Here is a 57671-nt window from a genome sequence, read left to right as displayed (position 1 = left end):
AAGGCTTTCTGATGACCCTTCCGGAACGCCGCCGACCAGGTTGCTCGAATATTTATTCGAGTGTTCTTTGGTGTGGAACGGAGGCGGTGGAGGCATTGCGCGAAGATCGTCCAGTCCTGGCTTCCGGAACCCGGCCCCTGGCTTCCGGAACCCGGCACCGGCGCCCGGTCGGGTGCCTGTCCGGGACCGGTCGTGCCGTACGCGGTTCGTGCCGTGCACGGTTCGGGCCGTACGCGGGCAAGGTGAGGGGCCGGGGCGGAGCAGAGGATGCTGGGGGATGCGGGCCGCCGTGACCGATGAGCCGGGGCGTATCGACGAGAGGTTTGCGCGCGCTCGTGCGCGGGCTCGTGCGCCGTGTGGTGCGCTGTGCGCCGCATCCGGAAATGAGGATGCCCGATCGCTGGCGACGGGGGATGCACCAGCGACCGGGCTTCTAGAACGGTAACAAGAGATCTGCCGTTCGCAAATTCGATCTCGCGTATTCGGACAGCGATTTACCTGCGAGTACGGCGAGTTGTGACGCGAGTCACCTGACGGGCCCGGTGAGTCCGGGGTTTCGTCACTGTCAGCTGAGTGTCACCTGTCGGTTGGTGAGCCCGCCGCGAGCCCGCCTCTCCTCCGCGGTGAGCGGAGCGTCCGAGGCGAGCGCCTCGGTCAGTCGCTCCGCGAACTCCGCTGCGGGCTTCTCGCACTCCTCGGCACCCATCGCGCTCGGCAGGTCCCAGACCGGGACCATCAGTCCGTGCGCCCGGAAGGAGCCGACCAGCCTGGTGCCCTCGCCCAGCGAGGAGGTGCCGGCGGCGTGCAGCCGGGCGAGCGCGTCGAGCAGCCGCTCCTCGGCGTGCGGCATGACCCAGCGAAGGTGGTTCTTCTCCGGAGTCTCGCACCAGTAGGCGGCGTCCACGCCGGCGAGCCGTGTCGTCGGGATCGCCGCCTCGTTCGCGCGCTCCAGGGAGGCGGACACCTCGGGCGTGGCGTTCTCCGCGTCCGGCACCCAGAATTCGAAGCCGGAGTGGACGGTGGGCTCGAACGTCGCACCCGGGTCGAGCACGTCCTGCAGCCGGGGGCCGTCGGCCGGCACGCGCTGCGCCGCCACGGGCGAACCGGGCTCGGCGGACAGCGCCCGCAGCAGGGTGCCCGCGAGGTCACGGCTGAGGTCACCGGACGGGGTGTCGTTCTGCAGGGCGAGCAGCACCGAACCGTCGTCGCGACGGAGCGCGGGCCAGGCCATCGGCAGCACGGTCGCGAGCGTCACCGAGGGCACGCCCTCGGGCAGTCCGTCCTTCAGCGTCAGCGCCACCGTGGCGGCCGGTACCAGTTCGCGCAGGGCGACCCAGTCGCACTCCCCGGCCAGCCCCTCGAAGGGACGGTGGACGAGCTCGGTCACGGCCTGGGCGGCGGCGCGGCCGTGACACGCCTTGTAGCGGCGGCCCGAACCGCACGGGCAGGGTTCGCGAGCCCCGACCACCGGGATCTCGCCGTCCTTGAGTTGCTGCTTCCCGGCCTTGGTCTGAGGGCGCTTCTTGGCCATGGTGGGCTTTCTCCCGATTGCGACAGTGCGGTCTGGGCCGCGAGCCTAGCCGTCCCCGTCGCGTCCGGGACACACGTGCCACGCGCCCACGCGTGTGCCGGTGGTCGGTATCCGCTCCGGAACGTCAGCCCACGTCGTCGAAGGCGTCCGCGAAGCCGAACGCGTCGAGCCCCGAAAGGCCCGCTCCCGCAACGCCCGCTCTCGAAACACCGGGCCCCGGCATGTCCGCCCCTGCCGCCCCCGGTCCTGCCGCACCCGGCCCCGCAACACCCGCACCCGGCACCCCGGACTGCTGCCCGTGCCCCTCGTTGACCAGGACCCACACGGTCACTTCACCGGACGAGCTGTCGCGTACGCCCCACTCGTCGGCCAGCGCGCTGATGATGTTGAGTCCGCGGCCGCCGCGCGCCGTCACCGAAGGGGTGGCCGGAACCGGACGGGTCGGACCGCCGCCGTCCGTCACTTCGACGGTCAGCCCACCCGTTCTGTCGACGCGCCACGCGGCGCGGACGTCGCCGTCACCCACATCCGTGTGCCGGCCCAGTGGCCTGCCGTGCCGACAGGCATTGCTGAGCAGTTCGGAAAGAATCAGTACTGCATCGTCGACGACCGAATCCGACACCCCGTGACTGCGCAACTGCTCGCGCATCCGGTGCCGCGCCTGGCCCACGCCCGCAGGGCCATGGGGTACGGCCATGCTCGACGACGTGGGCACTTCCTGTGCCACCACCAACGCCACCCCCGAGACCTCCTTTGCCCCACGCCACGGTGTGGATGCCCCCCTGGGCTGGACCGGAAACCGGCCAATGGACTGCCGGTGACGCACTCGTAACGATCGAATACGGTTCGAATGCGCCGGTGCACTCCGTGTAACTGATGTTAAGAGCGTCCCAGTTGTGACAGAACCTGTTTTGGGCGGTTTGTGATGATCGCCTCGATGCCGAGACCGACGCAGAGTTCGACGTCCGCCGGCTCGTTCACCGTCCAGACGTGCACGCGGTGCCCCGCGCGGTGCAGCCGGTCGATGTATCCGGGGTGGTTGCGTACGATCCGCATCCCCGGACCGGCGATACGGGCCCCGGCCGGCAGCCGTCCGTCGCGCAGCCGTGGCGAGACGAACTGCATCAGGTACACGGTGGGCAGCGTGGGGGCCGCGGCCTGGATGCGGTACAGCGAGCGCGCCGAGAAACTCATGATGCGCACCGGGGACGGACCATCGGCCGGGGGCGCGTCGAGCTCGAAGTGCTTCAGCAGCTGCAGCAGCCGCTCCTCGACCTGGCCCGCCCAGCGGGTGGGGTGCTTGGTCTCGATGGCCAGCTGGAGCGGACGGCCGGCCGCCCGGGTCTCGACGACGAGTTCGAGCAGCCGCTCCAGGGTGAGTACGGAGGTGAGCTCCCCCGGCACGGGATCCCAGTCCGGGGACTCCGACTCCTCGCGGTCCTTCCAGGAGCCGAAGTCGAGGGCGGCGAGTTCGGCGAGTTCCAGGGCGGAGACCGCGCCGCGGCCGTTGGACGTGCGGTTCACCCGGCGGTCGTGCACGCACACGAGGTGGCCGTCGGCGGTGAGCCGTACGTCGCACTCCAGGGCGTCGGCGCCGTCCTCGATCGCCTTCCGGTACGCGGCCAGGGTGTGCTCGGGGGCGTCGTCGGACGCGCCCCGGTGCGCGATGACCTGGATGGGGTGGGGCGTGGATTGCTGCCGTGCGTGGGTCACGGCGTCATCGTGTCACCGTCGGGCGACCGCTGTGAGCACGTTGCACGGCGCAAGCGCGCACCTCCGGGGCGCGGCCGAGGCGCACCCTGCGGTGCGTCTTGCACCGGGGGACCGTTTTGACCGATGTAAAGATTGGTGTGCGGATGCACAGGTCCTGCTTACAGTGGCCTGACGTGCCTTGGGAAAAGCTGTTACCGGACACGTACACAGCGGATCTCTTGCCGAAAATGATGTGGAACCCGAGGAGTAAAGAGCTGTGAGCACAGAGAACGAGGGCAACGAGGGCACCGCGGGCGAAGCCGTTCCGTCCGTTCCGTCCGCACCTCCAGTGCCGGCCGATGCTCCCCAGGGGGCGCCCGGGAGCCCGCCCGAGTCCACCCCCGCCCAGGCGGCCGAGCCGCCCACCGCCCCTCCCCACGCGCCGCAGCCCCAGACCCACACCACCCCTTACGCACCGCAGGCGCAGTCGGCCGCCGAAGCCAACTGGCCGCCTCCGGCCCCGCCGACCGTGCCCGCGTACGCCTCCCACGGTGCGGGCGGTGGCGGCCCGGTCTGGGGCGCGCAGTCCCAGCCGTACGCCCCCGAAGGCCCGCGCAAGCGCGGCATGGGCGGCCTGGTGGCGGCGGTGGCAGCCGCGGCGCTGATCGCAGGCGGCATCGGCGGCGCCTTCGGCTACTGGGCGGCCGACCGCAACGGCTCCGGCTCGACCACGGTCTCGGCCTCCACCAATCCGCAGGACCTCAAGCGCGATCCCGGCACGGTCGCGGGCGTGGCCGCCAAGGCGCTGCCCAGCGTGGTCACCATCGACGCGCAGGGCGGCGACGGCGAGGGCGGTACGGGCACCGGCTTCGTGTACGACAAGGAGGGCCACATCCTCACGAACAACCACGTGGTGGCCTCCGCGGCGGACAGCGGCCAGCTCACGGTGACGTTCTCCAACGGCAAGAAATACGGTGCCGAGGTGGTCGGCCGGGCGCAGGGCTACGACGTCGCCGTGCTGAAGCTGAAGAACCCGCCGTCCGGGCTCACCCCGCTCTCCCTCGGCAATTCGGACCAGGTCGCGGTCGGCGATTCCACGATCGCGATCGGCGCTCCGTTCGGCCTGTCCAACACGGTCACCACGGGCATCATCAGCGCCAAGAACCGCCCGGTCGCCTCCGGTGACGGCTCCGGCGGCAGCAACTCGTACATGAGCGCCCTGCAGACCGACGCCTCGATCAACCCGGGCAACTCCGGTGGCCCGCTGCTCGACGCCCGCGGCGCGGTCATCGGCATCAACTCGGCGATCCAGTCGACCGGCAGCAGCGTCGGCCAGACCCAGGCGGGCTCCATCGGCCTCGGCTTCGCGATCCCGATCAACCAGGCGACCAACGTCGCCCAGCAGCTGATCAAGACCGGCAAGCCGGTCTACCCGGTGATCGGTGCCACGGTCACCATGGACGAGAAGAGCGGCGGCGCGGTCATCTCCGACCAGGGGGCGGGCGGCACGGAGGCGGTGTCGAAGGACGGCCCCGCGGACCGGGCCGGCCTCAGGGCGGGCGATGTCATCACGAAGTTCAACGACACCACGATCGACAGCGGCCCGACCCTGATCGGCGAGATCTGGACCCACAAGCCCGGCGACCGCGTGACGCTGACCTACGAGCGCGACGGCCGGACGGGGACGGCCGAGGTCACCCTCGGGGAGCGCAGCGGCGACAGCTGACCCGGCCGATCGGCCACAGCGCCCGACGCCGGGAGGGCCCCGCACCCGCGGGGCCCTCCCGCGCATCCGGGCGACGGCCGACTACCGGTACGCTGTAGGCGCTCCGTCACAGGCGGGCGGAGCAGGGGTGGGTTGCCCGAGCGGCCTAAGGGAACGGTCTTGAAAACCGTCGTGGCGCGAGTCACCGTGGGTTCAAATCCCACACCCACCGCAGCAGTTCGGCGAGCACGCCGATGAGGCGAGCATGCCGATGAGGATGAGGCGAGCATGCCGATGAGAAGGGGCGTCCCGGGAACGGGGCGCCCCTTCGTCGTGGAGCGCCGTCCACCCGGTGGTGTCAGTGGCCGCTGTTAGCGTCCGGCTGTTCTGGCAGGCAGAGCTGTGTGGGGAGGACGGCGGATGGGCGCTTCGGGGTGGGACTACTCCGTGCCGTATCAGGAAGATCTCGTCGGGGCGTTCGAGGGGTTGCGGCGGAAGGTCTTCCAGGAGCGGGAGTACTACTGGGGGCCGGGCGGCGACTGGTTGCCCGAGGGGGATCGGCTGCCGTGGCCCGAGAGCGAGGAGGAACTGTGGGAGCACGAGCTCGTGCAGCACGACGGGACGCACTCGATCCTCGACATGTTCCGGATCATCGGAGCGGAGGAGCAGCCCGACTACGGCACGGTCAAACAGGTCACCGAGGAGGAGGCGCTGCGGGTCCTGGGCGCGCGGAAGCTCACCCGGGCGCACGTGCCGAGGTTCGAGGAGTTCGATCACTGGCGTTGGTACGGGCGGTGCGCCGTGCTCCATGACGACCGGGGGGAGCCGCGGGAGATCTACTTCTGGGGCTACTCCGGCGACTGAGCACACGCGGCCCACTTGCCGGGGCTTCCCGTGCCTCGACGCCGGTACGGGTGGCGCGGCGGGGATAGCCTCCGGTCATGGCGAGCTTCGAGATCACACCGATAGGTACGGTCCGGAACGACCGGACGGATGTCCAGCACACGGACAACTGGGGTGCCGTCCGCAGCACGATCACCATCGACGAGCGCTTCGGCGAGGCAGCTCTCCAGGGCCTGGAGGGGTTCTCCCACGTGGAGGTCCTCTTCGTCTTCGACCGGTTCCCGGAGCCCGACGACTACCGCGAACCCCGCCCCTACCGCGGCCGGTCCGACCTTCCGCCCGTCGGCGTGTTCGCCGGCCGCGGACCCCGCAGGCCGAACCGCATCGGGGTGACGTGCTGCGCCGTCGAATCCGTCCACGGCCGCGAACTGACGGTGGTGGGCCTCGACGCGGTCTCGGGCACCCCGGTCATCGACCTGAAGCCGGCGATGGTGGAGTTCAGCCCCGTGGACATCAAGCAGCCGGAATGGGTCAGCGGCCTGATGTCGGAGTACTTCCGGCCGTAGGCGGGGCCGTCGGGCCGGACCGGTCAAGCGGTGTTTGTCCGTGAAGAGTTCGCTGATCAGGGGTGTCGCCGCGGTGACCGGGTCGGTCGGTCGGTCGGCACAGTTGGATACCAGCCATTTGTGTCCGTGGCACCGGTTGCGGGTGAAGATTTTTGTCGCATGATGTGCCACCACACAGCGCTGCGTACTACTAGATTGTCAACGCACCACGAGGCCGATCATGGTCTGCCCCGCATCGTTCATCAGCTGCCATTCGGCAGTCGGTCACCACGAAGAACCCTGGTGAACACCATGTCCAGGCAGGCTTTCGGTCCGCACCAACCGCGCACGGCCGGGCCGACAGTGCTGGACGGTCGCGACGTTCGCAGTAGTTCTTGACCTGATCCGGTTGTCCGGGGAGCCCCACGTTCCCGGCCGAGAGTATGAGGCACGTTCTGTGAAGGTTCGTACGAGGCGGTCGGCCACTCTGCTCTCAGGGGGAGTGGCGGTGGTGCTGTTGCTGGCGGGTTGTGGCTCGGAGGACCAGATCTGGCCATTCGACAGCGAGGACACGATGGTCGTCGGCATGTCCGACGACATCCTGGCGACCGATCCGGCCGCCGGGTACGACCCCGGGTCCTGGCTGCTGTTCAACAACGTCTTCCAGTCGCTGCTGAGTTTCCCGCCCGGGAGCTCCATACCGGTGCCCGAGGCCGCCGACGAGTGCGCTTTCTCGGACGGCAGCAGGACCTACACCTGCACCCTGCGCGACGATCTGAAGTTCAGCAACGGCCACAGCCTGACCTCGGCGGACGTCAAGTACTCCTTCGACCGGGCGATCAAGATCAACGACCCGGCGGGACCGGCACCGCTGCTCTCCGGTATCTCGTCGATCAGGACCCCGGACGACAAGACCGTCGTATTCCGCCTCAAGGTTCCCGACGCCACGTTCCCGAGCAAGATCGCATCGGGTGCCGGCTCCATCGTGGACCGCCAGGTCTATCCCGAGGACAAGCTGCTCGAAGGCGGCGAGACGGTCGGTTCCGGCCCTTACAAACTGGACTCCATAGACAAGACGAAGGCTGAATTCTCGGTCTATTCCGGCTATCACGGAACCGCCGAGGTGAAGAACTCCGGCGTGACGATGAAGCTCTTCCAGGGCGACCAGAACGCGCTCAAGACCGCGCTGGAGGAGGACGAGGTCGACATCGCGTACCGAGGTCTCACCGCCAAGACGGTCGCCGCCCTGGACACTTCGCCCAGCGCGGAGAAGGACGGCATCGAGGTCGTCCAGGGAAGCAGCGCGGAAGTCCAGCACATGGTCTTCAACGTCTCCGACCCGGTGATCGGCAAGCTCGCCGTACGCAAGGCCATCGCCTATCTCGTCGACCGGTACGCCCTGGTCAGCCAGGTCTACCAGTCCACGGCCACGCCGCTCTACTCGATCGTCCCGGTCGGCATCACCGGGCACGGCAACTCCTTCTTCAACACCTACGGCGACAGCCCGCAGCCGCAGAAGGCGAAGGATGTGCTGAGGGAATCCGGGATCACCGAGAAGGTGAAACTCACCCTCTGGTCCACGCCGAGCCGTTACGGTCCGGCGACCGACGACGAACTCCAGACCATCGCCGATCAGTTGAACAAGAGCGGACTGTTCGAGGCCGGGATGAAGTCCGTTCCGTTCGACCAGTACGAAAAGGGCATCGCCGAGGGCAAGTTCGGCGTCTACGTCAAGGGCTGGGTTCCTGACTATCCCGACCCCGACAACTTCACCCAGCCGTTCTTCGGCGACGGAAACGTCCTGTCGAACAATTACGAGAACAGCGAGATCACCAAGAAGATCATCCCGGAGACCTCGTCCATGACCGACCGCTCGAACGCCCGGTCGGCGTTCATCAAGCTCCAGGACATCGTGGCGCGTCAGCTGCCGCTCCTGCCGCTCTGGCAGGGAAAGCAGTACGCGGTCGCCAACGAGAAGGTCCGGGGCCTGCAGAACTGCCTGGACACGTCCACCGTCTTCCGGTTCTGGGAACTCAGCATGGCGCCCTGACGCTCTGCTGCGGGGCAGCCCTCAGTCGTCCGTCGCCCCGGGGGCGGCCGTGGTGAGGCGGGCCGCCGATGCGATGGTGGCGCGGGCCTCGCGTTCGGTGAGGCCGGTGCGGACGGCGGCGTGGGTGAGGGCGTCCGCCAGGGCGTCGCCGTAGCCGTGTTCGTAGGCGCGGCAGGCCGCCCAGAAGAGCCGTGTGTTGCGCTGGCCCTCGCGTGCCGCGAGGACGAAACGGACCAGTCCCCGGCCCCGGTCCGGGCTTTCCGTGCCGGTCCGGCGGCGCGCCGGGGGCATGAGCAGGCGCAGCAGCGCGCGGGGGCAGGGGGCCGGAGGCAGGCCGGCGGTGCCCGGGGCCAGTCGGTAGCGGCCGTGCGGAGTGACCGAGCCGGGGCCCACCAGATAGCCGCCGGTGCCCCGGATGTCGATGCCGGGGGCCAGGCGGCTCGCGGAGTTCGGTACGGGGATGCCGGGCGGGCCGGTCAGCCAGAGGTGCCGCCCGCCGCTCGGGGTGAGGACCATGACGGTCGGCGGGATCGTGAACAGGTGGTGCAGGGCCAGCCGCCGGAGCGATACGGCGGAGTCCTCGCCGCCCGGGGTGTCGACGTCCAGGTCGATGCCGATGAGGTGGTGCGGGGGCCGCCCGCAGGCGATGCCGTAGCCGGTGGCCCAGGGGGCGGCGGCGAAGAGGGCCCGTACGGCGGCCGGGTCCGTGGTGGCGTCGTGGACACCGTGCCCGGGAAGGCCGCACGCGCCCCGGCAGGTGGACCGGCGGTCGTCGTTCCGGTGCGGAGAGGGCAGCGCGGGGAGCTTGCGGGCGGTCAGCGGGATGACGGGGAGCCCGCGCTCGGCGGCGGAGAGCGCGTGGGCGAGGGCCAGGGTGGCGGTCTGCCGGTCGGTGATGGCCATGGTTCTATTTTCGTTCAGGTGTTCGAAAAAGGGAAGGGAGTGTGGCGCCGACGGGCCGGCCGCCGGAACGCTTCTTCCCTTGGGGGTACGGGGCTGGGCCGCCCGGCCGCGCCCCGGTGACCGCCCGGCGGGGCGCGGGCGGGGGCGACCTGGGGCTTTTGGGGCGCGCAAAGGTTTATCGGCGCTTCCTCACGCCTGCGGGGGAATCGGCTCGCAGAGGCGGTTCGCCGGGGATCGGGTGGGCAACTCTGGTCTCGCGACGTCGTGACCAAGACCGGGGCGGTCGGCCAACTGCCTCGGAACAAGCCGTACTTCCGGTTCCTGGAGGAATTGAAATGGCAAGCATCCGTACCGCTCGTGCCCTCGCCGCTGTCGCCGCCCTGCCCCTTGCTGCCGCGCTCTTCAGCGGTGTGGCCCAGGCCGACAGCGGCTCGTTCGCGAACGACGGATCCAACGCGGCCGTTGCGACGGTCGTCGGCAGTGGCGTCGGCGGCAACAACTCCGGCAACTCGTCCACGTCCCAGCAGCAGGCCGTCGGCTCCGGAGCGTCGAATTCGAGCAACTCCGCGCAGGTGAACGGCTCGGGGTTCACCGTGGTCGACCAGGACAACGACAACGTCGCGGTGAACTTCACCAACCTCTGGTGACCCGTGGCCGGTCATGGCCGGTCGGGGGGTCGGGCCAGGGTCGGCCGCACAGGCAACACGGTCTGCGCGAGGGTGCTTGGGCGCCCTCGCGCGGGCCGTTTCGCGTTGCCGGAGGAAGCGGACGGCAGGGGTGGGCGCACCCCCGAGGGGCGTCGTCGACCTTGACAGCGGACCTGGATCTGACGGACAGTCAGAAACCCTGATCCGTACGCCCCGTGTCCGGGAGGCAGCCCGCCGTGCACCTCGCCCAGACGGAACGCCAGCAACAGCTGCGCGCCGAACTCCGCACGTACTTCCGCGAGGTGATGCCCGGGAGGGACACGGGTACGGCCCCGGGGGCCGAGGACCCGGCCGAGCAGCGCCGGGTGCTGCGCAGGATCGGCGCCGACGGGATGCTCGGACTCGGCTGGCCCGTCGAGTACGGCGGCCAGGGGCGCGGCGCCGACGAGCAGTTCGTCTTCTTCGACGAGGCGTACCGGGCCGGGGCGCCCGTTTCGATGGTCACCCTCAACACCGTCGGCCCGACGCTGATGAAGTACGGGACCGATGAGCAGAAGGCGTACTTCCTGCCCAGGATCCTCAGCGGCGACCTCGTCTTCGCCATCGGCTACAGCGAGCCCGAGGCCGGTACGGACCTCGCCTCGATGCGTACCAGGGCGGTGCGGGAGCACGGCGAGGACGGTGCCGAGGGCGGCGGGCACTGGGTGATCGACGGGCAGAAGATCTTCACCAGCAACGCCCAGAACGCGGACTGGATCTGGCTCGCCTGCCGCACGGATCCCGACGCGCCCAAACACCAGGGCATCTCGATCGTCCTCGTGCCGACCGACTCCCCCGGGTTCTCCTGGACGCCGATCGAGACCGTGGGCGGGCTCACCACGACGGCCACCTACTACGACGGGATCCGGGTACCGGCCACCAACCTGGTGGGTCCGGAGAACGGCGGCTGGGGACTGATCACCAATCAGCTGAACCATGAACGGGTGGCCCTCGCCGCGATCGGGATGCAGGCCGAGGACTTCTACGAGGCCGCCCTCGCGCACGCCCGCACCCCCGATCCCGTGACGGGCGGGCGCCCGGCCGACGAGCCGTGGGTGCGTGCCCGGCTGGCGGAGGCTCATGCCCGGCTGGCGGCGACGCGGCTGCTCAACTGGCGTCTGGTGGGGGAGGTCGGGGCGGGCTCGCCGGCCCCGGGCGAGGCGAGCGGCGTGAAGTTCGCGGGGACCGAGAGCGCCGTCGAGGTGTACCGGATGTGCCAGGAGATCACCGGGGAGACGGGCATGGTGCGGGGCGGTTCGCCCGGCGCCTTCGGGGACGGGGAGCTGGAGCGGATGAACCGGGCGGCGCAGATCAACACCTTCGGGGGCGGGGTGAGCGAGGTGCAGCGGGAGATCGTCGCGACGATGCGGCTCGGCCTGAAGCGGGGCAGGCGGTGAAGGCCGGGGCGGGAGCGCCGGAAGTGAAGGCCGGGACGGAAGCGCCCAAGGGGCCGCCCAAGGGGCCGGGCAAGGGGCCGGGCAAGGGTCCGGACGAGCTCCACGGGCGGCTCAAGGAGTTCGAGGGGAGGGCGGCCGCGACCGCGGGCACCGGCAAGGACCCGGTCAACGAGGCGATGATCAGGCACTGGTGCGAGGCGATGGGGGACACGAACCCGGCGTACGCGGGACCGGACGCGGTCGCTCCGCCGACGATGCTCCAGGCGTGGACGATGGGCGGCCTGTCGGGGCACACCGACCGCTCCGCCGCGTACGAGGAACTCTTCGGGCTGCTCGACGGCGCGGGGTACACCTCGGTGGTCGCGACCGACTGCGAGCAGGAGTACCTGCGGCCGTTGCGGCCGGGGGAGCGGATCACCTTCGACGCGGTCATCGAATCGGTCTCGGAGCGCAAGACCACCAAGCTCGGGACGGGGTACTTCGTCACCACGCGCATGGACGTCCGGGCGGACGGCGAACCCGCCGGTACGCACCGCTTCCGGATCCTCAAGTACACCCCGGCGAAGGCGAAACGGGCGGCGCGCGGCGACGCGAGGAGCCGGCGCCCGAGGCCGGTGATCAACCGGGACAACGCCGGGTTCTGGAAGGGCGTCGCCGAGCACCGGCTGCTGATCCAGCGCTGCGGCGGGTGCGCCACGCTGCGCTTCCCCTGGCTGCCCGGCTGCAACGCGTGCGGCTGCCAGGAGTGGGACACGATCGAGGCGAGCGGCGAGGGCACCGTCTTCAGCCATGTGGTGATGCACCACCCGCCCTTCCCCGCGTTCGCCGCCGACGGAGCGGGCGGACCGTACGCGGTGGCACTGATCGAGCTGGTCGAGGGGGTACGGATGGTCAGCAATGTCGTCGGTGTGCCGTACGACAAGGTGCGGCCGGGAATGCCGGTGCGGCTGGAGTTCCTGCGTACGGACCCCGAGTTGGAGCTTCCGGTCTTCCGGGGAGGCGAGGGCTGAGATGGATTTCGCACCCACCGAGGAGCAGTCGGCGGCACAGGGGCTCGCGGCGCGGATCTTCGGCGACCTGTCGACGCCCGAGCGGCTGGCCGTGGCCGGCCCGGCGACCGACGCCGAACTGTGGAAGGAGCTCTGCGCCGCCGGGCTGACCGCGGCCGTCGAGGAGACCGGGCTGCTCGGCCTGGTGCTCCTGCTGGAGGAGCAGGGGCGCACGACGGCGCAGGTACCGTTCGCGGCGAGCTGTGTGTACGGGCTGCTGTCCGTCGCCCGGCACGGCACGGACGAACAGCGGGAACGGCTGCTGCCCGCGCTGCGGGACGGCACGGCCGTCGCCACCGGGGCCTTCCCGGCACGCGGCGGGATACGGGCGGACGGTACCGGCGCCGATGACGCCGGGCGGCTGAGCGGCACCGTGCCGTACGTGCCCTGGCTGCGGGACGCCGACCTCGTTCTCGTACCGGACCGGGAGCACCGGCTGTGGATCGTCCGGACCGGTGACCCCGGGGTGCTGACCGAGCCGGTGGAGACCACGGCGCCGTGGTCGGCGGCGCGGCTCGTCCTGGACGGCGCGCGCGGGGAACGGCTCGGCGGCGCCGGAGCGTACGCGGCGGTGCTGGCGGCGGCCCGGACGGCGTTCGCGGGACTGCAGGCCGGGGTGTGCGCCGGTTCGCTGGCCCGCGCCGTCGCGCACGTCAACACCCGGGAGCAGTTCGGGCGCCCCCTCTCCACCAAGCAGGGGGTGCTGCTGCGCGCCGCCGACGCCCACATGGACACCGAGGCGATCCGGGTCACCGCGTACGAGGCGGCCTGGCGGTACGACACGGGCCTGCCGTGCGGACCGCAGGCGCTGACCGCCGCCTGGTGGGCCTCGGAGGCCGGAAAGCGGGTGGTGCACGCCGGGCAGCATCTGCACGGCGGCGCCGGCGCGGACCTCGACCACCCCGTGCACCGCCACTTCCTCTGGGGCCGGCAGCTCGACGCCTACCTGGGCTGCGGCGGCGAAGTGCTTCAGGAACTCGGCGATGCGCTGGTGAAGGAGGGCACGGAGTGAAGGTGAAGGCCGGTGACGAACTGGCGCCGCTGGAGATCGCGGTGACCCGCACCCTGATCGTGGCGGGCGCGATCGCCTCCCGCGACTACCAGGACGTGCACCATGACGTGGAGCTCGCCCGGGAGAAGGGCTCCCCGGACATCTTCATGAACATCCTGACGACCAACGGCCTGGTCGGCAGGTACGTCACCGACCGCCTCGGCCCGTCGGCCGTGCTCCGCAAGGTCGCGATCCGGCTGGGCGCACCCAACTACCCCGGGGACACCATGATCCTGAGCGGCACGGTCACCTCCGTCGCGGACGACGGAACGGCCGAGGTGAGGATCATCGGCGCCAACGGTCTCGGCAGACACGTCACCGGCACGGTGACCGTCGGCGTACCGCGGGGGGCGGCATGAGCGTGCGCAGGGCCGATTCGCTCGGCGGCAAAGCCGCGGTGGTGGGGATCGGCGCGACCGAGTTCTCCAAGGACTCCGGGCGCAGCGAGCTGAAGCTGGCCGTCGAAGCGGTACGGGCCGCCCTCGACGACGCCGGGCTGACCCCCGACGACGTGGACGGGCTGGTCACCTTCACCATGGACACCAGCCCCGAGATCACCGTCGCCCAGGCGGCCGGGATCGGTGAGCTGTCGTTCTTCTCCCGCATCCACTACGGCGGCGGGGCGGCCTGCGCCACCGTCCAGCAGGCGGCGATGGCGGTGGCGAGCGGGGTGGCCGACGTGGTGGTCTGCTACCGCGCGTTCAACGAGCGCTCGGGGCGCAGATTCGGCTCCGGCGTGCAGCAGCGGGAGCCCACCGCGGAAGGCACGGCGCTCGGCTGGAACCTGCCCTTCGGGCTGCTCACCCCGGCCTCCTGGGTCGCCATGGCCGCCCAGCGCTATCTGCACACGTACGGGCTGACGCCGGAGGTCTTCGGCCATGTCGCGGTGACCGACCGCCGCCATGCCGCCCGGAATCCGGCGGCGTACTTCTACGGGAAGCCGATCACCCTGGCCGACCACGCGGCGTCGCGGTGGATCGTCGAACCGCTGCGGCTGCTCGACTGCTGCCAGGAGACCGACGGCGGGCAGGCGATCGTCGTCACCAGCGCCGAGCGGGCCCGGGACCTGCGGCGGCCGCCCGCCGTGATCGTGGCCGCGGCGCAGGGCGCCGGGCGGGCGCAGGAGCAGATGACGAGCTTCTACCGCGACGACCTGACCGGCCTGCCGGAGATGGGCGTGGTCGCCCGGCAGCTCTGGCGCAGCTCCGGTCTCTCCCCCTCCGACATCGACGTGGGCATCCTCTACGACCACTTCACCCCCTTCGTCCTGATGCAGCTGGAGGAGTTCGGCTTCTGTGCGCCGGGCGAGGCGGCCGGCTTCGTCGCGGCGGACGCGCTGCCCCTGAACACGCACGGGGGCCAGCTGGGGGAGGCGTATCTGCACGGCATGAACGGCATCGCGGAGGCGGTCCGGCAGATCCGCGGTTCGTCGGTGAACCAGGTCTCCGGGGCGGCCAGGACCCTGGTCACGGCAGGCACCGGCGTACCCACCTCGGGGCTGATCCTCGGCACGGACGACTGAGCCCGCCTCAGGGGCGCGCCCCTGATCCCCGGGGACGACGGCTCCACCTACAGGAGGTGGAGGAGGCCCTACCCCTCCACCCTGAGGCGGACGCGCTTTCGGGACCTGGGGCCGATCCCCCGGTGCGGTGCCCGCTTCTAGCGTGGAGCCATGACCACGCCAGTCTGCACGGGCAGCTCCGGGGGAGCCGCCACCACCGGACACGCGCCGTACCCGGGACACATGTCGCACACCCCGCACATCACCGGGCACGGCGTACCCAGCCAGCACGGAGCGCGCACCGCACGCCCCGCGTACCCCTCGCGGACGCCGTACGCGACGCAGGTCCCGAACACCCCGAATGCCCTGAACGCGCCGGGTGCCCCGTACGCTCCATACGCCCCTTATCCATCGTTTTCCTCCTTCGTGCGGGCGAGAGGGCCCGTGCTGCTGCGGGCCGCGCGCTCACTCACCGCCAACCCGAGCGACGCCGAGGACCTGCTGCAGACGGCGCTCACCAAGACGTACGTGGCCTGGGAGCGGATCGAGGACCACCGGGCGCTCGACGGCTACGTCCGCCGGGCCCTGCTGAACACCCGGACCTCGCAGTGGCGCAAACGCAAGGTCGACGAGTTCGCCTGCGACGAGCTGCCCGAGCAGGAGGCCGCGCCGGCCCCCGACCCGGCCGAGCGGCAGACGCTGCACGACGCCATGTGGCGTGCCGTGCTGAAGCTGCCGGACCGGCAGCGGGCGATGGTGGTCCTGCGCTACTACGAGGACCTGAGCGAAGCCCAGACGGCCGAGGTGCTCGGGGTCTCCGTCGGCACCGTGAAGAGCGCGGTGTCACGGGCGCTCGGCAAGCTCAGGCAGGACCCGGAACTGGCTCCGGTGCGGTGACTCCAGAGGGTCGGCGCGCCGGCGGCCGCGCCTGATTTTGCCGAACGACACCGATTCGTACTCTCGGAGCTAGTGACATACCGCGCGGTATGTGGGCAGAATCAGGCCAACCTTACTGCCGCGTAGCGCCCACCGGGAGGACGCCGTGCTGAGCACCATGCAGGACGTACCGCTGACGGTCACCCGCATCCTGAACCACGGGATGACGATTCACGGGAAGTCGCAGGTCACGACCTGGACCGGCGAACCCGAGCCGCAGCGGCGCAGCTTCGCCGAGATCGGCCGACGGGCCACGCAGCTCGCCGGCGCGCTGCGCGACGAGCTCGGCGTCGAGGGCGACCAGCGGGTGGCCACCCTCATGTGGAACAACGCCGAGCACATGGAGGCGTATCTCGCGGTCCCCTCGATGGGCGCGGTCCTCCACACGCTCAACCTCCGGCTCCCGGCCGAACAGCTGGTCTGGATCGTCGGGCACGCCGACGACAGGGTCGTCATCGTCAACGGCTCCCTGCTGCCGCTGCTCGCCCCGCTCCTCCCCCAGCTGCCGTCGGTCGAACACGTGATCGTCACCGGTCCGGGCGACCGTTCGCTCCTCGACGGGGCGACGCCCCGGGTGCACGAGTACGAGGAGCTGATCGCCGGACGGCCCACCCACTACGACTGGCCCGAGCTGGACGAACGCCAGGCCGCCGCCATGTGCTACACCTCCGGCACCACCGGCGACCCCAAGGGCGTCGTCTACTCCCACCGCTCCGTCTACCTGCACTCCATGCAGGTCAACATGGCCGAGTCGATGGGCCTGACGGACAAGGACACCACGCTGGTGGTCGTCCCCCAGTTCCACGTGAACGCCTGGGGGCTGCCGCACGCGACGTTCATGTCCGGCATCAACGTCCTCATGCCCGACCGGTTCCTGCAGCCCGCCCCGCTCGCCGAGATGATCGAGCGCGAGCGGCCGACCCACGCCGCCGCCGTCCCCACCATCTGGCAGGGACTGCTCGCCGAGGTCACCGCCAACCCGCGCGACCTCAGCTCCATGGCCCGCGTCACCATCGGCGGCGCCGCCTGTCCGCCCTCCCTCATGGCCGCCTACGACAAGCTGGGCGTCCGCCTCTGCCAGGCCTGGGGCATGACGGAGACCTCGCCGCTCGGCACCATGGCCAACCCGCCCGCCGGACTGACCGAGGAGGAGGAATGGCCCTACCGCATAACGCAGGGCCGCTTCCCGGCCGGTGTGGAGGCGCGGCTGGTCGGCCCCGGCGGCGAGCACCTGCCGTGGGACAACGAGTCGGCCGGTGAGCTGGAGGTGCGTGGCCCCTGGATCGCCGGGGCCTACTACGGAGGTGCGGACGGTGAGCCGCTGCGCCCCGAGGACAAGTTCAGCGAGGACGGCTGGCTGAAGACCGGCGACGTCGGTGTGATCAGCGAGGACGGCTTCCTCACGCTCACCGACCGGGCCAAGGACGTCATCAAGTCCGGCGGCGAGTGGATCTCCAGCGTCGAACTGGAGAACGCCCTGATGGCGCACCCCGATGTGGCCGAGGCGGCAGTCGTCGCCGTCCCGGACGAGAAGTGGGGCGAGCGCCCGCTGGCGACCGTGGTCCTCAAGGACGGCACGAGTGTCGGCTACGAGGTGCTGAAGGACTTCCTCGCCACGTCCGGCATCGCCAAGTGGCAGCTGCCGGAGCGCTGGACCGTCATCGCGGCGGTGCCGAAGACCAGCGTCGGCAAGTTCGACAAGAAGGTGATCCGCAGGCAGTACGCGGCGGGCGAGCTGGACATCACCCAGCTCTGAGCCGGGCGCCTCGGACACGGCGAGGGCGGTACGGGAGTCGCTCCCGTACCGCCCTCGCCGTGTCCCGCGTCCTTCGTGCCCGCGGCCTTCTTCCGGCTTCCGGCGCGTCAGTTCGTACCGATCTTCGCGAGCAGATCGACGATGCGTGCCTGGACCTCTTCGCTCGTGGACCGCTCGGCCAGGAAGAGCACGGTCTCGCCCGAGCCGAGCTTCGGCAGCTCCGACCCGGTCATGTCGGCGGAGGTGTAGACGACCAGCGGGGTCCGGTTCAACTGGCCGTTGGCGCGCAGCCAGTCGACGATGCCGGCCCGGCGGCGGCGCACCTGCATCAGGTCCATCACCACCAGGTTGGGCCGCATCCGGGTGGCGAGCGACACCGCCTCGCTGTCGGTGGAGGCCCGCGCCACCTGCATGCCGCGGCGCTCCAGGGTCTCCGTCAGCGCCAGCGCGATCTCCTCGTGCTCCTCGATCAACAGCACCCGGGGCGGATGCTGTTCGCTGTCGCGCGGGGCGAGCGCCTTGAGGAGCACGGCGGGGTCGGCACCGTACGCCGCGTCCCGCGAGGCCTGTCCCAGGCCCGCCGTCACCAGCACCGGAACCTCGGCCGCCACCGCCGCCTGACGCAGCGACTGGAGGGCCTTGCGGGTGATGGGGCCGGTCAGCGGATCGACGAAGAGCGCGGCGGGGAACGCCGCGATCTGGGCGTCGACCTCCTCGCGCGAGTGCACGATCACCGGCCGGTAGCCGCGGTCGCTCAGCGCCTGCTGGGTGGAGACGTCGGGCGCCGGCCAGACGAGCAGCCGACGCGGGTTGTCCAGCGGCTCCGGGGGCAGCTCGTCGTCGACCGGCTGCGGCGACGGGCGGTTGGCGACCTCGACCGCGCCACCCGGGCCGTCCAGCGGCTCCGGTCCCTCGGCGCCCTCGTCGGGGGCGCCTATCGCGTACGCACGCCCCTCGGCCTCCGGGGCCGGGCGCAGCGGGCCCTGCCCCGGACCCGAGCCCGGTGCGGGGACGGACGGGGACGGGGCCGACGCGGCGGCCTGCGGGGTGCGCTCGCCCTCCGGCGGCGCGGCGAGCTTGCGGCGCCGTCCGGCACCGCCGAGCGTCTGGTTCTGCTGGTGCGCGATGTGCTGGGCGAAGGGCACGCCCTGCCCGAGGGTCCGCACGCTGAACGCGCGCCCCTGCGTCGAGTCGGACGAACCGCCCGGCATCGGAGCCTCCGCGGGCAGCGGCTGCCTGCGCGCGTCCGGTACGGGCGAGATGCCCTGCGGGCCCTCCGCGGAGCCCGCTGCGGGAGCCGCGACGGCCGTGGTGCCCGTGGCGTGCGTGGTCTGTCCGGCCGCAGGCGGCTCCGTGCCTTCGCCGGGCATCCCGTCGCCCGGCTCGGCCTGTTCGGCCTGGAGCGGGGCCTCGGAGGGGCGGGCCCGGCGCCGGCCGGTCGGTACGGGGTGCGGCTGGGGCGGGGTGTGGTCGTCGCCCGGTGCGATGTGCACGGCGTCGTGGCGCCCCGGCAGCGAGGCGTCCGCGTCGGCAGCCATGGCCGGGGACCGGTCGGCCTGCGCCGGCGGCAGCGCGAACGCGGTACGGGGCCCTGCGGGCTCGGCCTGGGCGGTCCGCTCCTGGGCGGCCGCCAGCGCCCGCCGGGCCCGCCGCCCGGCCGGCTGAGGCGCCTGCGCCGGCGCGGCCGGAGCAGGGACGGCAGCCGGGTCCGCAGCAGCGTCCGCATCCGAAGCGGAGGCGGGCAGAGCCAGCTGCCCCAGCCCCTGCCCCTGGTTCTCGGCCGGTACACCCTGCGGCGGCACGGTCTGACCGAGCTGCGGCCGGCTGCCGCCGCCCTGCGCACCCTCAGCCGCCGTCACCACGGCACCTTCGGACGGGGCGGACGGGGCGGACGGGGCGGACGGGGCCGCGGAGGCCGCGGGCAGCGCCAACGCCTGCCCGGCCTCCTGCCCCTGCCCCGGCGCCTCCGGCGCGTCCTGCGACCTGGGCGCCCCGGGTGCCCCGGGCAGCTCCGGCAGCGAGTGCTGAGCGCCGGTCTCGGCCGGGCTCGGCCGCCCCCGCCTGCGCCCCGAACCCTCGGTGCGTGCGCTCTCCGCGCCGTCTGCCTCCTGCGCCACAGGTTCACGACGCGCCCGGCGCCGCCCCGTCGGCTCGGCCGCAGCCGTGTCACCGTCGGCCCCGGCACCAGCCCCTGAACCGCCCACGGGGCTCTCCAGGAACGCGTCCGTGGACGCCCGCCGCGCGCGTCGCCGCCCGCCGCCCGGCTGCTGCGCCGCCTCGGGCCCCGGAGCGGGCTGCGCACCGGCCTCGGGCTCCGGCTCGGACGCGGGCACCGTCACCGTCCCCGAACCGGCACCCAACGGAACTTCGAGCACATACGCGCTGCCGCTCATCCCCGGTACCTCGTGCGTCTGGAGCACACCGCCGTGCGCCCGCACGATCCCGCGCACGATCGGCTCGTGCACCGGGTCTCCCCCGGCGAACGGTCCGCGCACCTCGATCCGTACGACCTCACCGCGCTGCGCCGCCGCGACGACGACCGTCGAGTCGACGTACCCGCCGCCCGGCACCACCCGGGTCTTGCCGGTCGAGTCGACCCCGGCGACATCCGCGACCAGATGGGCCAGCGCGGTCACCAGCCGGGCCGCGTCCACCTCGGCCTCGATCGGCGGCGCGTGCACGGCGAACTGGGCGCGCCCGGGACCGATCAGCTCGACGGCCGCGTCGATACCGGCCGTCACGACCGAGTCGAGCAGCACGTTCGTCTTGGCCAGCTTCTCGGCGCCGGCGTCCAGGAGCTGATAGCCGAGGACGTTGTCGACGAGGGTGGTCATCCGGGCGTAGCCCGCCGCCAGGTGGTGCAGGATCTGGTTGGCCTCGGGCCACAGCTGCCCCGCCGGGTCGGCGGCGAGCGTGGAGAGTTCGCCGCGCAGCTCCTCCAGCGGGCCGCGCAGCGATTCGCCGAGCACGGCGGTGAGCTGGGTGTGCCGGGCGGTCAGCGCCGCCAGCAGATCGGCCTGCGCCTCCAGCTCGGCCGCGTACCGCTCGGTCCGGTCCGCCAGCTCCGTGTTGTGCCGCTCCGTCAGCTCGGCGACCTCGGCGGTGTGACTGCCGGTCAGTTCGTCGACCTCGGCCCGGTGCTGCTCGCCGAGCTCCTCGTACGGCCTGCGGTCGGTGAACGTCATGACGGCGCCGACCAACTGGTCACCGTCCCGGACCGGAGCGGTGGTCAGGTCGACCGGCACCTGCGCGCCGCTCTTGGACCACAGGACCTGCCCGCGCACCCGGTGCTTGCGCCCGGACCTGAGGGTGTCGGCGAGCGGCGACTCCTCGTACGGGAACGGCTCGCCCTCCGCCCGCGAGTGCAGGATCAGCGGATGCAGTTCCTGACCGCCCAGATCGCTGGCGCGGAAGCCGAGGATCTGCGCGGCGGCGGGGTTGACCAGGACGACCCGGCCGTCGGTGTCCGTACCGACGACGCCCTCGGCCGCGGCCCGCAGGATCATCTCCGTCTGCCGCTGCGACCGGGCCAGTTCGGCCTCGGTGTCCACGGTGCCCGACAGGTCCCGCACGACGAGCATCAGCAGCTCGTCGCCCGTGTAGCTGCCGCTGTAGGTGCTCTGGAAGTCGTTGTACGCGGCCTGCCCGTCCTCCAGGCTGGCGCTGGTGACCTCGACCGGGTACTCGGTGCCGTCCGTCCGCCGGGCGGTCATCCGGGTCGGCTTCGTGCGGCCGCGGTCGTCGGCGGTGTCGGCGCGGCGCATCGACCCCGGGATCAGCTTGGAGTCGAACTCGGGCAGCAGGTCCAGGAGCCCGCGCCCGACCAGCGCGGTGCCGGGCGTCTCGAACATTTCGAGCGCGATGGTGTTGGCGTTGACGACCGTGCCGTTGCAGTTGACGAGCAACAGCCCGTCGGGGAGTGCATCGAGTATGGCTGCGAGGCGAGCAGCGCCTCGGGATGGCCTGCTGCTCACGACGACGCTTCCTCCCTGGTTACCGCACCTTGCCGACAGCGGGCCCCATCTTGCCCCTCGGGCCGCGGGCTGTCACTGGAGGAGTCTAAAGGCAGCGAAGGGGCGAGGGGCTGCGGATGAGGGGGAGCTCTCACCAAGGTTCTGTGCATACGGTGTACGACTCCGTCCGGGCCGGCCCGGTCAGCCGACGTTCGGGAGCACCGGTACCAGGTTGTTCCAGCGGGCGATCTCGCAGCCGTCGGTCCGGCTGAAGACCGCGTCGATGTGCCGCCGCTGCCAGGTCCCGGTGACCCGGGCGGTGGCCTCGCCCCCGTGCTGCAGGGTGCACAGCGCGTCCTCGGGCACCGGGGCGAACGGTTCCTCGCCCTCGTCCGCCAGCTCGTCCAGCCGGCCGCAGGCCTGCTTCGCCGCCGGGTGGCTGCCGCCCGCCGGCGCGCACCGGAGCTCGAAGGTCCCGTCGGCGGCGCCCCTCACGCCCGAGACGGTGATCGTCAGCCGGGCAGGGGCTTCGCCGGCTTCGTCCTGGAGCGCGGGCAGCGGCAGCGGCAGCGGCAGCGGCCGGGCCAGCGGCAGCGGAAGGGTGCCGCTGTCCGCGGTCGCGGCCGGCGCGACGGCGGACAGCGCGGCGAGGGAGGCGACGGCGGTGAGGGCGAGGCGGCGCATCATTGCGGGCTCCTGTGCTCGTGCACTGCGGCGGAAATGCCGGTGGAACGGACGGAAGGACGGGGGGCGGTGCCCCCGTCCTCACTAACGCTCCGCACGCCACGGCGTTGCGCAACCGCAGACGCTTTGCCCTCGTGGCCGCCTGCCTAGTACCGTAGGCATCGATTGGTGACGCACCGCTCAACTGTGTCATCATCTGCACGCACCACTCGCGCTCGCGCGGGGTGTGCTGGAGGCGTCGCCTAGTCCGGTCTATGGCGCCGCACTGCTAATGCGGTTTGGGTCTTAAAGCCCATCGAGGGTTCAAATCCCTCCGCCTCCGCTTCATCACCGAAGCCCCGTGCCACTGGCACGGGGCTTCGGTCGTATCCGGGCTTCATTCGTGTGCACGGCTCCGATCGCGCGCATGCACGGCTCCGGTCCCGTCCGGATCCGGACCCGGACACTCCGCCCGTGCTGTCCCGAACAGCCTCATCAGTACCCGAGCGACAGCGTCGCGCGGGGCATTTCCGCAGGTCAGGGCTGGTGGGGCTAAAGGATTTCGCGTCCCGGCGCAGGTCATGTAATGTTGTTCTCGCAACGCCGACCGGGGAGAAAAAACCGGGAAGCACAAGCACTCGTAGCTTAACGGATAGAGCATCTGACTACGGATCAGAAGGTTGCAGGTTCGAATCCTGCCGAGTGCACAGCAAGCCGGAGGCCCTCAGGAGAAATCCTGAGGGCCTCCGGCGTTGTCCGTGGAACAGCGGGCGGCCGGGGCGGCACGGCTCGTCGCCGTGCCGCCCCGGCGTCCGGTCAGCGGGTGGCGAGGAGTTCCAGCGTGTCGATGACGCGGTTCGAGAAGCCCCACTCGTTGTCGTACCAGGCGACCACCTTGATGTGGCGGCCTTCGACGCGGGTGAGGGCCGAGTCGAAGATCGACGAGGCGGGGTTGCCCGTGATGTCGGAGGACACGAGCGGGTCGTCCGAGTATTCGAGGACGCCGGCGAGCGGCCCCTCGGCCGCGGTGCGGTACGCCGCCAGCACGTCGTCGAGCGTCACGTCGCGGGCGACGGTCGTGTTGAGTTCGACGATCGAGCCCACCGGCACCGGCACGCGGATCGAGTCGCCCGACAGCTTGCCTTCGAGGTTCGGCAGGACCAGGCCGATCGCCTTGGCGGCGCCGGTCGTGGTCGGCACGATGTTGACGCCGGCGGCCCGCGCGCGACGGGCGTCGCGGTGCGGACCGTCCTGCAGGTTCTGCTCCTGCGTGTAGGCGTGCACCGTCGTCATGAACCCGTGCTCGATACCGGCGAGTTCGTCGAGGACCGCGGCCAGCGGCGCGAGCGCGTTGGTGGTGCAGGAGGCGTTCGAGACGATCGTGTGCACGGCCGGGTCGTAGGCGTCGGTGTTGACCCCGTACGCGAGCGTGACGTCGGCGCCGTCCGACGGCGCGCTGACGAGCACCTTCTTCGCGCCCGCGTCGAGGTGGGCGCGGGCGGCCTTGGCCGAGGTGAAGCGGCCGGTGGCCTCCAGGACGATGTCGACGCCGAGTTCGGCCCACGGCAGCTGCGCCGGTTCGCGCTCCGCCAGCACCTTGATCCGGTGGCCGTCCACGACGAGAACGTCCCCGTCGACGGACACCGGGCGTCCGAGCCGGCCGGACGTGCTGTCGTAGGCGAGCAGCCGGGCGAGAGTGGCGGGCTCCGTCAGGTCGTTGACGGCGACGATCTCCAGGGCGCTGTCGCGCTCCAGCAGTGCGCGCAGCACATTGCGCCCGATGCGGCCGAATCCGTTGATGGCGATGCGAGTCATGAGTGATGTCCCTTTCCTTCGCCACCAGGCTCGCCCGTGGCTCGCGCCGCCGACAGTGGCGGGATCGCCATGGTTCAAAAGGATCCAGCCATGCGGTGCCGGGCGGGTCACTCGCCCCGGGTGAAGGTGCGCCGGTACTCGCTCGGGGTGGTGCCGAGGATGCGCTGGAAGTGCAGGCGCAGGTTCGCGCCGGTGCCGAGCCCGACGTCGGCGGCGATCTGCTCGACGCTGCGCTGAGAGCGCTCCAGCAGCTCGCGGGCCAGGTCGATGCGGGCGCGCATCACCCACTGCATCGGCGTGTAGCCGGTCTCCTCGACGAAGCGCCGGGAGAACGTGCGCGGCGACACCTCGGCCTGCCGCGCCAGTATGTCGAGGGTGAGGGGATCGCCGAGCCGGTGCAGCGCCCACTCGCGGGTGGCGGCGAACCGCTCGCCGAGTGGCTCGGGGACGCTGCGCGGCACGTACTGGGCCTGGCCGCCGCTGCGGTAGGGGGCGGCGACCAGACGGCGGGCCGCGTGGTTGGACGCGGCCACTCCGAGGTCGCCGCGCAGGATGTGCAGGCACAGGTCGATGCCGGAGGCGGCGCCGGCCGAGGTGAGCACGCTGCCCTCGTCGACGAACAGCACGTTCTCGTCGACCCGGACGAGCGGATGCCTGGCCATGAGCGCCCGCGTGTAGTGCCAGTGCGTCGTGGCACGCCTGCCGTCGAGCAGGCCCGTGGCGGCGAGCGCGAAGGCGCCCGTCGAGATGGCGGCGAGCCGCGCGCCCCGGTCGTGGGCGGCGATCAGTGCGTCGACGACGGCCTGCGGCGGGTCCTCGCGGTCCGGGAACCGGTAGCCGGGGACGAAGACGATGTCGGCCCACGCGAGCGCGTCGAGGCCGTGCGCGACGTAGTACGCGAGACCCTCGCCGCCAGCCACGGGACCGGGCGTCGCCCCGCACACCCGCACCTCGTACGGCATGCTCGCGCGGGTCGTGAAGACCTGCGCGGGAATTCCGACATCGAGCGGTTTCGCGCCCTCCAGCACGAGGACGGCGACGCGATGCAGGCGGGAGGACGACACAAGGAGAGGTTACGCGGGGCGTGACACGCCGGTCGAACGGGACTTTCCGGACACGGCTCAGCCCGTGATGCGGAACGGGGTGTCGGCGCGCTCGTCGCTGTCCAGGCCGCGGACCTCGAACGACTGCTGCTGGTCCGAGTCGACGCTGTCCTCGGGGACCGTGACCTCTGCGGCGAAGCCGCCGTCCGGGCCGGCCGTGACGTCGCGGAGGTCGAGCGTGGAGCCGTACGTTCCGTTGAACGTGATGCGCACCTGTTCCCCGGCCGTGAAACCGGAGCCCGTGATCGTGACGGTGGCCCCGATGGCGGCCGAGTCCGGTGCGGCCATGACGCGGGCGGCCGTGGGGGAAGGGGCCGGGGCCGGCGGTGTGGACGGAAGGCTCTGCACGGGGCGCGGGGTGGGCGAGGTGTGCTGCGAGGCCGAGGGCGCTGTGACGGCCGCGGGTGCCTTCGGGGAGTGGCCGCCCGCCACCGTGGTCGCGATCACGGCGGCGATGACGGTGGCCGAGCCGGTGATGACGGCCGCGATGATCACCGTCCGGTGGCTGCGGTCGGTCCTTCCGGCCGGATCGCCGGTGGTGCGGGTGTCACCGGAGTCGGACACGTGGATTCTCCAACCAGTCATGTTTGAAAAGCAGTTGATCAGAATACGCGGCTCGGTACTCCGGCGACCTCCGGTTTTCCCGTCCCGGCGCGGGACTGCCTCGGTCGTCCATTAACGTCGCCTGACGTCGCTCAATGTCTTTCCGGGGGTCGTTCATGGCTGTGGCGTGGCAGTGCACCGGGCTGCGGTGGCCGGACGCGCAGGGGCCGCCCGTGCTGGGCTGGCGGCGGGGCGGGGCCGTACGGGGGAGTGCGCAGGCGTACGGGACGGAGTGCGGGTTCCGGGCCGAGGGGGAGCGGCGGTGCGTCGGGGCGCGCGGGAACGTGTGTCCGGTGGGGGCCGTGGTGTCGGGGCGGAGCACGGGGGCGCGGTGCCCGGAGTGCGCGCGGCTGGACCGGGCGCATTCGGTGGCCGCCGACACGATCGCCGACGACCCGAGGACGTACCGCGTGTATCTCGCCTGGTTCGGGCCGGGGATGGTGAAGGTCGGGATCACCGCCGAGCAGCGGGAGGCGGCGCGGCTGCGCGAGCAGGGGGCCGTGGTGTTCAGCTGGCTGGGGCGGGGGCCGTTGATGGCGTGCCGGCGGACCGAGGAGCTGCTGCGGTCGGCGCTCGGGGTGCCGGACCGGATTCCGTACGCGAGGAAGCGGGCCGTGCGCGGGGCGCTGCCGGGGGCGGCGGAGCGCCGGACCGAGGTGGCGGAGCTCTACCGGCGGGCCGTGGCGCTGGAGGGGGCCGGGTGGCCGGATTCGCTGGAGCGGCTGCCGTTCGAGGCGGTCGACCACGCCGGGCTGTTCGGGCTCGACGGCGCCGTGGAGGTGGCGTGGGCGGTCACCGAGCTGGTGGCCGGGGGTGCGGTCGCGGGGCGGCTGGTGGCGGCGGCCGGGCCCGATCTGCATCTGGCGACGGCGACGCACGGGGTCGTGGTGCTGGACACCCGGCTGATGACCGGGTGGGAGCTGGTGGCGGCGGACCCGCGGGCCGGGGTGGGGGTGCCGGTGGCGGACATCGGGGGCGGTGGCGTGCAGGGCGGGCTGTTCTGAGATCGTCGGACCGGACAGTGAGGAACGGGTCGGCCGGTTCGGACGGTGAGGAACGGGTCGGCCGGTTCGGACGGTGAGGAACGGGTCGGCCGGTTCGGACGGTGAGGAACTGGCCGGTACGGGCGGTGCGAGCAGTGGGAGGGGCGCGGGATGAGTGGTGACGTCGACGACGTCGTACGGTTCCGGGAGCGGCTGGGGCTGCCCGGGATCATCGATGTCCATACGCATTTCATGCCGGAGCGGGTACTGGACAAGGTCTGGGCGTACTTCGACTCGGCGGGGCCGCTGACCGGGATGGAGTGGCCGATCGAGTACCGCCGCGACGAGGACGAACGCCTCGCGCTGCTGCGATCGTTCGGCGTGCTCCGGTTCACCTCGATGCTCTACCCGCACAAGGCGGGGATGGCCGCCTGGCTGAACGGCTGGGCGGCCGACTTCGCCCGCCGGGTGCCGGACTGCCTGCACACCGCGACCTTCTACCCGGAGGACGGCGTGGAGCGGTATGTGCGCGAGGCCGTCGAGGCGGGGGCGCGGGTCTTCAAGTCGCACCTCCAGGTCGGCGCGTACGACCCCAACGACCCGCTGCTCGATCCGGTCTGGGGGCTGCTCGCGGAGGCCGGGATCCCGGTGGTGACGCACTGTGGTTCGGGACCGGCGCCAGGCAAGCACACCGGCCCGGAGCCGGTCGGCCGGCTGCTCGCCCGGCATCCGCGGCTGCCGTTGATCGTGGCGCACATGGGGATGCCGGAGTACGCGGAGTTCCTGGCGCTGGCGGAGGCGTACCCGCAGGTGCGGCTCGACACGACGATGGCGTTCACGGACTTCACGGAGAACTTCAGCCCGTTCCCGCCCGCCGAGCGGGGGCGGCTCGCCGCGCTCGGGGACCGGATCCTGCTGGGCACCGACTTCCCGAACATCCCGTACCCGTACGCCCATCAACTGCACGCGCTGGAACGGCTGGAGCTGGGGGACGACTGGCTGCGGGCGGTCTGTCACGGGAACGCGAGCGCCTTGTTCGGGGCCGGCTGACGGTCCGGCGGTGGTGCTGCCTCTTTCTCAGGGAATTCACAGATTCGGGTAAGGGCCCTTTCAGGGGAGCCCCACAGGGTGTGGGGCATGACGACGACGACCTCGCCCCAGGGGCGTACGGAACTGCTGAGGGCGGACCGCACCCCGGTTCGTGTGCTGGTGGTGGACGACGAGGCTCCGCTTGCCGAGCTGCTCTCCATGGCCCTGCGTTACGAGGGCTGGGAGGTGCGCAGCGCCGGGGACGGTGCCGGGGCTGTCCGGATGGCACGCGAGTTCCGGCCCGACGCGGTGGTCCTCGATGTGATGCTGCCCGACACGGACGGCTTCGCCGTGCTCGGCCGGCTGCGGCGGGAGCTCGCCGAGGTCCCTGTGCTGTTCCTGACCGCGCGCGACGCGGTGGAGGACCGGATCGCCGGTCTCACGGCGGGCGGCGACGACTACGTCACCAAGCCGTTCAGCCTGGAGGAGGTCGTGGCGCGGCTGCGCGGGCTGATCCGGCGCTCGGGCACGGCGGCGGTGCGCGGCGAGTCGACGCTCGTCGTCGGCGATCTGATGCTCGACGAGGACAGCCACGAGGTCAGCCGGGGCGGGACGTCCATCCACCTCACCGCGACCGAGTTCGAGCTGCTGCGCTTCCTGATGCGCAATCCGCGGCGGGTGCTGAGCAAGGCGCAGATCCTCGACCGGGTCTGGAACTACGACTTCGGCGGGCAGGCGAACGTCGTCGAGCTGTACATCTCGTACCTGCGCAAGAAGATCGACGCGGGCCGGTCATCGATGATCCACACCCGGCGCGGGGCGGGGTACCTCATCAAGCCCGGTGAGTAGGTATCCCCGCAGGTGGCGGGGGCCGTGGACGCTGCGGACCCGGCTGGTGGTCTCGGCGGTCACGCTGATCGCCGTCGTCGCGGCGGTCATCGGGACGGTCACCACCATCGCCTTCCACAGCTACATGTACGGCAAGCTCGACGACCAGCTGGACGCCATCGCCGTACGGGCCGCGAAGCCGCCCGGCGGGGGCCCGATGCCCGGCGGCGGTGTGCCGCAGAGCCTCGACCCGCTGGCCTTCGTGGACGCGCGCGGGCTGCCCGTCGGCGCCTTCGGTGCCGTGGTGGCGGACGGCGAGGTCACCTCGTCGCGCGTCGTCGTGGAGACCACCACCACCCCGGGGCCCGGGGCCGAGGACGTCGGGCAGCCGATGACCGCGGCCCAGAGCAGGGCGCTGGCGGCGGCGGACCTCTCCGTCGGCCAGGACCCGCGCACCGTCGACCTGCCGGGGCTCGGCGCCAGCCGGGTGGAGGCGGTCACGGACCCGCACGGGACGACCGTCCTCGTCGGCATCCCCGCCGACGAGGTGGGCTCGGCGCTCACCACCCTGATCGTCGTCGAGGTCTGCGTCACCGGCGCCGGCCTGATCGCGGCCGGGCTCGCGGGCGCCGCCATCGTCGGTGTCGCGCTGCGTCCGCTGCGCCGGGTCGCCGCGACCGCGACGCTGGTCTCCGAACTCCCGCTGCACAGCGGCGAGGTGGCTCTCCTGGAGCGGGTCCCGCAGGCCCAGGCCGATCCGCGTACCGAGGTCGGCCAGGTGGGCGCGGCGCTCAACCGGATGCTGGGCCACGTCGGTTCGGCGCTGGAGGCCCGGCAGCAGAGCGAGACGCGGGTACGCCAGTTCGTCGCGGACGCCAGCCATGAGCTGCGCACCCCGCTCGCCTCGATCCGCGGCTACGCCGAACTGACCCGGCGCGGCCGCGAGGAGGCCGGCCCCGACACCCGGCACGCCCTGGGGCGGATCGAGTCCGAGGCGGAGCGGATGACGGGCATGGTGGAGGATCTGCTGCTGCTCGCCCGGCTGGACGCCGGACGCCCGCTCGGCCTGGAGAGCACCGACCTCTCGCCGGTCGTCGTCGACGCGGTGAGCGATGCCCGCGCCGCCGGGGAGAGCGGCCACCACTGGCGCCTGGAACTGCCGGACGAGCCCGCGACCGTGCACGGCGATCCGACCCGGCTCCATCAGGTGCTGGTCAACCTGCTGGCGAACGCCCGTACCCACACCCCGCCCGGCACGACCGTCGCGGTCCGGGTGCGGGGCGCGGCCGGGCGGCCGTGGGTGACGCTGGAGGTCGAGGACGACGGGCCCGGCATTGCGCCCGAGCTGCTGCCGCACGTCTTCGAGCGGTTCGCGCGCGGTGACGCCTCGCGCTCCCGCAGCGCGGGCTCCACCGGGCTCGGGCTCGCCATCGTGCAGGCCGTGGTCGCCGCGCACGGCGGCCGGGCCGAGGTGGACTCGGTGCCGGGACGCACGGTGTTCGCCGTCCATCTGCCGGCTCAGGCTCCCGCCGGGCCCGAGGATCCTGTGGGACCCGCGGAACCTGTGGAGCCCGCGGAGCCCGCGGAGCCCGCGGATCCTGTGGAACCTGTGGAACCTGCGGATCCTGTGCAACCCGCGAAACCTGCGGAGCCCGCGGCCGATCCGTACTCACAGCGGGGGGACAGGCTCAGCACACCGTCGTGACAGCGGAGTTGGTGAGTGTCGGTCCCATGCGAACCGACACTTCCTGGGGCACTCTGCCGGCCCGGGACCACCTCCTCGCCGGAGCGGTCGATGCGGCGGGCGCACCCGTACTCGATGTGGTGGTACCCGTCTACAACGAGGAGAAGGACCTCGAACCGTGCGTACTGCGCCTGCACGACCATCTGGCGCGCACCTTCCCGTACAGCTTCCGGATCACCGTCGCGGACAACGCCAGCACCGACCGGACACCGCAGGTGGCGGCCCGGCTCGCGGCGGCGCTGCCCCGGGTCCGGTCGTACCGGCTGGAGGAGAAGGGCCGGGGGCGGGCGCTGCGCACCGTCTGGTCCGGCTCCAACGCCCCGGTCCTGGCCTACATGGACGTCGATCTGTCCACCGACCTCAACGCGCTGCTGCCGCTGGTCGCACCGCTGATCTCGGGCCACTCCGACCTGGCCATCGGCTCCCGGCTGGCCCGTAGTTCGCGGGTGGTGCGCGGATCGAAGCGGGAGTTCATCTCGCGCTCCTACAACCTCATCCTCCGCTCGTCGCTGGCCGCCCGGTTCAGCGACGCGCAGTGCGGGTTCAAGGCCATCCGGCACGATGTCGCGGAGCGGCTGCTGCCGATGGTGGAGGACTCGGGGTGGTTCTTCGACACCGAGTTGCTGGTGCTCGCCGAACGCGCCGGGCTGCGCATCCACGAGGTGCCGGTCGACTGGGTCGACGACCCCGACTCCACCGTCCACATCGTCCGCACGGCGACCGAGGACCTGAAGGGCGTGTGGCGGGTGGGGCGGGCGCTGGCGGTCGGCGCGCTGCCGCTGGACCGGCTGGCCCGGCCCTTCGGGGACGATCCGCGCGACCGTGCGCTGAGCGGGGTGCCGGGCGGGCTGGCCCGGCAACTCGTCGGGTTCTGCGTCGTCGGCGCGCTCTCCACGCTCGTCTACCTCGCCCTGTACTCGCTGTTCCGGCTGGGCGTCGGCCCGCAGCTCGCCAACGGCGGCGCGCTGCTGCTGTCGGCCGTCGCCAATACGGCGGCCAACCGGAGGCTCACCTTCGGCGTACGGGGCAGGGGCGGGGCCGTACGCCATCAGGCGCAGGGCCTGGTCGTCTTCGCCATCGGCCTCGCGCTGACCAGCGGGTCGCTGGCCGCACTGGGAGCGGCGTCCGGATCCCCGTCGCACGGTACGGAACTCGCCGTGCTGATCGCGGCCAACCTCGCGGCGACGGTGCTGCGGTTCCTGCTCTTCCGCGCCTGGGTCTTCCCGGAGCGGGCCGCCACCGTAACGGAGGGCCGTCCGGCGGCCGGTGCCGCCCCCGCCGTGCCTTCGGCCGGGACCGCCTCCGCCGCTCCGACAGCCGGTGCCGCCCCCGCCGCCCCTTCGGCCGGGCACAGCGATGACACTCACCACGAACTGGGGAACGTCCGATGACCACGCTGCACCCCGACCGCCTTCCGGCCCCGCAGGCCCACCCGGGCGCGCAGGCGTCCGGGCCGTCCGTGCCGTCCGTGCCGTCCGCCGCGCCGGCCCACGGTCGCCCGAACAGGCCCCTGACGTACCGCGTTTGGCGGGGCAGGCCCGAGGACCCGCGCTGGGCGCGGCCCGCCTTTCTCGTGCTGCTGCTGGTCATCGCGGGCGCGTACCTGTGGAACCTCAGCGCCTCCGGCTACGCCAACTCCTTCTACTCCGCGGCCGCGCAGGCGGGCAGCCGGAGCTGGAAGGCCTTCTTCTTCGGTTCGCTGGACGCGGCCAACGCCATCACCGTCGACAAGCCCCCGGCCGCCCTCTGGCCGATGGCCCTGTCGGTCCGGGTCCTCGGCCTCAACTCCTGGGCGATCCTGCTCCCGCAGGTGCTGATGGGGGTGGCCACGGCCGGGGTGCTGTACGCGGGCGTACGCCGCCGTTTCAACGCCGTGGCCGGGCTCATCGCCATGGTGGTGTTCGCGCTCACGCCGGTGACCGCGCTGATGTTCCGCTTCAACAACCCGGACGCGCTGCTGGCGCTGCTGATGACCGTCACGGTCTACTGCGTGCTGCGCGCGATGGAGCGCGGCCGCACCAAGTGGCTGGTGTGGGCGGGCGTGGCGGTCGGGTTCGCGTTCCTGACGAAAACCCTGCAGGCGTTCCTGATCCTGCCGCCGCTGGCCGTGCTCTACGCGGTGTTCGCGCCCGTCTCCGTACGCAAGCGGCTCGGCCAGCTCGGGCTCTCGGCCCTCGTGACGGTCGTCGCGGGCGGCTGGTGGGTCGCGATCGTCGAACTGTGGCCCGCCTCGTCCCGCCCGTACATCGGTGGCTCGCAGAACAACTCCTTCCTCGAACTGACCTTCGGCTACAACGGCCTGGGCCGGATCAACGGCGACGAGACCGGCAGCGTCGGCGGCGGTGGCGGTCCGGGCGGCGGGTCCGGCGGCCAGTGGGGCGAGACCGGTATCGGCCGGATGTTCAACTCCGAGATCGGCGGCCAGATCTCCTGGCTGCTGCCCGCCGCGCTGATCCTGCTGGTCGCGGGCGTCTGGCTGACCTGGCGGGCGAAGCGGACCGACACGGCCCGTGCGGCGTTCCTCGCCTGGGGCGGCTCGCTGCTGATGACGGCGGTCGTCTTCAGCTTCATGGCCGGCATCTTCCACCAGTACTACACGGTGGCCCTCGCCCCGTACCTCGCGGCGCTGATCGGCATGGGCGCCACGGTCCTGTGGGAGGAGCGGTCCCGCTGGTGGGCGGGGGCCGTGCTCGCCGCCACGGTCGCCGTGACGGCGTTCTGGGCGTACGTGCTGCTGGGGCGGACCCCGGACTACCTGCCGTGGCTGCGTACGGCCGTGCCGGCCGGCGGGATCGCCGGTGCGCTGGGGCTGCTGCTCGTGTCCCGGACGGGGCGGCGGCTGGCGTTCGTCGCCGTGGGGCTGGGCTTCGCCGCGTCGCTGGCCGGGCCGGCCGCGTACGCCGTGAGCACGCTGAACACCGGGCACCAGGGCTCGATCGTCACGGCCGGCCCGTCGGGCGGCGGCATGGGCGGCCCCGGCGGCATGGGCGGAGGCGGACGCGGCGGTCCCGGTGGCGGGATGCGGCCCCCGGGCCAGGCGAACCAGCAGGGAGGCCAGCAGGGCAACCAGCAGGGTGGCGGCTTGGGGAAGCCCCCGACCGGTGCCATGCCCGGCCCAGGGCAGTCGCAGGGCCAGGGCCAGGGTCAGGGCTCCATGCCTGCCATGCCCGCCCTGCCCGGCACGGGCGAAGGCTTCGGGGCCGGGGGCGAGCGGGGCGGCGGTATGGGCGGGGGCATGGGCGGCCTGCTCAACGGCGCGTCCGTCGGCACCGAGGCCAAGAAGCTCCTGGAGCAGAACGCCGGGGACTACACCTGGGTTGCCGCGGCCATCGGCTCGCAGAACGCCGCCAGTTACCAACTCGCCACCGGCGAACCCGTGATGGCGATCGGCGGCTTCAACGGAAGCGACCCGTCCCCGACGCTCGCCCGGTTCAAGCAGTACGTCGAGGACGGGAGGATCCACTACTTCATCGCGGGCGGAACGGGCGGGGGAGGCGGCGGCAACGGCACCTCCTCGCAGATCTCCTCCTGGGTGGAGGAGAACTTCGAGGAGGTGACGGCCGGCAGCGCCACCTTCTACGACCTGACCCGGCCGAAGGAGAACAGCTGAGCCTCAGCGCCGCAGCGACAGATCGGCGACGACGGGGCGGTGGTCCGAGGCAAGCGTCTCGGCCACCGCCGCGTCACGTACCCGCACCGTGTCCTTCGACACCGCCACGTAGTCGATCCGCCGCACCGGATCGAGTGCCGGGTACGTGGGACCGCCGGGCTCCACGTCCGTGAGCTCCTGCCACAGCGGGGCGAGCTCCGGCGCCGCCGGTGCCGCGTTGAGGTCGCCGAGCAGTATCTGCCGTACCGGCTTCCGTTCCGCCGCCCGGTCCTCGGCCATGATCCGGCGGGTGTCGGCCACCTGGGCGATCCGGACGGACGGGTCGCCGCGGTAGTCGAGATGCGTCGCGTACACGTGCACGGGCAGCCCCTTCACCCGCAGCACCACCTCACCGAAGCCGGGCGCGGGCGCCGGGACCGGGTTCGGGTCCTGGGTGGAGAGCCGGGTGATGTCGTGGTTCTCGGCGCTCACGATCGGGTACCGGGACAGCACCGCGACACCGAACTCCCGCATCGGCGCACCCGGCGCCGCCGGATCGAGGCGGTAGATCGGGGCGAACGACACCCACATGCCCAGCCGCTCGGCCAGCTCGCCCGCCAGGTCGCGCCACTGACTGCGATCGCCCCAGTGGACGTCGACCTCCTGGAGCCCGATCACATCGGCGTCCAGCGAGCGCAGCTCGGCGGTCTGCCGGTCGAGATCGAAGACGTTGTCCATGCCGGCGCCCGCATGGATGTTGTACGTGGCCACCCGCAGCGGCACCGACTGCCCGTGCCCCTGGCCCGCCGCCGTCGCGGGCGGCACGAGGGCGCCCCCCAACAGCCCTGCCGCGACCAGTACTTCCACCGTACGGCGACGCAGTGTCATACCACTCCAGCCCTTGTCGGATCAGCGGCGAGCACCGTACCGCGGCCGTACCGCGGCCGTACCGCGGCCGTACCGCGGCCGTATCGAGCGGAAAGCGAAATTGCGTTGTACGCCGTACAGGAATAGCTATACGGTGTACAACGCCTTCTACTCGTACACCGTATAAGGGATCAGGAGTCCGTATGACGGCGACCGCCGCCGAGCAGAACCATCTCTCGTCGCCGAGCCACCCGCAGCGCTGGCTGATCCTCGGCGTCATCTGTCTCGCCCAGCTCACCGTGCTGCTCGACAACACCGTTCTCAACGTCGCGATCCCCTCCCTCACCCGGGAGCTGGACGCCTCCACCGCCGATGTGCAGTGGATGATCAACGCCTATTCGCTGGTCCAGTCGGGCCTGCTGCTCACGGCCGGCAGCTCCGCCGACCGCTACGGCCGCAAGAAGATGCTGATCACCGGGCTCGCCCTGTTCGGCATCGGCTCGCTGGTGGCCGGGCTGGCCCAGACGTCCGTACAGCTGATCGCGGCCCGCGCGGGCATGGGCGTCGGCGGTGCGCTGCTGATGACCACGACGCTCGCCGTCGTCGTGCAGATCTTCGACGAGACCGAGCGCGTCAAGGCGATCGGCATCTGGTCGACCGTCAGCTCGCTCGGGTTCGCCGTCGGACCGCTGGTCGGCGGAGTGATGCTCGACCACTTCTGGTGGGGCGCGATCTTCCTGATCAACATCCCGGTCGCGGTCATCGGACTGGTCGCCGTGGCCCGGCTCGTCCCGGAGTCCAGGAGCGCCGGCGGCGAGCGCCCCGACCTGTTCGGCGCGCTGCTCTCCACCATCGGCATGGCATCCGTCGTGTACGCGATCATCTCCGGCCCGGGACACGGCTGGACGTCCGGGCAGGTGCTGCTGACCGCCTTCGTCGGGGTCGCCGTCCTCACCGGATTCGTGCTGTGGGAGCTGCACATCCCGTACCCGATGCTCGACATGCACTTCTTCCGGAACCAGAAGTTCATCGGGGCGGTCGCGGGCGCGATCCTGGTCGCCTTCGGGATGGGCGGCTCGCTCTTCCTGCTCACCCAGCAGCTCCAGTTCGTGCTCGGTTACGGGCCGCTGGAGGCCGGTCTGCGCACGGCTCCGCTGGCGCTGAGCGTCGTCGCGCTCAACCTCACCGGCCTGGGCGCCAGGCTGGTGCCCAAGCTGGGAACACCGGTCACCATCGCGTCCGGGATGAGCCTGCTGGCCGCGGGCCTCGCCGCGATCGCGCTGCTCGGCGGCGACGGCTACGGCGGCATGCTGCTCGGCCTGATCGTGATGGGCGCGGGCATCGCGCTCGCCATGCCCGCCATGGCCAACGCGATCATGAGCGCCATTCCGCCGGAGAAGGCGGGGGTGGGCGCCGGGGTCAACGGCACCCTCGCCGAGTTCGGCAACGGCCTGGGGGTCGCCGTGCTCGGCGCGGTGCTCAACTCGCGGTTCGCGGCGCTGGTGCCGGCGGCGGTCGGGGCAGCTTCGCTGCCCGCCGCACTCGCCTCGGCGGCCGACGCCGGGGAGCGGGCCCGGATCACCGACGCCTTCGCCTCGGGGCTGGAGACCAGCCAGCTCTTCGGAGCGGTCGCGGTGCTGGTCGGCGGCCTGCTGGCCGCCGTGCTGCTGCGCCGCGCGGAGCGGACGGAATCCGCCCGCGCGGACTCCACCGGCACCGCCGCGGCGGCATAGCATCGGGGAGGGGCGCGCCGGACCGTAACGGATCCGTTCCGCGCGCGGGTCACGCGTACGCGGCCGGTCCGCCCCGCCGGCAAGACGAGGAGAGTGCGCCATGGTGTCCGCGGCCGACCGTGTGAAGAACCCCGCCAGGACCAGCGTGTGGCTGGAGCAGCGGACACCGTCGCGCACCCGCAAACCGGACCAGGCGGCGGGCCTGGACCGGGAGCGGATCACCGCGACCTCGGTCCGGCTGCTGGACGCCGAGGGGCTCGCCAAGTTCTCCATGCGCAGGCTCGCCGCCGAGCTCGACGTCACCGCGATGTCCCTGTACTGGTACGTGGACACCAAGGACGACCTGCTGGAACTGGCCCTGGACTCGGTCTACAGCGAGTTCACGCCGCCGAACGAGGACGCCCACTGGCACGACCGGCTGCGCGGGCTGGCCACGGAGTACCGGGAGCTGCTCGTCCGGCATGTCTGGGTGTCGATGCTCGCCGGGCACTTCCTCAACATCGGCCCGCAGGCGATGCTGATGTCGTACGCCGTCCAGGACGTGATCCGGGCGACCGGCCTGCCTCTGGAACGCCAGACCGGCGCGCTCTCCGCGGTCTTCCAGTTCGTGTACGGATTCGGCACGGTCGAGGGCCACTTCGCCCAGCGCAGCGCGGCCGCGGGACTCAGCCAGGAGCAGTACTACCAGCAGGCGATGGCCACGATCCGCGACCAGCCGCATCTCAGCGACATCATGGAGTCCTCGCAGGAAGTGATGGACGCCCGCGGCGGCGACACGGTCGAAGAGATGCGCGACCGGGACTTCGCCTTCGCCCTGGACCTGCTGATCGCGGGCATCGAGGCGATGCGGGACCGCTGAGGGGCGAGCGGGACCGCTGAGGGGCGAGCGGGACATCCGAGGGGCGATCCGATCCGGGACAGCCGGGGAGCGATCCGGGACATCTGGGGGTGATCCGGGATATGCGGGGGCGATGCGGGACCGCTGAGATCCCGCTCGCCCCGTCTCCCTGATCTCCTGCCGCGTGGTCAGCCGTCGGACGCCAGACGGGCCGGGAAGCCGCCGGTGGCGATCGGCCCCCACCGCTCCGGAGTGATCCGGATGATCGACTTCCCCTGCTTCACCATTGCCGCCCGGTACTCGTCCCAGTCCGGGTGCTCACCCGAGATGTTCCGGAAGTACTCGACGAGCGGTTCGACCGACTCCGGCGAGTCGATCACCTCGGCCGACCCGTCGACCTGGACCCAGGGCCCGTTCCAGTCGTCCGACAGCACGATCACGCTGACCCGTGCGTCCCGCTTCGCGTTGCGGGTCTTGGCCCGCTCGGGGTACGTCGAGACGACGATCCGGCCCGCGTCGTCCACCCCGCAGGTCAGCGGGGAGCCCTGGGGGCGGCCGTCGGACCGGGTGGTCAGCAGGATCGCCCGGTGCCTGGGCCGTACGAAGGCCAGCAACTCGTCGAGTTCCACGGCCGTGTTCGTCGCGATATTGGGTGCCATGTCCGCAGACTACGACGACGGTCACCGACCCCGCGCGCCGACTACGACGGCAGGGACTCGCCCTGCACGGCCTGGATGTCGAGCTCCACCCGCAGCGTCGTACCGATCGCCGAGATGCCCGCCTGCACCACCTGGTTGTAGTTCATGGCGAAGTCCTCGCGGCGCAGCTCCGCCGTGGCGCTGAAGGCCGCACGCACCCCGCCCCACGGGTCCGGGCCCGTCCCGAGGTAGCTCAGGTTCAGGTCGACCGGGCGTTCGACCCCGTGCATCGACAGCCGGCCGTGGACGGTCCAGCGGTCGGGGCCGGCGGGGGTGAGCCCGATGGAGCGGTACGTGATCTCGGGGAAGCGGTCCGAGTCGAGGAAGTCGGACGACCGCAGGTGCTTGTCGCGCATGCCGTTGCCGGTGTCGATGCTCGCCGCGCTGATGACGGCGTCGACCCGGGACCGGTGGACCTCCTCCGAGATCTCGATCCGGCCGCTGAACTCGGTGAACCGGCCGTGCACGCTGGAGATCCCCAGGTGCTGCGCGACCGCGGCCACCGAGGAGTGCGCCGGGTCCAGCGACCAGGCGCCCGGCGGCGGCAGCTCCACGCCGCCCTGGCGGGCCAGCACCACCGTGCCGGCCTCGACCCGCCCGCTCGCCGTGACGAGGGCGGTGGAGGCGGCAGGGGCGTACCCGACCGCCGTGACGATCACCGTGTAGGCGCCGGCCTGGAGCGGAGTGTCGGTCCGCACCGCCCCGTCCTCGTCGGCAGCGGCCCGCAGCACCTGCGCGCCGGTCATGTCGGTGACCGTCACGACGGCGTGCTGGACCGCCCAGCCGTCCCGCGTCCGTACCTGTGCGCGAAGTCCCATCCCGTTCTCTCTCCTTGCTCAATGACTCAATGAGTCGGGCCCCGGGGCGGGAACGGCAGGCCGTCCCCTGCCTGCCGTCCACGCCACCGGGGCCCATTTCCACCGGCCGGTACAGCGTCTCCGCTCGAAACGCCACCCGCCAGGGGTCTGTGATTACTCGTTGATCACTCGGATCGGTCGTCGGTCACTCGTCGGTCACTCGCCCGGGTGGGCGAGCTCGATGTCGTGGCCGTCGGCCCCGCGACCGGCGACGGTCAGCGCGCTCGCCACCGGCGGGTAGCCGGTCGCGATGACCGAGTACTCGCCCGCGTCCAGGTCGGTGAAGGCGTACGCCCCGTCCTCCCCGGTCGTCGAGGTGGCGACCACATTGCCCGCCGCGTCGACCAGCGTGACCCGGGCGTCCGGCAGCGGCCGCCGCGCGGAACCGGCCCGCACGACACCCTGGACCAGCGCACCGGACTGCAGCGCGGCCTCGACCCGGGTGACGCCCTGGCCGCCGATCTCCACCGGCAGCGCCAGCGGACGGAAGCCGGCGGCGTTCACCGCGACGGTCACCGAACCGGGGACCAGCTCACCGAAGGTGAACTCGCCCGTCTCGCCGGACTTGCCGGTGGCCAGCACATCGCCGCGCACATCGGTCACGATGACCATGGCGTTCTCCACCGGGGCGGCGGTCTCCGCGGCGCGCACGACGCCGGCCAGTCCGCTCGTACCGGAGAGCAGGATGTCGTACACGAGCGGCTCGTCACCGACGACCACCGTGGACGCCTGCGGCTGGAAGCCGTCGGCGGAGGCGATCAGGACGTACGAGCCGGAGCCCGGCGCGTCCAGACCGTAGCTGCCGTCGGCCTGGGCGACGGAGCGCCCCAGCTGCCGGCCGGCCAGCGAGATCAGCGTGACGGCGGCCCGTGCGACGGGCGCGCCCTCGGCGCCGCGCACCACACCGCGCACGGACGTGCCGTGCAGGGTGGCGACCGGGGCCTCCAGGGTGTCGACCGAGGTGGCCGTGGCGGTGGTGGCCGCCGGGGAGACCGGCGCGGCGGCAGCCGGAGCCTCGGCCGCCTCGACCGTCTTGGTGGCCGGGGCCTCGGTGGCCGTGGCCGTGGCCTCGGCCTCGGTGGCCGTGGCCGTGGCCTCGCTCGAAGCGCTGGTCTTCAGGGCGACCTCCTTGATGAAGATCGTGATCAGGAAGGCGATCAGCGCGGCCGGAGCGGCGTACAGGAAGACATCGCCGACACCGTGCCCGTAGGCGCTCTCCACGACCGTACGGAACGGCGCGGGCAGCTTGTCCAGGTCGGGGATGCCCCCGCCGCCGGTACCGCCGTGGCCCATGGCCGCACCCTTGGGGCCGAGCTCCGCGAGACCGTCCTTGACGTAGTGGGTGACGCGGTTCGCCATGACGGCGCCCAGCGCCGAGACGCCGATCGCACCACCGAGGGAACGGAAGAAGGTCACGACGGAGCTGGCCGCACCGAGGTCGGACGGAGCGACCTGGTTCTGCGTGGCGAGCACCAGGTTCTGCATCATCATGCCGATGCCGAGACCCATGACGGCCATGAAGACCGCGATGTGCCAGTACTCCGTGTCGTACCGGATGGTGCCCAGCAGCCCGAGCCCGGCGGTGACCAGGAAGCCACCGCTGACCAGCCAGGCCTTCCAGCGGCCGGTCTTGGTGATGATCTGGCCGGAGACGGTCGAGGAGACGAACAGACCCGCGATCATGGGGATCGTCATGACGCCCGACATCGTCGGCGACTTGCCGCGTGCCAGCTGGAAGTACTGGCTGAAGAAGACGGTGCCCGCGAACATCGCGATACCGACGAACAGCGAGGCCAGCGAGGCCAGTGTGATGGTGCGGTTACGGAAGAGGCGCAGCGGGATGATCGGCTCGCTGGCCTTGGCCTCGACGGCGACGAAGATCCCGGCGAGCACGAGGGAACCGATGACCATCGCGGCGGTCTGCCAGGACAGCCAGTCGTACTTGTCGCCCGCGAAGGTCACCCAGACGAGCAGCAGCGACACGGCGGCGCTGATGAAGAACGCGCCCCACCAGTCGACCTTGACCTGACGCTTCACGACCGGGAGCTTCAGCGTCTTCTGGAGCACGATCAGCGCGATGACCGCGAACGGCACGCCGACGTAGAAGCACCAGCGCCAGCCCATCCAGCTGGTGTCGGTGATGACACCGCCGAGCAGCGGCCCACCGACGGTGGCGACGGCGAACACCGCACCGATGTATCCGCTGTAGCGACCGCGCTCACGCGGGGCGATCATCGCCGCCATCACGATCTGCGCGAGGGCGGAGAGACCGCCGACGCCGATGCCCTGGATGACACGGCAGGCGATCAGCATGCCGCTGCTGGTCGACATACCGGCGACGACCGAGCCCGCGACGTAGATGATCAGGGCTATCTGGACCAGCAGCTTCTTGCTGAACAGGTCGGAGAGCTTGCCCCACAGGGGGGTGGTGGCGGTCATCGCCAGCAGCGAAGCCGTGACCACCCAGGTGTAGGCGCTCTGGCCGCCGCCGAGGTCGGAGATGATCTCGGGCAGTGCGTTCGAGACGACCGTCGACGACAGGATCGCGACGAACATGCCGAGCATGAGCCCGGCCAGTGCCTCCATGATCTGCCGGTGTGTCATCGGCGCGCCGGACGAGGAATCGGAGGATCCCCCGTGCTTGGCGTGGCCGCCCCGCACACCGGTTGGTGTGGTCGTAGCCATTTAAGTCCTTGTCTTTGCTTCTGTTACACAGGTGTACGGGTGTGCGCGTCGTTGTCGCTGTGGGCGTGCCGGGAACGGCAGTCGCCGCTGTGCTTTCCGGGGCCGCACCCGTGGGGCGCGCGACAGACGAAGCTGTCGCGCAGCCGGGCCAACAGCGTGTTGAGCTGGCCGACCTCGTCGTCCGACCAGTCGGAGAGGTTGTGGGCGAACATCTCGGTGGTCCGCCGGTTCAGGTCGCCGAGCACGTCCTGTCCGTCGGGGGTCAGCCGCAGGATGCGGGACCGCTTGTCCGCGGGATCCGGGGACCGTTCGATCCAGCCACGCTCTGCCACATGGGCGACATGACGGCTGGTCACCGACATGTCGACGTCCAGCAGCTCGGCCAGTCGGGTGATCCGCATCTCGCCGTGCTGTCTGAGAAGAGCCAGCACGGCGGCGGAGCCACCCGGACATTCGGCGGGCAGGATACGGGCGAGACCTCTCTTCACGGCCCCTACGGCACTCAGCTGCCGGGCCAGTTCTTCGTACTGACTCCGTGCGGCCACGGGACCCCCAGACATCTCACCGGTGCATCTTGTTGCTTAGGGCAACCATAGAAGCCGTTGGTTGCTGCAGGCAAACGAAAAGAGGCTTGCAGAAGTAAAGGAAAGCAAAAGGCTGCGTACGGCTCGGGTCAAAGCCCCAGCGTGCGGGGTGCGGGTGGTGCGGGGTGTGTGTCATGCCACAGGCGGGGCGGATGGGGTCGCTCCGGAGGTGGGGGCCACCGCGTGAACGACCGAGCACTCCGCGTGCGCGGAAGGCGGTCCGTACCGCGACCACCGCACCGCCGGCGGGCGGTCCGCGCCGCGAATCCCGCCCTGTCTGCGGGCAGCTAGTACTGCAACTACCGTGCGGAGCAGGCAAGTTGCCACGACCTGCCCGCGCCGAATCCCACAACTGACCTATGTACGTACCCGAATCCGCCCCGGCGCACCCCCGCGACCCACTGCGCGGGCCCCCGCCCGGCGGGCGCGCACCGGCCACTTCCCCCGCGTCCCCCCGGTCCTGGCCTCGGCCCTTTCCCGACCCGGGGGTTGGGCCGCAACGCCGAGTTCGCTAGGGTCCTGGCCCATGGCACACAACCCCCACGCCCCGCAGGGCCCCGAGGGCAACCACGACCCGGCCGGCAGCACCCAGATGTTCCGCGCCTTCGTCGACGAGGGCGAGCCGCAGCGTCGTCAGCAGCCGGCCGCCGCCTCGTCCGGACCGCGCGTCGGGGTGATCGCCGCCGTCGTCGTGGTGATCGTCGCCCTCGCGGCGGTCGCCTGGCTCGCGCTCGGCTGACCGGCGCCGCCGGTCACCGCACCCCGCCCCCGTCCACCCGTCACTTCAATACGGCGGTCACGTCCCGGGTCTCCACATGCATCCCCAGGGGCACCCGCCAGGCGTCCACACAGACGGTGTACGTCGCCGTCCGCGCCGCTCCCGCGCCGATCGGCGCGGGCAGTGGCCCGGTCGACTCGATGGTCGCCCAGTCGACCCCCAGCGCGCCGATCACATGCGTGGCGAAGGTGACGGTCCCCGCCCGCGCCGGTGACCCTCCGGTGTTCCGGAACTCCACGGTCACCTTCTCGCACCAGCGCTCGTCCGCAGCCTCCCGCACAGGGTCGCCCACCGCCAGCACGGCAGGCCCCGCAGGTGTGCCGGATCCGGGCGCCGAAGGGGTCACGGGCCCGGATGTGCCGGGTGCGGAGGGGGTTCCAGGTGCGCCAGGTGTGCCGGGTTCGGCAGGCGAGCCGGACGCCCCGGGAGCAGCACCGCCCGTGCCTCCGGAGCCACGGGGCCGGCCTCCCCCATCGCCTCCACCACTGCCATCACCGCCGCTGCCGGGATCACGGCTCTCGCCGGGTTGACGCCCCGCGCCGGAACCGCGGCCACGGTCACCACCCGGATCGCGGCCCTTCCCGTCCCCGTCCAGCGGGACCAGCGTCACCTTCCCCGACGGCGCCACCGCCCCGCCCGGCGTTCTCCCGGTGTCCGTTCCCGCCGCGCCGAGCGCCACGTAGCCCTCGTCCGCCGCGCCTTGGCCGCAGGCGGCCAGTACGCCACCCAGACACAGCACAGCCGCCGAGGCGGCGATCACGGTGCCCCGGCGGCCGTTCGAACCGAGCATCTGACGTCGCATCGCGCCAGTGTGGCTGACGGTCCGTCAAATCGGAACCCTTGTGCTCCGGTACGGGAGTCCACGGCGGTCAGTCGGCGATGAGTCCTTCCCTGAGCTGGGCGAGCGTACGGGTCAGCAGGCGCGAGACGTGCATCTGCGAGATGCCGACCTCCTCGCCGATCTGCGACTGGGTCATGTTGGCGAAGAACCGCAGCATGATGATCTGGCGCTCGCGCGGCGGGAGCTTGGCCAGCAGCGGCTTGAGCGATTCGCGGTACTCGACGCCCTCCAGGGCCGAGTCCTCGTAACCGAGCCGGTCCACGAGGGAGCCCTCGCCGCCGTCGTCCTCGGGCGAGGGCGAGTCCAGCGAGGAGGCGGTGTACGCGTTGCCGACGGCCAGCCCGTCGACCACGTCCTCCTCGGAGACCCCGAGCGCCTTGGCCAGCTCGGGCACGGTCGGCGAGCGGTCGAGCTTCTGCGCGAGCTCGTCACTGGTCTTGGTCAGCGCGAGCCGCAGCTCCTGGAGTCGGCGCGGGACGCGCACCGACCACGAGGTGTCGCGGAAGAACCGCTTGATCTCCCCGACGACGGTCGGCATCGCGAACGTCGGGAACTCCACGCCCCGCTCGCAGTCGAACCGGTCGATCGCCTTGATCAGGCCGATCGTGCCGACCTGGACGATGTCCTCCATCGGTTCGTTGCGGCTGCGGAACCGCGCCGCGGCGTACCGCACCAGCGGGAGGTTGAGCTCGATGAGTGTGTCCCGTACGTAGGCACGCTCCGGGCTGTCCGTTCCATCCGGGCCGGGTGCGGGCCCCAGCGCGGCGAGCCGCAGGAACAGGGAGCGGGACAGAGTGCGGGTGTCGATGGCTTCCGGCGAGCTGGTGAGCACAACGGGTGCGGGTTCGCTCTTCGTGAGCGTGAGCACCTTCGAGCTGCCCTGTTCTGCGGACATGCCACCCCCTTGAGGTCGCGGACGGTCGCGTCGAGCCGCGACCATCGGAGGAACGCAGCCTCCACCTGAATACCGGAGGCGAGGCCACGGCAAACGCGGTTCCCGCAGAATGTCACATGTCGGCAACGCGCTGTAGTGACATGTCGACAAGTCTTTGTGGCGTCTGCGCAGTTAACAGGGGGTGTGGGCCATTTGGGCGGCCGGAAACGGGACTTCGAGTGGTCTACCCGATCCGGTTAGGCCTCGATCCTGTTTGCGGATCGAAGTCGGGCGAAGCTTCGGGCCAACAGTCTTGACACATGCATCTGGGAGACACCCAGTTCGGCACTGATCTGGGACTGCGTCAGGTTGCTGTAGTAGCGCAGCAGAAGGATGCGCTGCTCGCGTTCGGGCAGCTGTACGAGCAGATGCCGGACGAGGTCGCGGTGCTCGACCCCGGCGAGCGCCGGGTCCTCGTAGCCGAGCCGGTCCAGTAGTCCCGGCAGCCCGTCACCCTCCTGGGCGGCCTCCAGCGAGGTCGCGTGGTAGGAGCGGCCGGCCTCGATGCAGGCGAGCACCTCGTCCTCGGAGATCCTCAGCCGCTCGGCGATCTCCGCGGTGGTGGGCGAGCGGCCGTGGGCGGTCGTCAGGTCCTCGGTGGCGCCGGTGACCTGGACCCACAGCTCGTGCAGGCGCCGGGGGACGTGGACGGTCCGTACGTTGTCCCGGAAGTACCGCTTGATCTCGCCGACGACGGTGGGCATCGCGAATGTCGGGAACTGGACGCCGCGCTCGGGGTCGAACCGGTCGATCGCGTTGATCAGCCCGATCGTGCCGACCTGGACGACGTCCTCCATCGGCTCGTTGCGGCTGCGGAACCGCGCCGCGGCGTACCGCACCAGCGGGAGGTTCGCCTCGATGAGGGCCGCCCGCACCCGGCCGTGCTCCGGCGTTCCCGGCTCCAGGTTCTTGAGCTGGCCGAAGAGCACCTGGGTGAGCGCCCGGGTGTCCGCGCCACGGGTCCTGGCAGGCGTCGCCGCCGTCGTACTGTCGGGCGCCTCGGTCTGGACGGACTGGGGAGGCACTTGAGGCGCTGTACTGGCCGGCACGATGAGGCCACCCCTTTGCGGTCAACTTCGGTCAACTCATCCGTCAAAAGCGGTCATAGCATCACAAGACATGTCCACTGTGTGCAAGCACCGTATAGCGTCGTGTTGAGTTCAACTTGGTTTAAACACCAAAAAAGCCCCTCACCGCAATGGTGAGGGGCTCAGTGGAGGTACGGTCCGGCCCGTACGCCGGTCCGGCCGGATCAGAACGGGTAGTCGGCGATCACCCAGGTGGCGAACTCGCGCCACTGCCCGGCGGCGGCCTGATGTGCGGGATGCTCGATGTACCGCTTCAGGGCGTCCTGGTCGGCGACCGCGGAGTTGATGGCGAAGTCGTACGCGATCGGCCGGTCGGTGATGTTCCAGGCGCACTCCCAGAACGCGAGCTCGGGGATCTGCCCCTCCAGCTCCTGGAAGGCCTTCACCCCGGCGACGACCCGCGGGTCGTCCCGCTCGACGCCGTCGTTCAGCTTGAACAGGACCAGATGGCGGATCACGGTGTACTCCTACTTCACGAGCTCGGACATGAAGTCTCCGACGCCCTGTGCGGCACTCGAAACGCCCTCGAACCCTACCTGGACGAGATCCGCGGCCCGTTCCGGGGACGTGATGATCGTGTACGCCACGAAGACAACTATCGCGTAGAGAGCTATCTTCTTCGCTTGCGCCATCAGCCCCCGCCTCCCCTTCGGTCCCCTGGTTCGATCCTTTGTGCAGTCGGGCGAGTCTATCCACACGGATGACCGCTCCCCCGGGGAGGTTTCCGACCCCTCACACAGTCTTTAAGGACCAAGGACCCGGCGATCCAGGCCCTTTGCCCTCCCGCACGTCCACCGAGCTGGAGCAGGATGGACGGTGAGCCCAGCGGACACGGCAGGAGTCCGAGGGGCTCGGAACGGGCCCCCACTGTGGGATCCCCGCCGCGGCTCACCCCCTGACCGCGACGAGGACCGGAGGCCCCGTTCTCATCGGGGGAAGCGGCTTGTCCCCCCGATTCCGCTTCCCCCGACCTGAGCTTGGGGAGAACCGGGGGCACGGTCCTATGCAGGGGCCCCTGGACCACTTCGACCGTGGCCCGACCTTGACCTCCTTGCGGGCCGCGTCTCTGCTTTTTACGCGGTAAAACGTGGTCGGCGGGTTGCCCCCGCGAGCGGGGGACCACGTTCCGCCTCATGGGATCCCAGAAGTCTGGTGGGGACCAACCCCGCATGAGCGGGGACCACAGGGGGTGCTGGTCCTTCGTCGTGCGAGGGTCGGGACCAACCCCGCACGCTCGGGGACCACTCCTTCTTCGGGGCGTTGACCGCGGCGACGCCGGGACCAACCCCGCACGCGCGGGGACCACGCTTCCACGAGCGACCTGGTGCAGTTCGGGCCGGGACCAACCCCGCACGCGCGGGGACCACCTTCGCGACGAACGACACCTCTTCGATGCGCAGGGACCAACCCCGCATGCGCGGGGACCACGCAGACGGTACGGGGCAGGTGCCGCAGGAACCGGGACCAACCCCGCATGCGCGGGGACCACGCCGACGGCGTGTCCGACCACGTCGTCCTGCTGGGACCAACCCCGCATGCGCGGGGACCACGACCCGACCGCATGGTTCCTTGTCGCTGCCCCGGGACCAACCCCGCATGCGCGGGGACCACCCGCGGCGTCGAGCCGTCGGCGTAGGTCGGCGGGACCAACCCCGCATGCGCGGGGACCACCGGGCCGGGCTCGGTGCGCTCGACGTGGGCCAGGGACCAACCCCGCATGCGCGGGGACCACATCCGCCGTCCCCGACCCGGCGACGGTGCGCGGGGACCAACCCCGCATGCGCGGGGACCACCCGGAGCGGGCCATGATGGCGGCCGAGAACGGGGGACCAACCCCGCATGCGCGGGGACCACTCCTGCACCAACCCGGGCGATGACGCCGTGCGGGGACCAACCCCGCATGCGCGGGGACCACATCCCGCCCATCGCCGAGGGCGAGACATGGTCGGGACCAACCCCGCATGCGCGGGGACCACAGGCACCCAGTGAAGCAGCCGCCCGTGACCGGGGGACCAACCCCGCATGCGCGGGGACCACGCCGCACAGCGACTCCGTCTCCTGCAGCAGGAGGGACCAACCCCGCATGCGCGGGGACCACATGTTCGGCTTCGGGCCGCCGGTCTTGGCGTAGGGACCAACCCCGCATGCGCGGGGACCACGTGCGACGGTCGTCATCGAGAACGGCAGGGCCGGGACCAACCCCGCATGCGCGGGGACCACCCGGCCGACGAGCAGCACCGCACACCGATCGGGGGACCAACCCCGCACGCGTGGGGACCACGGCGGACGCTGTCCGCGCGTCGTGGGATGAGCGGGACCAACCCCGCACGCGCGGGGACCACGTCCCGCCCTTGCGCGGCCGACGGCATCCGGTGGGACCAACCCCGCACGCGCGGGGACCACGATCTTCATGTGGTCGAACTCGGCTCGCGCGAGGGACCAACCCCGCACGCGCGGGGACCACGGGTGCGTAGATATCGGCGAGACGGCCGAGCTGGGACCAACCCCGCACGCGCGGGGACCACGTCGGCTTCATCATGTGCGCGCCGTCGGGCTGGGGACCAACCCCGCACGCGCGGGGACCACAGAGCGGCCGTCGGAATGTCGACGATGCCGCCGGGACCAACCCCGCACGCGCGGGGACCACGATGCCGGTATCCCGCACATCCACCCGCACCAGGGACCAACCCCGCACGCGCGGGGACCACCGCGTCCCGGGGGCGCCGGATCATCGCGTCTGGGGACCAACCCCGCACGCGCGGGGACCACAGGACTTGCAGGGTCTTGCGGATGCCCTTCCGGGGACCAACCCCGCACGCGCGGGGACCACCCTGGGTGGACGTCCGTGGCGCGCTGGCCGACGGGACCAACCCCGCACGCGCGGGGACCACCGACGGGTCAAGATGATCCCGTTCAAGCGCTGGGGACCAACCCCGCACGCGCGGGGACCACAGCGGGGAGCCTGTACCGGCTCCGGAGGGGATGGGACCAACCCCGCACGCGCGGGGACCACACCAGGCCCCCACCAGGTGTGGGGGTTTCGTCGGGACCAACCCCGCACGCGCGGGGACCACATGTGGGCGGCGACGATGTTGCATTCGGTGTCGGGACCGACCCCGCACGCGCGGGGACCACCCCAAACCCCCAGTGCGGGAGGGGCTCCTCCGGGGACCAACCCCGCACGCGCGGGGACCACCTCATCCGCCGTGGTGATGTAGACGATGAGGGGGGACCAACCCCGCACGCGCGGGGACCACAGCATCTCTGAGGACCAGGTGGACCTCCTGGAGGGACCAACCCCGCACGCGCGGGGACCACTGAGCAACCCGCGTTGGATCATCGGTGGCATCGGGACCAACCCCGCACGCGCGGGGACCACCCCTGGTGGTATCACTGGCCAGAGGGGGAGGGGGGACCAACCCCGCACGCGCGGGGACCACGCGCCCGACAGCGGCCGGCCGGAGCAGTCGCTGGGACCAACCCCGCACGCGCGGGGACCACCCAAGGTGTTCGGGAAGGACTTCGGGCATTCCGGGACCAACCCCGCACGCGCGGGGACCACTACGCCGCGGTGCTGGGCGGTGAGGTCCGCGAGGGACCAACCCCGCACGCGCGGGGACCACGGGGCGGGGCGTGGACTTCCAGTCATCGTCGAGGGACCAACCCCGCACGCGCGGGGACCACTTAAGCAGAACTACGGTGTTCAGCATGGGAACGGGACCAACCCCGCACGCGCGGGGACCACTCCTGGGCGATGCCGAGCGCCTTGATGAGCTTGGGACCAACCCCGCACGCGCGGGGACCACGGTCTCCTCGAACGGGACACCTGCGGCGCCGAGGGACCAACCCCGCACGCGCGGGGACCACCTCGGCGTCCCTCACCCAGAGGAGCCCACCATGGGACCAACCCCGCACGCGCGGGGACCACGTCGTGTCGTTGAACGTGATGCTCTGGATCATGGGACCAACCCCGCACGCGCGGGGACCACCCGGTACCAGTCCTCCTGGACGTGGTAGCCGTGGGACCAACCCCGCACGCGCGGGGACCACCTCCGATGACGTTCGCTCCCCGTACCTGGGTCGGGACCAACCCCGCACGCGCGGGGACCACCGCGGAGCGCGTCGTTGCGGCTCATGGGTCCAGGGACCAACCCCGCACGCGCGGGGACCACCCCGTCGCGTGCGGCGACGACGTGTTCGCCGCGGGACCAACCCCGCACGCGCGGGGACCACTCACCGACGAGCCCGCGGCAGACTCCGACCCCGGGACCAACCCCGCACGCGCGGGGACCACTCCAGCTCCTTAAGGCGCTTACGGAGGTTCTCGGGACCAACCCCGCACGCGCGGGGACCACTCGGTCCCCTTCGGGTCGACGTGCCCGGCACGGGGACCAACCCCGCACGCGCGGGGACCACTGCAGCTTCCGCAGCCGCAGCCTGTCGTACTCGGGACCAACCCCGCACGCGCGGGGACCACCCGGTGCCCGAGCTGGGCGGTCGTCGTGCCGGGGGACCAACCCCGCACGCGCGGGGACCACAGTAATTGACCTGGGGTTTTATGCGGGAAGGGCGCGGCTTTTACTTACTTCCTTGGAAGCGGGCAAAGTTGCCTTTTCTCTCTTTCTGGGTGGTACGGGAGTACCATCTCATTTCGCCCCGCGCTGTGGTCGCTCTACATCCCAGCCAAGCCGCACAACGCGTTGCCGCCTACCGGCCGCCGTATTTTCTCCGCTTCGAAGCCTTGCTCCAGCCCTGCCGAGGGAGTCCGGACGGCTTATGCACGGCGCGTGGCGCCCCGGGGTTCGGGCGGCGGATCAGGGTGAGGCCCTCGTGGTCGGTCGGGTGCCAGGCGTGGTCGTGGGTTTCGAAGGTGTAACCCTGTTCGTTGTTCGTCTGGTACGCGAGCAGCGCTCGCCCCTCGCCCGCGTACTGGCGGACCTCGTCCCACAGGGCCTCACGGATACGTGCCGATGGTGCGCCCAGAAAGACCCCCGGTGAGATCTCCAGCAGCCAGCGCGTGAGGAACCCTCGGAGGCCGACGGGGCAGTTGGTGAGAACGATGACGGTCACCAGATGATCTCATCCCCGTAGTTGCGACCGCTTTCGACGTGACGGTCACCGTCGGACTGGAGGGTGACCCGGTCCTGGGACGTGCCGTTCTCCTCTTCCGTACTGCGGCTGCCGTCGTAGCCGAGCAGATCCTTGATGTCCCGGACGCAGCGGTCGAGCAGGCCGGTTCGATTGATGTGGTCCCGGAGCATCCGACGGGTTCGCGTCGCCACGTCCTCCTCGCCCTCGGCTGCCGCGTCGAACGCGACGGGGATCGCGATCTCCGTCCGGTAGAAGTCCGCCACGTCCATGACGAACGACCGTTCGTGCCCGGAGTGGACGAAGCCCAGGCCCGGGGAACAACCGAGGGCCGCGACCACGGAGTGGGAGACCCCGTACATGCACTGGGCGGCGGCCGTGATGGCCTGGTTGGGCGCGTCTCCGGCCGAGAAGTCGTCGCGGTGGTACTCGCGCCGGCGCCAGGGCACGCCCGTACGCAACGACTCCCGTTTGTAGCAGTCCCTCAGGCGTCGGCCCTCCATGCCCAGCAGGTCTTGCCGGGTGCGGCCCGCGGTGTCCTCGCCGGGGAAGCGCAGGCGGTACATGGAGCGCGCCACGTCCAGCCGGGTGCGCCGGTTCGCCCAGGCGGTTGCCTGGGCCTCGATCAGGCCCGAGGAACGCGTCAGAGCCCGCCCGCCCGCGTAATACCGCACGCCGTGTTCGCCCACCCAGGCCACGCCGGCACCGGATTCACCGAGAAGAGCCATCGCCTGGTGGGTGACACGGGTACCCGGACCGAGCAGCAGTGTGCCGATGGTCGCGGACGGAATGTGCGTGATGCCGTCCACGTCCTCCGCGGTGATCGCGTTGGAGTCCCGGTGCACGGTGCAACGCTCCAGGTAGACGAAGGAGAGACGCTCTTTGACCCTGGTGAGTTCGCGTGGCGAGGAGGCTCCTCTGCGGCCGACTGTGCTCACGCCGCCTCCCGTACCGGGGCCAGGGTCATCAGGCCGCAGCCGTACGCCTTCGCCTTGCCCATGCCGTGGGTGAGCGTGCGACGGAAGAGGTCCGGCTCCGTGACGCGCAGGCGGCCGTCGAAGGTGACCTTTGTGATCTGTACGTCGCCCCTGCGGGCTTCCGTCGGGGAACGGCGGAACTGCAGCGGGGTCTGGTCGCGGACCATCAGCTCGTACTCATCGCCCTCGGGGAGGAGTCGACGCTCCACCGGCTTCTGGACGATCTCGAAGCCGGCGTCCTTCTGCCGTTTCAACAGCCAGTCCATCTGGTGACGGGGCGTCTTGTGCGCGGCGCGCTTCGTCCGCTCGCCTGCCTTGACGTACTCGTGGCGGATGTTGTGCACGGGGTTGGCGGTGAGCCTGAACCCCCAGGTGTCGCCCGGCTGGAGAGCGGCGAGGAAGTCCTCGTACGCGAACGTCGTCCAGCCCGGCTCCTCCGAGGCCGGCCAGCCGGCTTGGTCGACCAGCCCGGACAGGTCGGGACGGGTGGGGCTGACGATGTACAGCAGCGTCTCGGAGCTTCCGTTGCGGTCCACCCGCCACAGCACCCGAGGGCCGGATCCGTCCCGGGACGGCGGCGTGGGGAAGGACATGTTCACCGCCCCGTGCGTGCGGTGGGGCGAACCGAGCAGCCGCCGGGCATCGGATCGTCCGGTGTTCACGCGAAAACGGGTGAGGTACATCAGTCGGTCCTCGGTGTGACGGGCGTGAGCAGGGCAGTGGGTTCATGGGGCGGGGGAGGCGGTGATCCGGGGCCCACAGGTACGGAGACCTGGAGCGTCCGGACGCCGCGCAGCCCGTATCGCCGGTGACGCGGATCGAAGCTGACTGGGAGATCGCGCAGCGTGACATCAGGCCGGACCTCGGGCGGGCTGTCCAGCAGCAGATCCAGATGCACCGCATCGGACGGCGTTCCGCCTCTGCGCCGGAGGGACGCCGCGCGGCGCTCCCGGTATCGTCCGGACGCTTCCCATCCCGCCTCGCGCAAGGCCTGCTCAAGGTCCTTGTCCAGCGGTTCCCCGATCGTGATCGGCTCCGAGGGCGGGCAGGAGCGGCGCCCCAGGTACGGGAGGAAGACGGGCTCCAGCAGCGCCTCGTACAGCCGTTGCACGAGCGCCGCATCGCCGCTCACGCCCGCCACGAACACGGCGTCCGTCAGGTAGAAGCGCTCCGACAGCGGCATGGCCTTGAGCGTGTCGCTGTGATGCGCCGTCTGGAAGTCCCGCAGCCGGGTGCCCGGCTGATCGATGCGGACCCCGAACTCCAGCTCCGCCAGATCGGAGAGGTCGGCATCCCGCCTGCGCCCCTGGGCCGCGGCGAGGAGCCCGACGACTCCGCTCTTCGTCGGTGCGTTCTCGGTGGTGCGGCGCACGAAGCGGGCCGCGGACCCCCAGGACTGCAAGGGGCCCGCCAGCCGCATCAGCAGCACACTCATGCCCCGGGCTCCGCCGCAGCCCCGTCCCGACCGGCGGACGCCGTCTCCGGTGCCAGCCTGGCGACCACGTTGTCCCCCACGGCGGCCAGCAGCTCGGACAGGCTCACCTCGGCGCCCAGCCCGCCGAGCGCGCTCGTCTCGTCGCCCACTCGCAGCACCCAGCCCTGCCCGTTCCCGGCGAGTCCGTACCGGTCTTCCAGATCCGGTACGAACTTGGCGAGCCGCTCGCAGGCAGTCTGGAGGAAGCCACCGCTCTTCCCCATCGGGACCGGTCGCTCGAAAGCCCCGACGTAGCTGATCGGCCGTCTGGAACGGACCTTCACGATGACGGCGGCCGGCAGCGTCTGATTGCCGAAGGTGTTGATCTTCCCGGTCGGGAGCGAGGTGATGAAGCCTTCGAGGAACGCGGTGACCGCTCGCCGCGTGGGCTCCACCGGCCGGTCCTCGTCGTCTCCGCCACTGCCCAGGTTCTCCTGGAGCCGGTTCACGTCGACGGCCGCGTACCGGTACAGAGTCGCGGAGTTGAAGTCGACCGTGCCGATCATTCCGGCACCCGGCTCGGCGGCCGTGTTCCTGTCGTCGACCGCCGTGTAGTAGTCCGACTCGACTTCCACGGGGTGCACACTCAGCGCGTGGGCGACCTGCACGGCCGCGTCCACGCTCAGGTCGGCCGAATCCGCGACCATGCGTCCGAACAGCGCGATGTCCACCGAGTGCTCGGTGTCGGCCGCCTGCTTGGCCCGGTCCTTGTTCGCCTTGACCTTGAGGAACTCCTTGAGCGCGGACACATCGCCGCCCTTGCCCCCTTCGACCGCGAGAGCGGCCAGGGCGTTGAACTGCCGGTCGCTCAGGAACATGAGGTACCCGGATTCCCCGGCGAGATCCTCGGCATCGTCCTTGTTCTTGCGCTTGGGCACGGCGATCTTCGAGCCGGTCGCCGTGGAGATCGTCTCCGCGGCCAGCTCCAGTGCGGCGGCGCGTGTCAGCGACGTGTCGAGTGCCTGGACGCGCCCCGCAAGCTCCTCCGCGACCTTCTTGGTACGGATGCCCAGTTCGGACTTGTCGAGCAGCTCGGTGAACGTCGCTCGGGTGGCCCGCTTCCACGCCTGGCTGGACACCCGGGAACGCTGTACACCGCCGTACGTGGCTGACTTCGGCGCGCCCGTGTCGTCGCGGTTCAGATTGCTCGGCGGGACGGTCTGGAGGATGTGGATGTCAAGAATCAACCTGGACACGCGTGTTCAAGTCCTCTGTTCGGTAGGGCGGTACATGGAGCGGAGGGTGGTTCACCGAGGTAGGGGTGGTTCACCGAGGTGGGGGTGGTTCACCGAGGTGGGGGTGGTTCGCCGAGGTGCGGTGAAGGCGGCGATGGCAGGGGCGTCACTCCCCAGCCGCGTACCCGCTGTACGTTCCCACCTCGTCCGCGCCCAACTGCGGGTCGATCGCGTCGTCCCCCTCGGAGCCGGGGGCCTTGCCTCTCCTGGCGCGAGGAGCGATGGCGGCCAGGTGGAATTCGCGCCCCCACTCGCGTTGCACGCCGGCACGTTCGGGCCGGTGCTGCCACCGGTAGAGCTGACCGGCCAGGCGCCCGTAGTCGAGGGGGAGGGGATCCGGCGCGGTCCGCAGCAGCAGCACGATCTCCCTGAGCCGCACGGCCACGGAATCGAGCGACTCGGCCGTACCGACGCGGACCAGCCGTTTGCGCAGCGGCGATTCCTCGTCGTCCGTGCCCGGTGAGTCCTTCAGCCGGATCAGCGCGCGGACCGCGCCGCCAAGGGTGTGATCCTTGGCGTGCATGCCCCGGTCGCGGCGGGACTGCTGGTGCAGTGCCCACAACGTCGACGCGAGAAAGACCGCCTCCTCGGCGTCCTCGGGGCGGTCGGATCTGTGTCCTTCCCCGAGCAGCGCGGCGAGATTGTCCAGAGCGCCGACCCCCCACAGGTCCTGAACCTGGTGTGCCCTCTTTCCCGCACCACGCCGCAGCCGGGCGAGATCCGCCACGGCCGCCGATTCGTCCTTGAGGAACCGGGGCTGAAGCCGCGCGATGTACGTATGTGTCGCCTGTTCGACCAGTTTCTGAAGCGGTGGTTCCTGCGTCTGCTCGCCCGGTCGTCGGTCCGAAGCGGTGGTCATGAGACTCCCCCTGGAGGGTTGTCGTCGGGATGAGGATCGGCGGACGGGTCCGGCTGCGGGGCCGGCGGTGGCGGTTCGGGTGGCTTCGGCAGCACCTTGTTGATCCGGGTCCGGAACCACAGATCCGCGCGCGAGCTGTCGATCCAGCGCTTCCCGACTCCGGGCAGCTCCACCACCCGGCCTTCCGCTGCCGCCCGGCCCGCGCCGTCGAGAAGTTCCCGGCCGAGGTCGAGAACGACGCGACGGGCGTCGGCCTGCCACGCGGCACGCGCGGCGTCCGGGTCCGCTTCCTTCGCGAGGTTCACCAGCCAGCGCCGGTACGGTCCGTCGAGTGCCCCGAACCCCAGATCGCGCGCGGTGTTCGTGGCCGGACCGGGCGGCGAACCCGCCGCGCGGGCGAGATTCCCGGCCAGGTGTCCCAGCGCCGACACGGCCCGCTCCGCGTCCGTCACCGCGCCCACCGCCGCCGCGCCGTGCAGAGGGCGGTGCTCGTGGAGCAGAACGACCGGCAGGGTGACCCCGTCGTCGACCACCTCGTCCACCACGGACTGCTGCGTCCCGTACACCGCGCCGACGAGCCGGGTCCGGACCAGCGACTTCTCCGGCAGAACGCCCTCGTTGCAGAGCATCGACAGCCACCGCACCACACCGGACGGCTTGCTCTCGTCCGTACCCCGGCCCGATGCCCCGGTGTCCTCCCCCTGCGCGTACAGCAGGCTCGCCAGACCGCGCCAGGCGGCCCGGCTCGGATCGTGCTGACGGGGCAGGTAGACCAGCGGGCGGCCCAGTTTCTTCTCCTGCGCCCGGCTGCGCCGCCAACCGGTCATGGGTTCCGCCTTCCACCGATTGGCGGGCGCGAGCGGATCGCCGTAGCCGAGGACGACCCCCGTGACGTCATCGCCCTCGGTGTGCAGAAGCAGCCGCCGGGACTGCCAGGTGTAGAGGTCACGCGGACCGGCGGGCCGGGGTACGGACGGGTCGTCCTCCAGCACCCCGGGGCCGGGCGGTGTCTCGCGGCGCCAGACCGGGAGGTCGGCCCCACGGCCCGCCGCCGAATCCAGGATGTCTTCCTGTGTCGGGATCAGGTTCAGCAGCAGCGTCTCGCGCAGCGTGCTCCCCTCGGCCTGGACGCCACCGAGCGCGCCCGCCCAACCGACCCCCTGGGGGTAGACCTTCCCGCCCTTGGCCCGGTCGTCGCCCTCCATCCCGGACTTGATGCCGGACGAGTCGTAGGCATGGGTGTGCACCAGCCACCGGGCAGCCTCGGCAAGGCTCAGCCGGTCCACACCCGGCCGGCGCATCGAGAAGAACGCCTCCCCGTTCGGTACGTCGGCGACGATCCGGTTCAGCGGTGCGATCTCGTGTTTCGTCGTGTGCAATCCGGCGACCTGGAAGAACGGGCGCTCGGGGTGGAGCAGGTCGAAGCGCTCACGGTGACGGTCGAGGTAGTCCGCGACGACGGCGAGGGACTTCTCGTCGCGCCACAGCTCCTCCCAGTCCTCCAGCTCGGCCGGGGCACCGGATCTCCCGCCCTCCGCCTCGTCGAACGCGTCGTACGTGATTGCCAGCAGCAGCCGCAGCAGGGCGAACTCCTGCGTGGGCAGATCGCCCACCAGCCGCCGCAGCGTGTGGGCCTGCGCGAAGGCATCCGTCAGCGACAACTCATCCGTGGTGCCGTCTTCACGCTGTACGGGCAGCCAGGGCCGGGAGACCAGGTCGAATGAGGGCATCATCGGATCGAGCCCCTTGTCTCCGCGCGTGCCGACGGAACCCACCCGGAGTCCGTCGTCGGCGCTGTAGTGGATTTCCAAGCCTGACAGGTGGGTCTGACAACGCTCGTCGAGTACGAGCAGCAACTCACCCGCCAGCCAGGGGCATTCCTTCACCTGCCAGGCCGGAATGACGAACCGCTCCAGCTCGGAAATGGTCCGATCGATCACTCCTGGATGTGTCAGGGAGCGAGGCAGCGTCAGCGCGCTCGCGGCAACCGCCTCCGCGGCCCGGCGTACCGGAGGCGCGTGCTCCGGGAGGTCCAGCCCGCCGCGCCCGCCGTCGAGCCAGCCCACGGTGGTCAGCCGGCCGTCGTCCCGCCGTTGGACGACGAGTACCTCAAGGGTCTCCTCGCTGTCCCGTACCTGGGCCCGTCCGGTGCGGCTGTCGTCGGCGTCGCCGGCATTGCC

47 protein-coding genes, 3 tRNA genes and 1 CRISPR repeat array (1 of these 51 only partly in view) are annotated in these 57671 nt (G+C 71.4%); of the genes, 24 read left to right on the top strand and 26 right to left on the bottom strand.

What is annotated here, in order from left to right:
* Positions 1-565: 565 nt before the first annotated feature.
* The 3 genes from ACFYY1_RS11830 to ACFYY1_RS11820 form a co-directional block, all read right to left on the bottom strand.
* Positions 566-1531, bottom strand: a complete 966-nt coding sequence (locus tag ACFYY1_RS11830) for a DUF5926 family protein (RefSeq protein WP_388583649.1) — start codon at positions 1529-1531, stop codon at positions 566-568.
* 124 nt (positions 1532-1655) lie between these two features.
* Positions 1656-2357 (bottom strand): ATP-binding protein, encoded by a 702-nt coding sequence (locus ACFYY1_RS11825; RefSeq protein ID WP_388583648.1) that lies wholly within the window; start codon positions 2355-2357, stop codon positions 1656-1658.
* A gap of 53 nt (positions 2358-2410) precedes the next feature.
* Positions 2411-3244 (bottom strand): glycerophosphodiester phosphodiesterase, encoded by an 834-nt coding sequence (locus ACFYY1_RS11820; RefSeq protein ID WP_388583646.1) that lies wholly within the window; start codon positions 3242-3244, stop codon positions 2411-2413.
* Positions 3245-3500: 256 nt separating this feature from the next.
* On the opposite strand from ACFYY1_RS11820, the gene ACFYY1_RS11815 reads away from it, so the two are divergent.
* From ACFYY1_RS11815 to ACFYY1_RS11795, 5 genes are all read left to right on the top strand, one after another.
* Positions 3501-4949 carry a trypsin-like peptidase domain-containing protein gene (locus ACFYY1_RS11815; RefSeq protein WP_388583644.1) on the top strand — a complete coding sequence of 483 codons (1449 nt, stop codon included), beginning with the start codon at positions 3501-3503 and terminating at the stop codon, positions 4947-4949.
* Positions 4950-5075: 126 nt separating this feature from the next.
* Positions 5076-5160, top strand: a tRNA-Ser gene (locus tag ACFYY1_RS11810).
* Positions 5161-5348: 188 nt separating this feature from the next.
* Positions 5349-5792, top strand: a complete 444-nt coding sequence (locus tag ACFYY1_RS11805; RefSeq protein ID WP_388583642.1) for a hypothetical protein — start codon at positions 5349-5351, stop codon at positions 5790-5792.
* Positions 5793-5869: 77 nt separating this feature from the next.
* Positions 5870-6337 (top strand): SAM-dependent methyltransferase, encoded by a 468-nt coding sequence (locus ACFYY1_RS11800; RefSeq protein WP_388583640.1) that lies wholly within the window; start codon positions 5870-5872, stop codon positions 6335-6337.
* Positions 6338-6773: 436 nt separating this feature from the next.
* Positions 6774-8366 (top strand): ABC transporter substrate-binding protein, encoded by a 1593-nt coding sequence (locus tag ACFYY1_RS11795; RefSeq protein WP_388583638.1) that lies wholly within the window; start codon positions 6774-6776, stop codon positions 8364-8366.
* 21 nt (positions 8367-8387) lie between these two features.
* Here the strand turns inward: ACFYY1_RS11795 and ACFYY1_RS11790 are convergent, their stop codons facing one another.
* The gene (locus tag ACFYY1_RS11790) at positions 8388-9269 is read right to left on the bottom strand and encodes a bifunctional DNA primase/polymerase (RefSeq protein ID WP_388583636.1); all 882 of its coding nucleotides are present in this window, start codon (positions 9267-9269) and stop codon (positions 8388-8390) included.
* A 335-nt stretch (positions 9270-9604) separates the two neighbouring features.
* On the opposite strand from ACFYY1_RS11790, the gene ACFYY1_RS11785 reads away from it, so the two are divergent.
* The 8 genes from ACFYY1_RS11785 to ACFYY1_RS11750 all read left to right on the top strand — a co-directional run bounded on the left by ACFYY1_RS11785 (position 9605) and on the right by ACFYY1_RS11750 (position 17645).
* Entirely contained in the window at positions 9605-9916 is a 312-nt protein-coding gene (locus tag ACFYY1_RS11785) for a hypothetical protein (protein ID WP_351260222.1), read from the top strand.
* A gap of 236 nt (positions 9917-10152) precedes the next feature.
* The gene (locus ACFYY1_RS11780; RefSeq protein WP_388584666.1) at positions 10153-11352 is read left to right on the top strand and encodes an acyl-CoA dehydrogenase family protein; all 1200 of its coding nucleotides are present in this window, start codon (positions 10153-10155) and stop codon (positions 11350-11352) included.
* A 23-nt stretch (positions 11353-11375) separates the two neighbouring features.
* Positions 11376-12362, top strand: coding sequence for a bifunctional MaoC family dehydratase N-terminal/OB-fold nucleic acid binding domain-containing protein (locus ACFYY1_RS11775; RefSeq protein WP_388583634.1), 987 nt, complete (start codon positions 11376-11378; stop codon positions 12360-12362).
* Position 12363: 1 nt separating this feature from the next.
* Positions 12364-13413 carry an acyl-CoA dehydrogenase family protein gene (locus tag ACFYY1_RS11770; protein WP_388583632.1) on the top strand — a complete coding sequence of 350 codons (1050 nt, stop codon included), beginning with the start codon at positions 12364-12366 and terminating at the stop codon, positions 13411-13413.
* 2 nt (positions 13414-13415) lie between these two features.
* A complete protein-coding gene (locus ACFYY1_RS11765) occupies positions 13416-13811 on the top strand; it encodes a MaoC family dehydratase (RefSeq protein WP_388584664.1) in 396 nt (131 codons plus the stop codon).
* The gene (locus ACFYY1_RS11760) at positions 13808-14974 is read left to right on the top strand and encodes a lipid-transfer protein (RefSeq protein WP_388583630.1); all 1167 of its coding nucleotides are present in this window, start codon (positions 13808-13810) and stop codon (positions 14972-14974) included. Before ACFYY1_RS11765 ends, ACFYY1_RS11760 begins: the two co-directional genes overlap by 4 nt.
* A 345-nt stretch (positions 14975-15319) precedes the next feature.
* Positions 15320-15850, top strand: coding sequence for a SigE family RNA polymerase sigma factor (locus ACFYY1_RS11755; RefSeq protein ID WP_388584662.1), 531 nt, complete (start codon positions 15320-15322; stop codon positions 15848-15850).
* A 145-nt stretch (positions 15851-15995) separates the two neighbouring features.
* Entirely contained in the window at positions 15996-17645 is a 1650-nt protein-coding gene (locus ACFYY1_RS11750) for a long-chain fatty acid--CoA ligase (protein ID WP_388583629.1), read from the top strand.
* 107 nt (positions 17646-17752) lie between these two features.
* On the opposite strand, the gene ACFYY1_RS11745 is transcribed toward ACFYY1_RS11750, so the two are convergent.
* Both ACFYY1_RS11745 and ACFYY1_RS11740 read right to left on the bottom strand, forming a co-directional pair.
* Positions 17753-21619: a PAS domain-containing protein gene (locus tag ACFYY1_RS11745; RefSeq protein WP_388583627.1), complete on the bottom strand. Its 3867-nt coding sequence runs from the start codon at positions 21617-21619 to the stop codon at positions 17753-17755.
* A gap of 180 nt (positions 21620-21799) precedes the next feature.
* Entirely contained in the window at positions 21800-22285 is a 486-nt protein-coding gene (locus tag ACFYY1_RS11740) for an SSI family serine proteinase inhibitor (RefSeq protein ID WP_388583626.1), read from the bottom strand.
* Between the two features lie 228 nt (positions 22286-22513).
* Here ACFYY1_RS11740 and ACFYY1_RS11735 point away from each other — a divergent pair.
* Both ACFYY1_RS11735 and ACFYY1_RS11730 read left to right on the top strand, forming a co-directional pair.
* Positions 22514-22604 (top strand) — tRNA-Ser (locus ACFYY1_RS11735).
* A gap of 291 nt (positions 22605-22895) precedes the next feature.
* Positions 22896-22968: transfer RNA gene (locus ACFYY1_RS11730), tRNA-Arg, on the top strand.
* Positions 22969-23077: 109 nt separating this feature from the next.
* Here the strand turns inward: ACFYY1_RS11730 and gap are convergent.
* The 3 genes from gap to ACFYY1_RS11715 form a co-directional block, all read right to left on the bottom strand.
* A complete protein-coding gene (gap, locus tag ACFYY1_RS11725; RefSeq protein WP_388583624.1) occupies positions 23078-24076 on the bottom strand; it encodes a type I glyceraldehyde-3-phosphate dehydrogenase in 999 nt (332 codons plus the stop codon).
* A 107-nt stretch (positions 24077-24183) separates the two neighbouring features.
* A complete protein-coding gene (locus ACFYY1_RS11720; RefSeq protein ID WP_376635240.1) occupies positions 24184-25140 on the bottom strand; it encodes a GlxA family transcriptional regulator in 957 nt (318 codons plus the stop codon).
* Positions 25141-25197: 57 nt separating this feature from the next.
* Positions 25198-25743: a hypothetical protein gene (locus tag ACFYY1_RS11715; protein ID WP_388583622.1), complete on the bottom strand. Its 546-nt coding sequence runs from the start codon at positions 25741-25743 to the stop codon at positions 25198-25200.
* Between the two features lie 155 nt (positions 25744-25898).
* Between ACFYY1_RS11715 and ACFYY1_RS11710 the strand changes: the two genes are divergently transcribed.
* From ACFYY1_RS11710 to ACFYY1_RS11685, 6 genes are all read left to right on the top strand, one after another.
* Entirely contained in the window at positions 25899-26786 is an 888-nt protein-coding gene (locus tag ACFYY1_RS11710; RefSeq protein ID WP_388583621.1) for a DUF2797 domain-containing protein, read from the top strand.
* A 150-nt stretch (positions 26787-26936) separates the two neighbouring features.
* Positions 26937-27815, top strand: coding sequence for an amidohydrolase family protein (locus ACFYY1_RS11705; RefSeq protein WP_388583619.1), 879 nt, complete (start codon positions 26937-26939; stop codon positions 27813-27815).
* Between the two features lie 87 nt (positions 27816-27902).
* Positions 27903-28643 (top strand): response regulator transcription factor, encoded by a 741-nt coding sequence (locus ACFYY1_RS11700; RefSeq protein WP_388583618.1) that lies wholly within the window; start codon positions 27903-27905, stop codon positions 28641-28643.
* Complete coding sequence (locus ACFYY1_RS11695; protein ID WP_388583617.1) at positions 28636-30327, top strand: ATP-binding protein; 1692 nt, start codon at positions 28636-28638, stop codon at positions 30325-30327. The genes ACFYY1_RS11700 and ACFYY1_RS11695 overlap by 8 nt, the downstream gene beginning before the upstream one ends.
* Before the next feature lie 26 nt (positions 30328-30353).
* The gene (locus ACFYY1_RS11690) at positions 30354-31757 is read left to right on the top strand and encodes a glycosyltransferase (protein WP_388583615.1); all 1404 of its coding nucleotides are present in this window, start codon (positions 30354-30356) and stop codon (positions 31755-31757) included.
* Positions 31754-33976 carry a glycosyltransferase family 39 protein gene (locus tag ACFYY1_RS11685; protein WP_388583613.1) on the top strand — a complete coding sequence of 741 codons (2223 nt, stop codon included), beginning with the start codon at positions 31754-31756 and terminating at the stop codon, positions 33974-33976. The genes ACFYY1_RS11690 and ACFYY1_RS11685 overlap by 4 nt, the downstream gene beginning before the upstream one ends.
* Positions 33977-33979: 3 nt before the next feature.
* Here ACFYY1_RS11685 and ACFYY1_RS11680 read toward each other — a convergent pair whose 3' ends face one another.
* Positions 33980-34843: an endonuclease/exonuclease/phosphatase family protein gene (locus ACFYY1_RS11680; protein ID WP_388583611.1), complete on the bottom strand. Its 864-nt coding sequence runs from the start codon at positions 34841-34843 to the stop codon at positions 33980-33982.
* A 182-nt stretch (positions 34844-35025) separates the two neighbouring features.
* On the opposite strand from ACFYY1_RS11680, the gene ACFYY1_RS11675 reads away from it, so the two are divergent.
* Positions 35026-36555 (top strand): MFS transporter, encoded by a 1530-nt coding sequence (locus ACFYY1_RS11675; RefSeq protein WP_388583610.1) that lies wholly within the window; start codon positions 35026-35028, stop codon positions 36553-36555.
* 100 nt (positions 36556-36655) lie between these two features.
* On the top strand, positions 36656-37414 hold the full coding sequence (locus ACFYY1_RS11670; protein WP_388583608.1) for a TetR/AcrR family transcriptional regulator: 759 nt from the start codon (positions 36656-36658) through the stop codon (positions 37412-37414).
* 167 nt (positions 37415-37581) lie between these two features.
* Here ACFYY1_RS11670 and ACFYY1_RS11665 read toward each other — a convergent pair whose 3' ends face one another.
* The 4 genes from ACFYY1_RS11665 to ACFYY1_RS11650 all read right to left on the bottom strand — a co-directional run bounded on the left by ACFYY1_RS11665 (position 37582) and on the right by ACFYY1_RS11650 (position 42178).
* Positions 37582-38052 carry a PPOX class F420-dependent oxidoreductase gene (locus ACFYY1_RS11665; RefSeq protein WP_351260263.1) on the bottom strand — a complete coding sequence of 157 codons (471 nt, stop codon included), beginning with the start codon at positions 38050-38052 and terminating at the stop codon, positions 37582-37584.
* Between the two features lie 41 nt (positions 38053-38093).
* Positions 38094-38909: a YceI family protein gene (locus tag ACFYY1_RS11660; RefSeq protein WP_388583606.1), complete on the bottom strand. Its 816-nt coding sequence runs from the start codon at positions 38907-38909 to the stop codon at positions 38094-38096.
* A gap of 195 nt (positions 38910-39104) precedes the next feature.
* Entirely contained in the window at positions 39105-41633 is a 2529-nt protein-coding gene (locus ACFYY1_RS11655) for an MFS transporter (protein ID WP_388583605.1), read from the bottom strand.
* 23 nt (positions 41634-41656) lie between these two features.
* Positions 41657-42178 (bottom strand): MarR family winged helix-turn-helix transcriptional regulator, encoded by a 522-nt coding sequence (locus ACFYY1_RS11650; protein ID WP_388583603.1) that lies wholly within the window; start codon positions 42176-42178, stop codon positions 41657-41659.
* A gap of 565 nt (positions 42179-42743) precedes the next feature.
* On the opposite strand from ACFYY1_RS11650, the gene ACFYY1_RS11645 reads away from it, so the two are divergent.
* A complete protein-coding gene (locus tag ACFYY1_RS11645; protein ID WP_388583602.1) occupies positions 42744-42956 on the top strand; it encodes a hypothetical protein in 213 nt (70 codons plus the stop codon).
* 40 nt (positions 42957-42996) lie between these two features.
* On the opposite strand, the gene ACFYY1_RS11640 is transcribed toward ACFYY1_RS11645, so the two are convergent.
* From ACFYY1_RS11640 to casA, 12 genes are all read right to left on the bottom strand, one after another.
* The gene (locus ACFYY1_RS11640) at positions 42997-43797 is read right to left on the bottom strand and encodes a hypothetical protein (protein ID WP_388583600.1); all 801 of its coding nucleotides are present in this window, start codon (positions 43795-43797) and stop codon (positions 42997-42999) included.
* 67 nt (positions 43798-43864) lie between these two features.
* Entirely contained in the window at positions 43865-44731 is an 867-nt protein-coding gene (locus ACFYY1_RS11635) for an RNA polymerase sigma factor SigF (protein ID WP_266731161.1), read from the bottom strand.
* 236 nt (positions 44732-44967) lie between these two features.
* On the bottom strand, positions 44968-45819 hold the full coding sequence (locus tag ACFYY1_RS11630; RefSeq protein WP_388583598.1) for an RNA polymerase sigma factor SigF: 852 nt from the start codon (positions 45817-45819) through the stop codon (positions 44968-44970).
* A gap of 203 nt (positions 45820-46022) precedes the next feature.
* Positions 46023-46316 carry a Dabb family protein gene (locus ACFYY1_RS11625; RefSeq protein WP_266731157.1) on the bottom strand — a complete coding sequence of 98 codons (294 nt, stop codon included), beginning with the start codon at positions 46314-46316 and terminating at the stop codon, positions 46023-46025.
* A 9-nt stretch (positions 46317-46325) separates the two neighbouring features.
* Positions 46326-46490, bottom strand: a complete 165-nt coding sequence (locus ACFYY1_RS11620) for a hypothetical protein (RefSeq protein ID WP_388583596.1) — start codon at positions 46488-46490, stop codon at positions 46326-46328.
* Between the two features lie 523 nt (positions 46491-47013).
* Positions 47014-50396: direct repeats of the CRISPR family, unit length 29 nt; unit sequence GGGACCAACCCCGCACGCGCGGGGACCAC.
* A 169-nt stretch (positions 50397-50565) separates the two neighbouring features.
* Entirely contained in the window at positions 50566-50928 is a 363-nt protein-coding gene (gene cas2e, locus ACFYY1_RS11615; RefSeq protein WP_388583594.1) for a type I-E CRISPR-associated endoribonuclease Cas2e, read from the bottom strand.
* Positions 50925-51884: a type I-E CRISPR-associated endonuclease Cas1e gene (gene cas1e / locus ACFYY1_RS11610; protein WP_388583592.1), complete on the bottom strand. Its 960-nt coding sequence runs from the start codon at positions 51882-51884 to the stop codon at positions 50925-50927. Before cas1e ends, cas2e begins: the two co-directional genes overlap by 4 nt.
* Positions 51881-52606: a type I-E CRISPR-associated protein Cas6/Cse3/CasE gene (cas6e, locus tag ACFYY1_RS11605; RefSeq protein ID WP_388583590.1), complete on the bottom strand. Its 726-nt coding sequence runs from the start codon at positions 52604-52606 to the stop codon at positions 51881-51883. The genes cas1e and cas6e overlap by 4 nt, the downstream gene beginning before the upstream one ends.
* On the bottom strand, positions 52606-53358 hold the full coding sequence (gene cas5e / locus ACFYY1_RS11600; RefSeq protein WP_388583588.1) for a type I-E CRISPR-associated protein Cas5/CasD: 753 nt from the start codon (positions 53356-53358) through the stop codon (positions 52606-52608). Before cas5e ends, cas6e begins: the two co-directional genes overlap by 1 nt.
* Complete coding sequence (gene cas7e, locus ACFYY1_RS11595) at positions 53355-54593, bottom strand: type I-E CRISPR-associated protein Cas7/Cse4/CasC (RefSeq protein ID WP_388583586.1); 1239 nt, start codon at positions 54591-54593, stop codon at positions 53355-53357. Before cas7e ends, cas5e begins: the two co-directional genes overlap by 4 nt.
* A gap of 145 nt (positions 54594-54738) precedes the next feature.
* Positions 54739-55491, bottom strand: a complete 753-nt coding sequence (gene casB / locus ACFYY1_RS11590; RefSeq protein ID WP_388583584.1) for a type I-E CRISPR-associated protein Cse2/CasB — start codon at positions 55489-55491, stop codon at positions 54739-54741.
* On the bottom strand, positions 55488-57671 hold the 3' end of the coding sequence (gene casA / locus ACFYY1_RS11585; RefSeq protein ID WP_388583583.1) for a type I-E CRISPR-associated protein Cse1/CasA. It continues 2487 nt past the right edge of the window; 2184 of the gene's 4671 nt are visible here — the last part of the coding sequence; its start codon lies beyond the right edge, outside the window; the stop codon is at positions 55488-55490. Before casA ends, casB begins: the two co-directional genes overlap by 4 nt.

Source organism: Streptomyces sp. NPDC001890, from assembly GCF_042891445.1.
Taxonomy (GTDB): domain Bacteria; phylum Actinomycetota; class Actinomycetes; order Streptomycetales; family Streptomycetaceae; genus Streptomyces.
This window is presented reverse-complemented; position numbering and strand designations above follow the sequence as displayed.

Excerpts from the sequence above, each read along its gene's own strand:
- ACFYY1_RS11675 (WP_388583610.1), top strand. The coding sequence starts at position 35,026 with ATGACGGCGACCGCCGCCGAGCAGAACCATCTCTCGTCGCCGAGCCAC.
- cas5e (WP_388583588.1), bottom strand. The coding sequence starts at position 53,358 with ATGAGTGTGCTGCTGATGCGGCTGGCGGGCCCCTTGCAGTCCTGGGGG.
- ACFYY1_RS11800 (WP_388583640.1), top strand. The coding sequence starts at position 5,870 with ATGGCGAGCTTCGAGATCACACCGATAGGTACGGTCCGGAACGACCGG.
- ACFYY1_RS11635 (WP_266731161.1), bottom strand. The coding sequence starts at position 44,731 with ATGTCCGCAGAACAGGGCAGCTCGAAGGTGCTCACGCTCACGAAGAGC.
- ACFYY1_RS11830 (WP_388583649.1), bottom strand. The coding sequence starts at position 1,531 with ATGGCCAAGAAGCGCCCTCAGACCAAGGCCGGGAAGCAGCAACTCAAG.
- ACFYY1_RS11710 (WP_388583621.1), top strand. The coding sequence starts at position 25,899 with ATGGCTGTGGCGTGGCAGTGCACCGGGCTGCGGTGGCCGGACGCGCAG.
- ACFYY1_RS11665 (WP_351260263.1), bottom strand. The coding sequence starts at position 38,052 with ATGGCACCCAATATCGCGACGAACACGGCCGTGGAACTCGACGAGTTG.
- ACFYY1_RS11805 (WP_388583642.1), top strand. The coding sequence starts at position 5,349 with ATGGGCGCTTCGGGGTGGGACTACTCCGTGCCGTATCAGGAAGATCTC.
- ACFYY1_RS11685 (WP_388583613.1), top strand. The coding sequence starts at position 31,754 with ATGACCACGCTGCACCCCGACCGCCTTCCGGCCCCGCAGGCCCACCCG.
- ACFYY1_RS11690 (WP_388583615.1), top strand. The coding sequence starts at position 30,354 with ATGCGAACCGACACTTCCTGGGGCACTCTGCCGGCCCGGGACCACCTC.
- ACFYY1_RS11760 (WP_388583630.1), top strand. The coding sequence starts at position 13,808 with ATGAGCGTGCGCAGGGCCGATTCGCTCGGCGGCAAAGCCGCGGTGGTG.
- ACFYY1_RS11670 (WP_388583608.1), top strand. The coding sequence starts at position 36,656 with ATGGTGTCCGCGGCCGACCGTGTGAAGAACCCCGCCAGGACCAGCGTG.
- ACFYY1_RS11680 (WP_388583611.1), bottom strand. The coding sequence starts at position 34,843 with ATGACACTGCGTCGCCGTACGGTGGAAGTACTGGTCGCGGCAGGGCTG.
- ACFYY1_RS11660 (WP_388583606.1), bottom strand. The coding sequence starts at position 38,909 with ATGGGACTTCGCGCACAGGTACGGACGCGGGACGGCTGGGCGGTCCAG.
- ACFYY1_RS11620 (WP_388583596.1), bottom strand. The coding sequence starts at position 46,490 with ATGGCGCAAGCGAAGAAGATAGCTCTCTACGCGATAGTTGTCTTCGTG.
- ACFYY1_RS11790 (WP_388583636.1), bottom strand. The coding sequence starts at position 9,269 with ATGGCCATCACCGACCGGCAGACCGCCACCCTGGCCCTCGCCCACGCG.
- ACFYY1_RS11640 (WP_388583600.1), bottom strand. The coding sequence starts at position 43,797 with ATGCGACGTCAGATGCTCGGTTCGAACGGCCGCCGGGGCACCGTGATC.
- cas6e (WP_388583590.1), bottom strand. The coding sequence starts at position 52,606 with ATGTACCTCACCCGTTTTCGCGTGAACACCGGACGATCCGATGCCCGG.
- casB (WP_388583584.1), bottom strand. The coding sequence starts at position 55,491 with ATGACCACCGCTTCGGACCGACGACCGGGCGAGCAGACGCAGGAACCA.
- ACFYY1_RS11655 (WP_388583605.1), bottom strand. The coding sequence starts at position 41,633 with ATGGCTACGACCACACCAACCGGTGTGCGGGGCGGCCACGCCAAGCAC.
- ACFYY1_RS11785 (WP_351260222.1), top strand. The coding sequence starts at position 9,605 with ATGGCAAGCATCCGTACCGCTCGTGCCCTCGCCGCTGTCGCCGCCCTG.
- ACFYY1_RS11705 (WP_388583619.1), top strand. The coding sequence starts at position 26,937 with ATGAGTGGTGACGTCGACGACGTCGTACGGTTCCGGGAGCGGCTGGGG.
- gap (WP_388583624.1), bottom strand. The coding sequence starts at position 24,076 with ATGACTCGCATCGCCATCAACGGATTCGGCCGCATCGGGCGCAATGTG.
- ACFYY1_RS11700 (WP_388583618.1), top strand. The coding sequence starts at position 27,903 with ATGACGACGACGACCTCGCCCCAGGGGCGTACGGAACTGCTGAGGGCG.
- ACFYY1_RS11740 (WP_388583626.1), bottom strand. The coding sequence starts at position 22,285 with ATGATGCGCCGCCTCGCCCTCACCGCCGTCGCCTCCCTCGCCGCGCTG.
- ACFYY1_RS11645 (WP_388583602.1), top strand. The coding sequence starts at position 42,744 with ATGGCACACAACCCCCACGCCCCGCAGGGCCCCGAGGGCAACCACGAC.
- ACFYY1_RS11770 (WP_388583632.1), top strand. The coding sequence starts at position 12,364 with ATGGATTTCGCACCCACCGAGGAGCAGTCGGCGGCACAGGGGCTCGCG.